Source organism: Acinetobacter sp. WCHA55 (genome assembly GCF_002165305.2).
GTDB lineage: Bacteria > Pseudomonadota > Gammaproteobacteria > Pseudomonadales > Moraxellaceae > Acinetobacter.
Window position 1 is genome coordinate 57,672 of record NZ_CP032285.1, and the last position, 57,671, is coordinate 115,342.

48 protein-coding genes (2 of these 48 cut by a window edge) are annotated in these 57,671 nt (G+C 37.9%); 25 read left to right on the top strand and 23 right to left on the bottom strand.

All coding sequences use genetic code 11. The features are described from left to right. From CDG62_RS01175 to CDG62_RS01210, 8 genes are all read left to right on the top strand, one after another. A protein-coding gene (locus CDG62_RS01175; protein ID WP_087527702.1) for an LPD1 domain-containing protein crosses the window boundary here: on the top strand, positions 1–928 show its end. 6,359 nt of this gene lie to the left of the window's left edge; 928 of the gene's 7,287 nt are visible here — the last part of the coding sequence; the start codon falls outside the window, past its left edge; it ends in the stop codon at positions 926–928. Positions 929–1,011: 83 nt separating this feature from the next. Next, complete coding sequence (locus CDG62_RS01180; RefSeq protein ID WP_005028677.1) at positions 1,012–1,671, top strand: hypothetical protein; 660 nt, start codon at positions 1,012–1,014, stop codon at positions 1,669–1,671. 265 nt (positions 1,672–1,936) lie between these two features. After that, positions 1,937–9,163, top strand: coding sequence for an LPD1 domain-containing protein (locus CDG62_RS01185; RefSeq protein WP_227504984.1), 7,227 nt, complete (start codon positions 1,937–1,939; stop codon positions 9,161–9,163). Between the two features lie 9 nt (positions 9,164–9,172). Then, complete coding sequence (locus tag CDG62_RS01190) at positions 9,173–9,604, top strand: hypothetical protein (protein WP_005005806.1); 432 nt, start codon at positions 9,173–9,175, stop codon at positions 9,602–9,604. 272 nt (positions 9,605–9,876) lie between these two features. Further along, positions 9,877–10,449, top strand: coding sequence for a hypothetical protein (locus CDG62_RS01195; protein WP_005028673.1), 573 nt, complete (start codon positions 9,877–9,879; stop codon positions 10,447–10,449). Further along, positions 10,403–11,191: a hypothetical protein gene (locus CDG62_RS01200; protein ID WP_005028672.1), complete on the top strand. Its 789-nt coding sequence runs from the start codon at positions 10,403–10,405 to the stop codon at positions 11,189–11,191. Before CDG62_RS01195 ends, CDG62_RS01200 begins: the two co-directional genes overlap by 47 nt. An 8-nt stretch (positions 11,192–11,199) precedes the next feature. Then, positions 11,200–11,682, top strand: a complete 483-nt coding sequence (locus CDG62_RS01205) for a hypothetical protein (protein WP_005028671.1) — start codon at positions 11,200–11,202, stop codon at positions 11,680–11,682. 97 nt (positions 11,683–11,779) lie between these two features. Continuing rightward, positions 11,780–13,636, top strand: coding sequence for a hypothetical protein (locus CDG62_RS01210; protein WP_005028670.1), 1,857 nt, complete (start codon positions 11,780–11,782; stop codon positions 13,634–13,636). Between the two features lie 32 nt (positions 13,637–13,668). Here CDG62_RS01210 and tnpC read toward each other — a convergent pair whose 3' ends face one another. Together tnpC and CDG62_RS01220 are read right to left on the bottom strand one after the other, a co-directional pair. Further along, entirely contained in the window at positions 13,669–14,226 is a 558-nt protein-coding gene (tnpC, locus tag CDG62_RS01215) for an IS66 family transposase (RefSeq protein ID WP_416232127.1), read from the bottom strand. A gap of 184 nt (positions 14,227–14,410) precedes the next feature. Beyond that, a complete protein-coding gene (locus CDG62_RS01220) occupies positions 14,411–15,475 on the bottom strand; it encodes a hypothetical protein (protein WP_087527703.1) in 1,065 nt (354 codons plus the stop codon). A 428-nt stretch (positions 15,476–15,903) separates the two neighbouring features. On the opposite strand from CDG62_RS01220, the gene CDG62_RS01225 reads away from it, so the two are divergent. The 7 genes from CDG62_RS01225 (at position 15,904) to CDG62_RS01255 (ending at position 23,985) form a co-directional block, all read left to right on the top strand. Then, positions 15,904–16,986, top strand: coding sequence for a helix-turn-helix domain-containing protein (locus tag CDG62_RS01225; RefSeq protein WP_087527704.1), 1,083 nt, complete (start codon positions 15,904–15,906; stop codon positions 16,984–16,986). A 205-nt stretch (positions 16,987–17,191) separates the two neighbouring features. Further along, complete coding sequence (locus CDG62_RS01230) at positions 17,192–17,371, top strand: hypothetical protein (protein WP_001141890.1); 180 nt, start codon at positions 17,192–17,194, stop codon at positions 17,369–17,371. A 114-nt stretch (positions 17,372–17,485) separates the two neighbouring features. Continuing rightward, entirely contained in the window at positions 17,486–18,499 is a 1,014-nt protein-coding gene (locus CDG62_RS01235; protein ID WP_087527705.1) for an SMODS domain-containing nucleotidyltransferase, read from the top strand. Beyond that, positions 18,499–20,211, top strand: a complete 1,713-nt coding sequence (locus CDG62_RS01240; RefSeq protein WP_087527706.1) for a ThiF family adenylyltransferase — start codon at positions 18,499–18,501, stop codon at positions 20,209–20,211. Before CDG62_RS01235 ends, CDG62_RS01240 begins: the two co-directional genes overlap by 1 nt. Positions 20,212–20,216: 5 nt before the next feature. Next, entirely contained in the window at positions 20,217–20,678 is a 462-nt protein-coding gene (locus CDG62_RS01245; protein ID WP_058952365.1) for a Mov34/MPN/PAD-1 family protein, read from the top strand. 2 nt (positions 20,679–20,680) lie between these two features. Next, on the top strand, positions 20,681–22,075 hold the full coding sequence (locus tag CDG62_RS01250; RefSeq protein WP_087527707.1) for a dsDNA nuclease domain-containing protein: 1,395 nt from the start codon (positions 20,681–20,683) through the stop codon (positions 22,073–22,075). 44 nt (positions 22,076–22,119) lie between these two features. Further along, positions 22,120–23,985, top strand: a complete 1,866-nt coding sequence (locus CDG62_RS01255; protein WP_087527708.1) for a hypothetical protein — start codon at positions 22,120–22,122, stop codon at positions 23,983–23,985. Between the two features lie 186 nt (positions 23,986–24,171). Here CDG62_RS01255 and CDG62_RS01260 read toward each other — a convergent pair whose 3' ends face one another. From CDG62_RS01260 to CDG62_RS01285, 6 genes are all read right to left on the bottom strand, one after another. Beyond that, positions 24,172–25,263, bottom strand: a complete 1,092-nt coding sequence (locus CDG62_RS01260; RefSeq protein ID WP_023187984.1) for a cation diffusion facilitator family transporter — start codon at positions 25,261–25,263, stop codon at positions 24,172–24,174. Between the two features lie 16 nt (positions 25,264–25,279). Continuing rightward, positions 25,280–25,819 carry a nuclear transport factor 2 family protein gene (locus CDG62_RS01265; protein ID WP_017396455.1) on the bottom strand — a complete coding sequence of 180 codons (540 nt, stop codon included), beginning with the start codon at positions 25,817–25,819 and terminating at the stop codon, positions 25,280–25,282. A gap of 10 nt (positions 25,820–25,829) precedes the next feature. Next, positions 25,830–26,213 (bottom strand): hypothetical protein, encoded by a 384-nt coding sequence (locus CDG62_RS01270; RefSeq protein ID WP_008942232.1) that lies wholly within the window; start codon positions 26,211–26,213, stop codon positions 25,830–25,832. 76 nt (positions 26,214–26,289) lie between these two features. Beyond that, positions 26,290–27,771, bottom strand: coding sequence for an efflux transporter outer membrane subunit (locus tag CDG62_RS01275; RefSeq protein WP_008942231.1), 1,482 nt, complete (start codon positions 27,769–27,771; stop codon positions 26,290–26,292). Then, positions 27,768–30,932, bottom strand: coding sequence for an efflux RND transporter permease subunit (locus CDG62_RS01280; RefSeq protein WP_008942230.1), 3,165 nt, complete (start codon positions 30,930–30,932; stop codon positions 27,768–27,770). Before CDG62_RS01280 ends, CDG62_RS01275 begins: the two co-directional genes overlap by 4 nt. Before the next feature lie 3 nt (positions 30,933–30,935). Further along, a complete protein-coding gene (locus CDG62_RS01285; RefSeq protein ID WP_023187985.1) occupies positions 30,936–32,117 on the bottom strand; it encodes an efflux RND transporter periplasmic adaptor subunit in 1,182 nt (393 codons plus the stop codon). 450 nt (positions 32,118–32,567) lie between these two features. On the opposite strand from CDG62_RS01285, the gene CDG62_RS01290 reads away from it, so the two are divergent. Both CDG62_RS01290 and CDG62_RS01295 read left to right on the top strand, forming a co-directional pair. Further along, a complete protein-coding gene (locus CDG62_RS01290) occupies positions 32,568–33,593 on the top strand; it encodes a cation diffusion facilitator family transporter (protein WP_087527709.1) in 1,026 nt (341 codons plus the stop codon). 40 nt (positions 33,594–33,633) lie between these two features. Then, positions 33,634–35,322, top strand: coding sequence for a hypothetical protein (locus CDG62_RS01295; RefSeq protein WP_023187987.1), 1,689 nt, complete (start codon positions 33,634–33,636; stop codon positions 35,320–35,322). A 224-nt stretch (positions 35,323–35,546) separates the two neighbouring features. Here the strand turns inward: CDG62_RS01295 and CDG62_RS01300 are convergent, their stop codons facing one another. Then, positions 35,547–35,861: an ArsR/SmtB family transcription factor gene (locus CDG62_RS01300; RefSeq protein WP_023187988.1), complete on the bottom strand. Its 315-nt coding sequence runs from the start codon at positions 35,859–35,861 to the stop codon at positions 35,547–35,549. A 120-nt stretch (positions 35,862–35,981) separates the two neighbouring features. On the opposite strand from CDG62_RS01300, the gene CDG62_RS01305 reads away from it, so the two are divergent. Together CDG62_RS01305 and cueR are read left to right on the top strand one after the other, a co-directional pair. Continuing rightward, a complete protein-coding gene (locus tag CDG62_RS01305; protein ID WP_087527710.1) occupies positions 35,982–38,468 on the top strand; it encodes a heavy metal translocating P-type ATPase in 2,487 nt (828 codons plus the stop codon). Positions 38,469–38,478: 10 nt separating this feature from the next. Further along, positions 38,479–38,937, top strand: coding sequence for a Cu(I)-responsive transcriptional regulator (cueR, locus tag CDG62_RS01310; protein ID WP_087527711.1), 459 nt, complete (start codon positions 38,479–38,481; stop codon positions 38,935–38,937). A 159-nt stretch (positions 38,938–39,096) separates the two neighbouring features. Here the strand turns inward: cueR and CDG62_RS01315 are convergent, their stop codons facing one another. Next, the gene (locus tag CDG62_RS01315; protein ID WP_162904005.1) at positions 39,097–39,654 is read right to left on the bottom strand and encodes a hypothetical protein; all 558 of its coding nucleotides are present in this window, start codon (positions 39,652–39,654) and stop codon (positions 39,097–39,099) included. Positions 39,655–39,716: 62 nt separating this feature from the next. Here CDG62_RS01315 and CDG62_RS01320 point away from each other — a divergent pair. Next, positions 39,717–40,849, top strand: a protein-coding gene (locus tag CDG62_RS01320; RefSeq protein WP_223155595.1) for an IS3-like element ISAba14 family transposase whose coding sequence is annotated in 2 segments (ribosomal slippage) — positions 39,717–39,969 and positions 39,969–40,849 — 1,134 coding nt in all. Because the reading frame shifts where the segments join, the coding sequence is not laid out codon by codon here. 575 nt (positions 40,850–41,424) lie between these two features. Here CDG62_RS01320 and CDG62_RS01325 read toward each other — a convergent pair. From CDG62_RS01325 to CDG62_RS01335, 3 genes are all read right to left on the bottom strand, one after another. Beyond that, entirely contained in the window at positions 41,425–41,613 is a 189-nt protein-coding gene (locus CDG62_RS01325) for a heavy-metal-associated domain-containing protein (RefSeq protein WP_087528920.1), read from the bottom strand. A 79-nt stretch (positions 41,614–41,692) separates the two neighbouring features. After that, on the bottom strand, positions 41,693–42,031 hold the full coding sequence (fdx, locus tag CDG62_RS01330) for an ISC system 2Fe-2S type ferredoxin (protein WP_087528921.1): 339 nt from the start codon (positions 42,029–42,031) through the stop codon (positions 41,693–41,695). Positions 42,032–42,121: 90 nt separating this feature from the next. After that, entirely contained in the window at positions 42,122–42,802 is a 681-nt protein-coding gene (locus CDG62_RS01335; RefSeq protein ID WP_087528922.1) for a DUF305 domain-containing protein, read from the bottom strand. A 417-nt stretch (positions 42,803–43,219) separates the two neighbouring features. On the opposite strand from CDG62_RS01335, the gene CDG62_RS01340 reads away from it, so the two are divergent. Further along, entirely contained in the window at positions 43,220–43,921 is a 702-nt protein-coding gene (locus CDG62_RS01340) for an IS1 family transposase (protein WP_087528928.1), read from the top strand. A gap of 121 nt (positions 43,922–44,042) precedes the next feature. On the opposite strand, the gene CDG62_RS01345 is transcribed toward CDG62_RS01340, so the two are convergent. Beyond that, on the bottom strand, positions 44,043–44,444 hold the full coding sequence (locus CDG62_RS01345) for a hypothetical protein (RefSeq protein WP_005028669.1): 402 nt from the start codon (positions 44,442–44,444) through the stop codon (positions 44,043–44,045). 49 nt (positions 44,445–44,493) lie between these two features. Further along, on the bottom strand, positions 44,494–44,907 hold the full coding sequence (locus tag CDG62_RS01350) for a hypothetical protein (RefSeq protein WP_005028668.1): 414 nt from the start codon (positions 44,905–44,907) through the stop codon (positions 44,494–44,496). A 266-nt stretch (positions 44,908–45,173) separates the two neighbouring features. On the opposite strand from CDG62_RS01350, the gene CDG62_RS01355 reads away from it, so the two are divergent. After that, positions 45,174–48,179 (top strand): DotA/TraY family protein, encoded by a 3,006-nt coding sequence (locus CDG62_RS01355; RefSeq protein WP_005028667.1) that lies wholly within the window; start codon positions 45,174–45,176, stop codon positions 48,177–48,179. A 61-nt stretch (positions 48,180–48,240) separates the two neighbouring features. Here the strand turns inward: CDG62_RS01355 and CDG62_RS01360 are convergent, their stop codons facing one another. Next, positions 48,241–48,735, bottom strand: a complete 495-nt coding sequence (locus CDG62_RS01360; RefSeq protein WP_005028665.1) for a hypothetical protein — start codon at positions 48,733–48,735, stop codon at positions 48,241–48,243. Between the two features lie 243 nt (positions 48,736–48,978). Between CDG62_RS01360 and CDG62_RS01365 the strand changes: the two genes are divergently transcribed. Genes CDG62_RS01365 through CDG62_RS01375 form a run of 3 tightly spaced genes read left to right on the top strand, consistent with a single transcriptional unit; the run spans position 48,979 to position 51,864 of the window. Continuing rightward, complete coding sequence (locus CDG62_RS01365) at positions 48,979–50,991, top strand: peptidoglycan DD-metalloendopeptidase family protein (RefSeq protein ID WP_005028664.1); 2,013 nt, start codon at positions 48,979–48,981, stop codon at positions 50,989–50,991. Between the two features lie 22 nt (positions 50,992–51,013). Further along, a complete protein-coding gene (locus tag CDG62_RS01370; protein WP_005005820.1) occupies positions 51,014–51,424 on the top strand; it encodes a hypothetical protein in 411 nt (136 codons plus the stop codon). A gap of 14 nt (positions 51,425–51,438) precedes the next feature. Further along, entirely contained in the window at positions 51,439–51,864 is a 426-nt protein-coding gene (locus CDG62_RS01375; RefSeq protein WP_005028662.1) for a hypothetical protein, read from the top strand. Between the two features lie 52 nt (positions 51,865–51,916). Here CDG62_RS01375 and CDG62_RS01380 read toward each other — a convergent pair whose 3' ends face one another. The 7 genes from CDG62_RS01380 to CDG62_RS19515 all read right to left on the bottom strand — a co-directional run. Next, positions 51,917–52,561, bottom strand: a complete 645-nt coding sequence (locus CDG62_RS01380) for a hypothetical protein (RefSeq protein WP_005028658.1) — start codon at positions 52,559–52,561, stop codon at positions 51,917–51,919. Continuing rightward, positions 52,554–54,110 (bottom strand): UvrD-helicase domain-containing protein, encoded by a 1,557-nt coding sequence (locus tag CDG62_RS01385; protein WP_005028656.1) that lies wholly within the window; start codon positions 54,108–54,110, stop codon positions 52,554–52,556. The genes CDG62_RS01380 and CDG62_RS01385 overlap by 8 nt, the downstream gene beginning before the upstream one ends. A gap of 3 nt (positions 54,111–54,113) precedes the next feature. Beyond that, positions 54,114–54,671 (bottom strand): hypothetical protein, encoded by a 558-nt coding sequence (locus tag CDG62_RS01390; protein ID WP_005028652.1) that lies wholly within the window; start codon positions 54,669–54,671, stop codon positions 54,114–54,116. Continuing rightward, positions 54,671–55,111, bottom strand: a complete 441-nt coding sequence (locus tag CDG62_RS01395; protein ID WP_228254382.1) for a hypothetical protein — start codon at positions 55,109–55,111, stop codon at positions 54,671–54,673. The genes CDG62_RS01390 and CDG62_RS01395 overlap by 1 nt, the downstream gene beginning before the upstream one ends. Before the next feature lie 141 nt (positions 55,112–55,252). Beyond that, positions 55,253–55,927, bottom strand: a complete 675-nt coding sequence (locus tag CDG62_RS01400) for a hypothetical protein (RefSeq protein ID WP_005028648.1) — start codon at positions 55,925–55,927, stop codon at positions 55,253–55,255. Between the two features lie 12 nt (positions 55,928–55,939). After that, positions 55,940–56,845, bottom strand: a complete 906-nt coding sequence (locus CDG62_RS01405) for a hypothetical protein (RefSeq protein ID WP_005028646.1) — start codon at positions 56,843–56,845, stop codon at positions 55,940–55,942. A gap of 122 nt (positions 56,846–56,967) precedes the next feature. Continuing rightward, positions 56,968–57,671 carry the end of a Type IV secretion system protein IcmP/DotM gene (locus CDG62_RS19515; protein WP_024160802.1) on the bottom strand. The gene runs 826 nt beyond the window's last position, so 704 of the gene's 1,530 nt are visible here — the last part of the coding sequence; the start codon falls outside the window, past its right edge — the gene reads right to left on this strand; its stop codon occupies positions 56,968–56,970.

The window sequence follows — 57,671 nt, forward strand, 5'->3', positions numbered from 1 at the left end:
TACTGAACTATCTTCATTGATTAACTTCGCTAATCGTCATGAAGATCCTGAACTTTTCCAAAAGGACGCCATACAACATAGACGTTATATGCACGTTGCCCAAGGCTTGCATAAGTTCTTGTCTGAAAATGAGTATCCAATCCCACGGACTGAGCTCAACAAATATATCTCGCAATCTCGTTCTGAAATTGATCATGATCGTGTCTTTGCAGCGCAAGTACTTGGTGCAGCGAACAGTACAGTCTTTAGATCAGTTGTATTCCGTGATTATCGACAAATGTTGCGTAGTCAGTTTGCGATATGTGCACTCGACTTCATCAAAGAAAACAGCCCTAAACCATTGTCAGATGAACACTTAAAGTTAATTTCTTTAAGCTTACAGACGAACGATCGCTTAACATCAACTAATCAATCTCAGCTAAAAACTGATTTCTACAAAAATGCGATGGTATTAGAGGGCTTAACAAGTGCTAAGAAGCCGTATTGGACGACCGCACATGAAATGTTTGCCCGTAGTGGTGAGCAGTACTTACAAGTGACCTTAGCAGAAATGAACTTGCGTAATGATTGGCTTGTTTACCCATGTCCTGAAGGTGGTTCATCTTCTGTAACTCAACCGCATGGTATAGAAAAAGATGCAATCATGAAGGAGATTCGCGAATTTACGGTGAAAGGCCTGGACTATATTCAGGAAAATATTGCTGAACTGCGTTTTGCTGATCATCAGCAGTATGTCAGAAATGCAATGCACTTCTTCCAACCGGGTACAGATCAACATGAGAACCTAGTTAAATGGAATGAAGTCATTAATGAGATGTCACAAGCTGAATACGATGAATATTGGACTAAGCTCATGACCAACATTGAAGTACAAGCAGATCCAGAATTAAGCAAACAAAAGAATAGCGATCCTGAATTGGCACTATAAGCAATTTTGAGATCTTGGATGCTATCCCCTGTGGGTGGCATCTTTTTTTTATTTAAATCTTATAAATGGAATCAGGGGGCACTATGGCAATAGCAATTCCAAAGCAATTTGCTGGTTTTGGTCTAGCAGTTGCAATTATATCTGTGGCTAATCATTTCGGATTGGTCGATCTCTTTGCTCAAAGTGCTACACGGGCAATATCGAAACAAGCTCAATCAGTAGAGTCAGCCAATCCAGGCCAACCGAATGAACCTGAAAACGGTCTACAAATGGCAAAAGACTATGCTGAACATCAAAAAATGGTAGCCAATAGTGCAGCCATGCCATTTAAAAAAGAAGTGATTAATGTTTCCAGTATGGAAAACACACAACATTTTGGTCCTGTTTCAATGGAATCTCAAAATGTTGATACTGTGTTTATCATTCGAGATAAGGCCACTAAAAGGTTACGAGCCGTTGTTCAGGTACCCAAAAAGCAAACTGTCAATATATCTCTTCCAATTGGTCAATACACCATTCAATATGCCCAAAACAATTATATTAAGGATGCTCCATGGCAAGGATTAAATAAGTTTTGGGGATACGGCACTACCTTTTTAGAAAGTAACCTTGAGCATAATGTTACCTTGGTCCAATATCCGAATAATAGTGGCTACTTTATTCGTGGTACTGGAATTATTGTAGGTGTAGAAGATGGCACCCAACCAGACGAACTCGCTAAAAACGAATTTGTTAAAATGTAACCATCAGCTTTAAGCAAGATGTCACCTATACGGTGGCATTTTTATTTATAAAAAAAGAAAGAATAGTGCACGGTTTTAGATGGTTTTATTAAAAATGATAGGTATTTAAACAGTGCTATTTACTCGGTATATACTATTTTAAAGAATAACGCCTAAACCCTCCCTCAAAGTTAATTTTTTAGTTTAATATAAGCACATATAAGTACTCGTAAGAGTCGTTTTAAAGTCTTGGATCATGCTATGTGACCAAGTAGGAGACTATAAAGTGAATGAAGTTAAATGGCCTAATTTAACTGGTCTTGGTGCGCGTCTTGTAGTATCGCCAGCCAACAATTTTCGCCCAAAAACGGCGATGCTTGTTGTTAATGAATTTGAGCAATTCAAAAAATCTATTGAACAAAACAGTTCTAAGCAATTTGAACAAGTGTTAATGGATGCCCATTTTTATGAAGTGCAAAATGATGATGGTATTCATGCGTACTACTATAAGAACCCGGCAAAGTCTGGTATCGATCTAAACGATCTTCAGAAGGTCTTTCCAGCGTTTACCAACGATATGAAAGTACCGACTAAGCAAGAAGATATTTATCTCACCAATCTACCGTTTAAGAAGAACATTCCGAACTGGAAAAGTTACTTCGCATCAGCGACCGAACGCCTTTCTGCTTTCCCTGAAGTGTATGTCAGTAAGCTAAACAATGGATCTAATATCCTTGATACGCTGAAAACCAGTCTTCAGGAATCGAACAAATCCTACTTGGCTCAATTTCAGTCTTCAAAAATTCCTTTTAATCGTCTTCAAGATTATGGCTATGAAAATATCTTCTCTAAAGTCTATCTAGATGAAGAATCGGCGATGGCCAGTGGCGAAAGTCTAGATAATCTAGCCAAAATTAAGTTGTCTCCATTTGCAGTACCCGTCAATTACGAAAAAGATGGTTCGTTACTGATTATTGATGACTTGCGCCATATTCCTGAAATCTTTGCTCATGATCCGTATGAAGCATTGGGGTTAAATGACAATATTAACCTGGTGCATTTTGCTCATGAATACGAGTCCACTTTTAATCAGCTGATTGAGCATGGCCGTGGCAACAGAATGTTTAACATGAGCTTTAAAGATGTTGATGCTTATGTACAAAAATTAGCTTCTGATCTTGTTGTGATAGACCGTGTGTTTAATCAACAGCAATTGCCGTATCCAAAGCTATTAGAATCAGCTAAACAAGGTATTCCAGCTTTTTATAAAGATGAACACGGCACATGGATGGCGTCTAAACAAGGTATTGAAACACGCCTTGTAGATAAGATGGTGTATGACGCTGCCATGCTTCGCCATGATGTCTTACAACAAATGGTACGCCAGATGCCAACAGGTAAAGTTTTCTTTGCCGATCTGAGCCAAGAGTTCTCTGAATTCTCTGTAAACATCGTTCCTAAGTTTAATGCGCTCTATGATCACCAATCTGCTGAAATCAAACAGCGTAAACTAGAAGAACAACTCAATGAATCAAATGTTAACGAGATCTTGAATGACCTTGATGTTAATTTTGAGGCAACTGAGAAGGCATCTATTACTGAGTCTGATCTACTCAACATTGCAAATGACCTCCCTACTCCAGAAATTGATGATGTTGCCGTACTTAAAGAGCTCTTAAAGTTTCCTGAAGAATTATTGGATGCAAGAGGCAATGACAAGGTGCGTGATTTCGCGCCGTCTATGCTTGAAATTAGACAGATCTTGGATGTCTATGTCATTCCTAAGGCTACTGAACAAGCTCAACAAATTGAGAAGCAATATAGTGATTATCTAAATCAGAAATATGCTGAAATTCAAGATGTCGTGCGCTCAGCTACACAAACAAAAAACTTCAGCGTAGATGATATTCAAGCGATCTCTGACGAAATCGACACACACAATGTTGAGATCTCAAAACAGTACAATGAAGTTAAAAAAGTCTTATGGCAAAGTGAAACTTTGGTATCTGGCATTACGTCTGCAACAAATACCTTTTTGTTTAATAAAAACAGCTTCTACTACGCTAAAGATGAAAACGGCAAATTTGTAGGTTTTGAATCTGAAGTAGAAAGCAATCAACATAAAGCGGATCTGTTCAAATTACTATCTAAGCAATTCGACAATCAATTGGTTTCAATTAACACGCCTGAGCTTCAGGAATTTGTGAATAATGAAACTGCAGTTGATATGTTGATGTCACGCACGAACAATTATGTTGAGCAAAATATCAATGATTTTGTTGCTGGTGATTTTTCTGCGCCTTTAGAGCTAGAGCAAGATGTACAGCGTTTAGAGTTAAGCGATCTGTGCACGGCTGATCTTGCTAATAACGATAAATTAGCTTCAGCGTATTTTGAAGAGTTTACTCGGCTTCTTGATGAATCAAACTTTGATGAAGCATTTTTAAAACAATCTCTATCACAAACTAAAAGTGCGTCATTCTTAAAGAACGGTGTAAATGAGATTTTATTCCGTAATTTATTGGTGCCAAATGCAAGTGAAAACTTCAATCGTAAGACTAAATCTGATTCTGTTCCTGAGGATATTCTTGCTAAAACTTCATCACATACAGATGGGTTTAGTCTGGACCGTCAGTTCAATCGCTTTGTTGAAGTTCAAAGCTTCCAAAAGGCATTAACAGCCAAATATCCGCAACAAGACTGGTCATTTATCACAAAGGATGACCGTGGCGAAAACATCAAGTCGATTGCTGAAGATATGCAGTCTGACATGGAAGAAGACCGTAAAGATGCAAAGGATCTGTTGTCGAGTATCGAACGTCAGTTTTATTCTAAAAATTCGACCTTATTTGTCTCGAACATGGATCTCGCTGCAGATGAAATCTATGTTCAGATTAAACCAACGGGTGACATTGACGATTTAAAAGTTAAAACCGTTAAATCAAATGAATTTGATGAAAACAAACATTTTTCATTGTCTACCGATGGCTACAAAGCAACAAATCAAGCGTATGCGAACATTGCCAAGTATTTTGTTGAAAAAACCCTATATCTAGAAGATGGCGATTATGACAAGGCACAAAAACTAGCTGCCTTAGTGATTGCTGGTGAAGATAAAGAGCTCAAACAAGAAACTAAGAAAGTCTTTGGTGTAGAGCTGACTGCAGATGACTTGAAGCAAGTCCAAAGCATGCAGTTAGAAGATGGTAAGCTCCAGTTAAACAAAACTGCCCTACCGAACCACAACTACAACAACATTCAGCTATTCAACTATCTGAACCTGATTGATATTAATCAGCGTACAGTTTTTGGCAAATTTGATGTTGAAGTACAAAAAGAATTTGAGGTGATTAAGGATCTTCTCAAACCTAATGTAGCTTTTCAGAATAACGTTAAATATTTTTCTCTAACAGCTGAAGAAGAGAACGTACAGTTCAATAGTGAATCTGAATACTTTAACACTCAGCTAGAAAATGCTGTAAAGCACTATGAAGATCACCACGGCGCAATCAAGATCCCTGATCATGATTTGTTTATAACTGTGTTTCAAAAGAATGATCTTCAGTATATACGCCTCTACAATCATAAAGACAAAAATGCGCCGTTTATTGGGCATTCAGTTTCCCTAGATGCCAATATACATAAGGCTACTGGCTTTAATGATAGAGATGCGGTTAAAACGTCTGCGAATGCTTTGTTTAAGTTATCGACTTCACGCAACAGCATGACGTTTATGCCTCCAGCTAAGTTCACTTTTGAAAAATATTACGAGTCAGATCTCAACTTCTTCAAAGCTAAAGATAGTCAGCAAACTTTAATCAATAAAGTGTTTACGTCTTTACCAAACAAGATGTTCCAGTACATTTCTGATCATCCATCTAATTTCAACTCTAAATTAGATTTCATCAGCAATCTTAATTCTGCAACATACGAAAAGTTTGAGGATCTTAGCTACGATAAAAAACCGAATGAAGTCACTGAGCTTCTGAGCAACATCTCTCCAGCGTACACCTATGTTATCGCTCATGTAGATGGCCAGACAGCAATCATGCCTAAAAACTTAACCAAAGTTTTTGATGTTCAGGCATTTGAAGAAGTTCATCCGTTTGATTTGGTGAACTCTAAACTTCAGAAAAGTGATCTTAAAGAACTTTTTAGCAATGGTATCAATGGTGAACCTGATCCGTTCATTAATAAGCTCAAATTTAGTGTTGTATTAAACCGTGTAGGTAATCCAGAACTTGAGGATATTCAGCCTAGATTTATGTTAGAGCAGATCGCCGTGAATGAGGCGTTTGCAGAAAAATATAAAACCTTAACCGCTTTAAATGAAGTCAATGCCGTCATGCTTGAGCATGTCAAAGCATTACAAGATACGATTAAACAGGCTTATGCTGAGCATTTTGTAGGTTCCAACCCTAAAGTTCACCAATACAAGTTGCTAAACAAATCATCTCAACAAGATGAAACACCGCAATTGTTTATGGTTGATACGGACTATGAGCCTCAATTAACTGCCGTGCTTCTTCGTATACCGTCTCATGACTATCAGTATCAATTGATTACTGGTTTTGATGATGTAGACCAGTTTAGTCACGAAATCTTAAATGCTATCGAATCTAAGGTTAATTTCGGTACCACTTTAGAGCAATTAGCACTATCTAACTTGCCTGAAATTCAGATTAAACACAAAACTGACTTTGAGAATAAACAGTTAGCAAGTTTGCATTTCCAAACTTTGATTACGAATACGCTTGGTGCTCTATACGATCAAACCGCACACATAAAGCCGTATATCAAAACTGAAAATCACAAATTGTTTTTGGCCATCAAGCCATCGACCGACAATGAATATGCATCGGTTAAACTTTTTGGTGATAAGTCCGATATTCACGGTGATTACAAGTCTCTGTGCGTTTTTCCTGTTAAAAGTATGCGCTCAGTTGAAGATGTCTTACAACTTCAAAACCGTGTGTTTACTGACTTCACGTTTATCGATCAATTGGTACCAAAAGACAAATATGTGCCTGTTGATGTAAAGGTAGAGCCAAGTGACTCCCCTGCTATGTACTTAGGTGATGTAGGTGCCAAGTTTGGCGGTGCACATAAAGATCGCTACGGTGAATACATTTCATTGGAATATATTTCAGCGACATCAGCCGATCAAACAGCTACGGACTATCGAAAAGCAAAAATCGTTGCAAATAAAGAATTCCAAGCTTGGTACACCAATACGCCACTCGGTATTGATGACAAAATATTCGTAAAGGCAATGTATGACTACTGCCCAACTAAACCGTTATTCTCTAAAAATGCGTTGATGCTTGATAGCCAACGAGCGACAGAATTACGTGCGTATGTGGCTGTTGTTTCTAACATCAGAAATTTGATGGTAGATACTCAAGAAGAGTTGATTCATGCGGTAAGAAACAATAAAAGCTTATCTGCTGAAAGTCTTGGTATGACTGATCGCCAACGTAAAGACTATATCGGGCTTTATAGTAAAGGTACCAAGAACAACTACAAAAACTACTTCGAATTGCTTAGCAATTTGAATGAGTACTACATTATGCCAGAACATACAGGCGGTATCAGTGTTCAGCTTGAGAAAATCATCGAAAAAACGATTGATAAAGAACTCAGTGAGATTCTATCAACAGGTAAGATCTTTGATTTTTACGGTAAGTCGAAAGTCACTAAAGATGTGAGCGATGCGATCAGCAACATGCAACGTACTGGCTTATATTCAACTGTGCTTGAACCATACGTTCTGAAAAGTGCGATTGAAAGTGGTTTAGTTAAAGCTGAATCTGCACCTATTTATGTTAAAGATCCTGTTGCACCAGTTATAGAAGCAACGACTGAAGCTGTGAATACACCTAAAGCACCACGTTTGCCGTCATTTACCAGTGAAGTGAAAAAACTTGAAAATGGCTTTGTGACTGAAAAAGTCCAATCAAGTATTTACGGATTGTTAAATTACTCTCGTACTGGTCCTGATCATCGCCAAGGTGCCGATGTGGATTCATTCAAGCTTAAAGATGACTTTTCTATCCGTGGTGTTGAAGTAGGCAATAAAGTTAGTCCTGTGGCTCAACAGTTGGTTAATGCCGTGTATGACTCATTGGCTGACTTAAAACAACTCATGGGCTTTAAATCAAACAATGGTTTATTGAACTTGGGTGTTGCTTTGGCTTCACGCGGAATTAAAGGATCTGCAGCGCATTTTGAACTGTCTAAGAACGTGGTTAACTTAACTCGTGATAGCGGATCTGGAAGTTTGGCTCATGAGTATGGCCATGCGCTAGATGCACACTTGGGAATGTTGGAAAAAGCGGAAGTATATAAAAATCACGCTCAAATGAATCGTTCTGTACTTCAGGACTATTATGAAGACATCCCTAATTTTGAGATACCAGGTGCACGACACTTCTTATCAAATATGTTGGATGCTGGATACTCCCCTGTTACTGAGTCCGGTCGTGCTTTTGAAAAGGTACATCGTGCGATGATGAATGAGCCAGTTCAGCCAATGAAAAATTACGGTCAAGTACTTCATGAGAATGCTGAGACTGCAATCAAGGCGTACCACACTGTTGCTGATTCAATGCATGATGAAGTGATTAAGAATAAAGAGAATTATCCTAATTCTACGCGCAAAACCTTAAACAGCTTCTTTGACTGGCACCAAAAGCACTATGAAGATCTCATTCGCCGTCAGTTTGAGAAAATTGAAGAGTACTTGAAGAAGTATGAGCGTGAATATAAAGCTGATACAAACCTATCTTTCTTCAGTACAGTTCAAGACAAGGTGGATGTCATTGTCTCTAAAATTAACACTGACATTAATGCTATAAGCTTTAAGTCGTTTGAGCGCTATCAGCAAAAACTTAATGATATGCGCCAGCCAGAACATCATTTACCTACAACCGGTTTGGAAGAAAAAATTACAGGTGTTGCGAACGCAGCGAATGTGGATTTAAAAACACTATCGCAAAACCTATCTGAATACTTGATAGAGTCATCTAAATACAAGTTCTATAACCTGGTAGAGAAGTACATGCCTGAGGGAGTTAAAAATCCTCATACTCAAATGCAAAACTTCTTTGATAAGTCGCAAGACGTTGAAGTTAACGTAGGTGATATTCGTTTTAGTGACAATCTATCGCGTTATAAAAAGGACTGTTTAAATATCGACAGTGCTGAAAATCGTGCAACGCCGTATTACGCGACCAGTACCGAAATGTTTGCTCGTTATTTTGAGACTTATTTGTACTCTAAAGTTTCAAATGAAAATGAAATGAAAAACTCATTTTTAATTGACGGCTACCCTACCGTACAACCTAAAGGTTTAGAGTTTGAGATCTGCAGAAACTTGACTGAACAATTAGTCGAAACTTGTGTGAATGAAATATTTGATCAAGATCTGCAAAACGAAAATACCCAAAAAATTATTGCTGAAGTTTCGATTGAAAAAGAAAATGAAGCTGACCAATTAAGACTTGAGATGTGAGATAACTAAATGCAATACGAAAATATTCATGAAGCAAAAACGCCACTTAAAAGCATGATTACTCGTAGTCATGCCTATATTCGCCTGTTGGTAGAAAAAAGTATGGCTGATGGTATTAAGTTTAAATATCACAACGGTAGACGTTTAACTCAAATTGATGATCCTGAGCGTGTTGTTTCTCAAATCTTCCCTTATTTTTTCCGTTTAGTTTTCTTGGAAATATCAACTTATTACGGTCAAACATTTGATGGTCTTAAGTTTCATTCTAAGAAACGTGCAACAGGAACATTGCAATTAGAGGTCAGTATTCTTGAAGACAAAATACCGAACCAATTAGAGTTTTTCACCTTTATTAGTTACGTTTTTAACTATGGGTTTTTAAAAAATCAATTCCATGAAGACTTAACCCTTTTAACCAAAGCAACAAAGTTTGCCAGTTAAAAGTTAGATCCATTTTAAATCTTAGATTTAGGTATATACTAAAAATAATTTTTAAATATTTAAACTTTCAATGTGGCTTTATAATCAAATAAATCCATATTGATTTAGAAACAAGTTAGATATTTCTGAATTAAAAGTGTGGCGAAAGTATCAGTTTTATAAGTCAAACAGTCTGCAGTCTTTTAAGTAACTGTTGTAACGAAATAGTCATAACTGAGTCGCTGTACATTTGATGTGTATGCCCTTTTATTAATCCCATTGGAGATGATCGAATGCAAAAACCATTGCATGAAAATCTTGAAAACTTTCTGCCTTACTTGAAAAGTGAACTCGCTGCCAAAGGTATTTTAAGTGCGTCACTCAAAACCATCTTTTTGAACTACATTGATCAGATCACAAAAGAGAATAGATTCGTCAGCCATACCAATACGACCGATCGACAAATTGTATATATAGAACGTGGCGATGATGCATTGATGTTGCGCTTTAAATATTTTGTTGAAAATAATGAGTACTTAGAAGTTGAGTTAATCATCACGGATACTCATGTAAAGTTGGTTTATGCTGAATCACCAGAATTACACTTGCTTTATGATGATGAAACACCAATTTGCTTAGATGCTGGCCAGTTAATCAAGTGTACCAATGACTATGGAACATCACTTGCTACTTTAATTAGCGCCCTATTCCAATGTTTACTCAGTGATGATCCACAAAAAAATATCCAAGACGTACTTAATCAAACTAATCTTTTTGACAAAGTTTCAGATGAAAATGCCGAATTAAACAAGGGTTCACATGATTTCGATAACCGACAAAATCAAGCAAATATCTGGGTTTTCTGATTCAGATTCAGAAGTTGTTAAGGATAGTGTTTTATCCTTATCTACTGCTTTGTGGATCATGAATATACTCATGTCTACAAATTTTGTTATTGGTTTAACCAAGAGAGATCAGAAGCTTTTTGATAATGCCAAAGAAACACTGATTACTGAAATGAAGCGGTTAAATTACAATCTTAGCGATTATAAAGTACTCCCTGTTTCAAAAAAGAATGAACCGCTTTTGCTTCAAATTAAACTTGAACAAAAATCAGATCGGATCATAGATTTAGTCAATGCCAATTTAAAGGATTTATCCAAAGACGAGTCCATGGTTATTGAAGTTCTTTATGCAAATTTAATGAATAGTAATAGTGGTGTTTGCATCACTATAAGCGATATTCATGATAAAACAGCGCTTCAAGTCAGTGAGATTCTTACTGACATTTCAAAAGAATTAAAGGTATCTACTTTATCCGATGTTCTTGATATTTATGCACGACCAATTGAACATAATAATGCCAAGGTGAGCTTTACCCTGGTGAACCCATGGGCATTATCAACCGATAGAAAAAAGACTCTTTGCATTGCTGCACCCATATTCAATGAATACAACAGTCCATTTAAATTAATTGCACTTCTTCAAAATATCATTTATCTAATTAATCAGAAGTGTACTAAAGAGACGGACCTTCTATTCGATTCCATTAACCTACCAAAATTTCAAAATAGACTTTTTGGCCAAAGCTTTTTTTATATTAATTAGGACTAACCATGAAAAACCAAACACGCCCATTTACTGTAGTGTTGTTGGCTCCTATTGCAGAACAACCTATTCATGCTTTAGTTGCGCCATCAGGTGATTCAATTCTGTTATCACAAGATACGAAAGTCTCTACTCTCGCAAATTGTCCAGATATGATCGAATCTGAGTTCGGTACATATGATGAATTTCTTATCGAACATCGCGATCAATTTATGCTGTTTAACCAAGTCGCATCTGATTTAGATCCTGATCTAATTTTTCCTAAAGTGCATTCAGACCTACTTGAAGATAGCTTATGTATTATTCGTTCTATTTTCGCTTTTGAACGTTTCAAATTAGAAGAAGAACAAAAGAATGCTACTCGTAAAGAGCCTAAAGAAATTAATCAAGAATATTTAATGAAACGTGCGATAGACCAGGCAATGACTTTAGAGCAAGATGTTTCTGACCTTTCATCAAATGTAGAGCGCTTACAAAGCCCCATGTCTTAAACTCCATTAAATATATTTAAAATTAACTTTAAACCCTCTCTTAAAACTTATATGCTTATTAGTAATAGTTTAAGGGTGTGGTTTAAAGTATTTTTAGATGGATACAAATTTAGTTTTTTTCGATGACTTTAACGCTACTTCTAACACCTCTTCTGGTGAAAATCACCGTTCTTTAAATAACGTACTATTCTTCTTTCTCAACTATCATAAAGGTACGTTTTTAGCTGATACGATATTTTTTGATACCCACTATCAAACAATTGACAACCGTAATATTGTCGGGGTTTTGCCTGTTCTTTTTAGTATCTGCCAGATTGACCGTTCAGAAGGTCACACCGGGCAAATAGTCGATATTCAACAGGATCTAAATAACGTAGATGAAGATGATTATGAACCTGTAATTGATATAGATGATACGCAAACATTTAACTTGTTCTACCACTTCCTTAAACCATCCAATGATGCACCTGTAAAACCACACCTTAATAAACTAAAAGTATTACCAGACAACTTAATCGATTCGATTAAACACCATGAGCTTTTAAATTACATTCTTGCTCTCATTGAGAATAAGATCTGGACCGATTCTGATGTATTTAAGTATGAGTACAAAAATAGGTTTTTGTTTTGCGTTTTTATCTATTTGTCCAAGACCGTAGATCTAAGTTTTAATAGCTCTCACGCTTCTTTCACGAGCTGGCTTGAACTGCGTAACCTATCTTGGTTTGGTGCTAATGAAGTTGATACCAGTAACTTTGCAACATTAGAGCTTTATATACATGCCCTATCCTACACGCTTAAACTGGCAAACCATATTGTAAAAGCAATCATCAATAATAATGTGACGCCGTTTAAAGTTGCACCGCAAGAAGAATTGTTTTACTTTTTTGCTGAACGTACAGACGCACGTTCTCCTAATGAAGAGACTACACCGCCGTATACGCCAGCGGAAGATGATGAAACTTTTTCCACTGAACTTTCTAGTGCTCCAGTACCAGCACCGTCAAATAAGGAAACACCAAAAGTAACCGATGCTTATTTATTGGTTGGTGCGGATCTTGAGGATTCTGAGTCCACAACATCAGAAAAGAATGTGATTACTCAAGACTTCAACTACCAAGCACGTTTAAATGAATTATATGAGCTGTCAAAATTCATCAAAGATGAAATTATAGATGCTCCAATCATTTCTATTAATCAAGCGTGGAATATAGTGCAAGATAAATGGAAGTTTTATCTCGATACTTTTTCAAGTAGCTACTTCAATATGAATGATTTTGAGAAGACGGCTATTCTTAAACAATTGAAATCACTCAAAGCCAGTATTTTTATGAACTGGTTTGATATTAAGTCGGGTGCTGGCCAGCAAGTATTTATTGATCTAGTGTCATACGACACGTTTAAGATTGAGTTTCTTTCTTCTGAAGCTAAGATGATCCAAACTTACATGAAGAACCGTATTAAAAATCAGATGTATTTTGAAACTACGGCGCCACAACCAAAGTTTTTGAGAAATCTAAACAACTTATTTAATGAACGTGTCGATACGCAAAAAATTAAAGACATAGAAAACACTGAACTTTTGTTGAAGGTGAATGGCATTCTTGACGGTGTTACCAAAGATCTCATTGACAATATCAATCTGCATTTATCAAATGACATTTATCTTGTGAACTACTTTTCTAATGTAGATAAGGAACTGGAACCGCCCAAATATCACTTATTAGATATTTTGCTTCGTACTTCAGTGCTTAACCTTATCTATGTTTGTCCTACAGCATCACTCAATGCAACCAAGGATCTTCTAAATGCAATCACTGATCCTGAAATTGAGGTTTCAGCTTTTGACACATTCGACCGCAAACAATATCAAAATCAAATTGTAAAAGAACTCGCATGTTCATTCCGTCAGCGCATAGATCCATCTGAACTTTTGAAGCTAGATATTACGTAGAGTAAGCGTCCGCTGAACCCCATGCCTATTTTTTAATTCGGTTCAGGTTTCCAGCGGTGTGGTAGCAATTCTTCAATCTGAGTCACTTTATGTGTCGGCAACCTTTTCAGCACATCACTTAAATAGGCATAGGGATCCAGCCCATTCAGCTTTGCTGACTGGATTAATGTCATAATATTGGCTGCTCGCTGACCGCTGCGCAGCGAACCTGCAAATAACCAGTTCTTACGTCCCAACGCCCAGGGGCGCATCTGGTTTTCCACCCAGTTATTGCAAATCGGTAGATTGCCATCATCCAGATAGCGGCTTAAGGCTGGCCAACGCTTCAGAGTGTAATTGATCGCCTTGGCGGTTGGAGAACTCGATGGCACAGTCAGTTGATGTTGGTTGAGCCATTCATACAGTTGTTGCATCACCGGTTGACTATGCTGTTGTCGGTATTCGCGGCGCTGTTCTGCTGTACCATCGGTCTTTTTCCTGAGTTCTGCTTCTATGGCATACAGTTTCTGAATCAGCACTAATGCCTGTTCAGCGACCTGACTTTTTTTGGTCACATGCAGTTCATGGAATTTACGACGCGCATGCGCCATGCAGCCCACCTGTCATTTCCAATGAACTATGCGACATTACAAAGAACTGTGCGACAAAATTAAAAAAGTTAATAACACCTAAAAGAAGAGTAAATTGCTTCAAAATAGTCAAATGTATTCCTAACTTTTAAAAAACTTCAGCCATATCTTTTGTATTTATATTTTTCATTAAATTTATTTTCTACTACGATTCCTCTATTACATGTTCTTGGGAAAGTTTGTTCAGATGCTGAACCATGAAGAAATACTGCCCATGTAAAGTGCGGGTAACTAAACTAGTTATTGGCTTACGCATAGTTGGATCTATTAACTTACGCAATTCATTACTATCATAAGTGCGTGTCTTAAGTAGGCCATCTGGCAGAATATTATTACTATTTAAGTTCTTAACCAATAAGCCTACATTTTTTTCATCACCATATACAGAAAGGCTAATTCCGTAATCTTCTCGTGCAGTCATTACAAACACACCAGATATATGTTTATATTCGTCCGATTGAAATCTATCTGTTGATACAGGGCTGCCATTATCTTTAAATACATCAGTTCTTGTATTCCATTTAAGTTGATAAGGCTCAGTTGGGGATTCTGGAGGCTGCCAATAAGGCCTGTCTAAACCTAATAAAGCTTCTATAACAAGTGGTAAACCACTTGACCCTTTTTGTACCTCTTCAGTTACCCCAACCATATAGACATCTAGTGGATAAAACAATGAGTCATTTACAACAATTACAACTGGCTCATCTTCAGGAATAATTTTCTTCTCAATATAACCTTTTATAATATTAGCCTTAGTTTCTATAACCCCTGTCATTTTCAACAATGCTAAAGAATTCTCTCGACAATTAGTTTCATGTTTTGGAAATAACCGTCCTTGCACATCTTCCAAGATTTGCACCATTTCATCATTTGGATTCGGAGTAACAACTTCAAACCAAACTGTTTTCCCGTTTTTTGTAGCTTTGAAATCAGGTCCGAAATCTTTACTACTCAATTCAAATCCATCTCTTAAAAGACGGTCAGCAACAATTAATTCACCCAATCTTTGATGATATTGTTGTTCTAATAAAATAGCCGTGTCGAATTGGGTATCATTAAGTTCATAACCATAAAAGCGTTCTGTTAATGCTTCAAGACTTTTAAGTGCTAATTCAATTAACTCTTCACAGCCAGGATAACGCCCAAGTAAAATTTTCTTCCACTTTTCCAACAGAATATCTAGAATCTTACATTTCGCATCTTCAGTCATTATCTCGCCTCAAACAATCAAAATTAACTTACCCAAAAAACCCAATCGCCCTTAAACCTGATTTTTATAAGAATAAATCACTTTAACATTCCCAAAAAATGATCAAAGATTTAATAAAGTGGCCTTTTCTAAATACTCAAAAGTTAAGCTACCTCTCACAAGAACACTGATCATTTTCTATCTTTGCCATAATATTCTCATGCTCAAATTTTGATATAAGATTTCAAGTAAATTTAAAAAAATCAAATAAAATGTAAAATCAAAAACACTATATATTGTGCCTGAATAAAAAACTACTACTACATAAAGCAAGATTAGATAAAAATGAAACATTTTAGGAATAATTTGAAGAAAAATTTGCATATGCTTTTTTGTTCAGTTATTATTCGATTAACTTGATCTGTAAGTCAATGATCTTGGAGGTGAATATGACTCATTTCAATCCTGACATGCTTAGTATTGCACGAAACTTTCGTGGTCTTAGTCAAACTGAACTAATTGCTGTAATGGGACAGTCTATTACCCAGGCTTCATTATCTAAAATTGAAAGTGGGGACTTAAAACCCTCCGATGAAGTTATCCAAAATCTATCCAATGCCCTACATTTCCCTATACGATTTTTCGAACATATTGAAAAGCTAAATGCACTACCAATTAGTTTGCATGCATATAGAAAAAAAAGCTCTACCACAGCTAAAGCATTGAGCCGCATGAATGCTGAAATGATGTTAAAAATGGGCCATGTACAAACATTAGAATTGTTCACAAATGTGCCAAAAAGAAAAAATTCCTTACCAACTTTTAAAATTGGCCTAGATGTAAACACTCCTCAAGAAGCGGCTAAAAAGCTTAGATCATTGTGGGCGTTAGGAAATGAACCTCTTGAAAACCTAACTGCCACTGTGGAAGATGCAGGGGTTTTAGTCTTTTTATGCGACTTTAAAGATAACAATGTTGATGGCGTATCCTTAAAAATTCATGGTGTGTCTCCATGCGTATTTCTAAATGCAAACCAGCCAAATGACAGAATACGCTTCACATTAGCACATGAGCTTGGGCATTTGGTCCTCCATGAAGAGCCATCTGAGTTCATGGAAAAAGAAGCAAATGACTTTGCTGCCGAATTCTTAATGCCAGAAGAAAAAATTATTGACCAATTAGGTTCAACCAATTTAGCTCATTATCTAAGACTTAAAAAGGAATGGAAAACCTCAATGGCGGCCTTAATCTATAGGGCGTCAGAGTTAGGAACTATAACTTCAAGTCAAAGTGCCAATTTATGGCGGCAAATGGCTATGCGTGGTTATCGTAAAGTTGAACCAAATGAATTGGATCGAGAAGCGACATATAGAGTAGCTTCAATGCTCTTTGACTACGCAATAGACGCAAAAAAAACATCAACATCTGTCATTAGTGAGTTATCTCAATTATTTGACTTATATGAAGATGACTTTAAAAAACTATATTATTTTGACCTAGATTCAATGGAGACCATCGAGATGGTTTCATAAATTAAAAAGCCGACTCTATTGGGTAGAGTCGGCTTGATAGATTTTCACACAGGAAAGGCATATGGCTCTAAGCCCTACGCATACCTCATGTTAGATCTGGCTGTCAGAACCCCATTCTAACATTTAGGCCCGTAAATCTCAAGATTTACCCGCTTATTTTGGTATGCGTCCTGAAAAACGAGCCGCCAAAATAGGAGGGCTAACAATGCCTACCGAAAATCAAGACTTCGTGTTTTGTAAATCTTATCGCCATAAATCTGGAAAAATTATTGTCCATCCAACTGGATATTTTAAATTTCCTAGAACTCGGCCATTGAAAGAAGAAAAGGATGCTATCCGTAATAAAAAATCGGATGATCCTGATAACTCAAACTCAATATCGTAAACGAGGTTAAATAACCTACTGCTGTGCAACAAAGTTCACAGCAGTAGGTTACTTAATTTTTCTGATCGCACTTAATTTTATGCCCCATTTTAGTACATGGGCTCAGAGAGAATTATGACAACTCAACAGCAGTTTCTTGACCTACTTTCCGATATTGAACCATCTACAACAACGGTTAATGATTGTTCAAGCGCACATAATACGCTTCGTGATGCTTTAAAAGTGCATAATGAATTCAGCAAAGTACATGTGCATACGTTCTTATCAGGTTCTTATAAAAGAAATACGGCAGTACGTCCGACCACCATAGGCGGGATTACACAAAGACCAGATGTAGATATTATTGCTCGCACCAACCATACAATTAACGATGATCCCCAAATTGTCTTAGATGCAGTCCATACAGCATTAAAGGATATTGGATATACCGATCTTACCGTTAACCGTCGTTCAGTAAATGTTAAGTTGAAAAAAGTTGATATGGATGTTGTCCCTATCATTTCAGATGGATATGGTGGCTATCTGATTCCAGACATTCATCTTGAAGAATGGCTAGTTACCAACCCTCCAGCCCATACCGAGTGGACTGTTGAGGTGAATAAAAATGCAAATGGTCGATTTAAGCCTCTTGTGAAGCTATTTAAATGGTGGCGTCGTGAGAACTTATCTGATTTAAAACGACCAAAAGGATTCATTTTAGAATGCCTGGTTGCCAAGCATATGAATTACTACGAATCCAACTATGAAAAGTTGTTTGTTTATCTTTTAGAAACAATCAGGGATTCTTATGGGATTTATGCGTCACTAGGCATAATTCCACATTTAGAAGATCCTGGTGTTGCAGGCAATAATGTTTTTTCTGCGGTCACAGCAGATGAGTTCAAAACCTTTTATGAAAAGGTAAAAGAACAAGCTGCTATTGCACGAAATGCCTTAAATGAAACAGATGATGATAAAGCATTAGCTCTATGGCGGCAGGTCTTGGGTAATCGTTTTCCTCGTTCGGCATCACACAAAAGTGCAAATTCTGCTGATATGGCCAGCTCTTTAATCCGTTCAGCTTTAGGTGCAGGATTAACATTTCCATCAACCCCTGTTTATCCAAATAAACCAGGAGGCTTTGCGTAATGGAACTGCTAAAAACACCATTAGAACGCTTGATTCAAGAACGGCAGTTATTGACCGATCTTGAAAATGAGGAAAACAGTTTTAAGATTCAGGAGTGGAACTCAACAGACACTAATGAACTGCATTTAAACTTCTCTCTCAAGATAGGAACTATAGATTTTAATGGTGTTTTAGTATATCCAGAGCTTTTCCCAGAGCTACCAGCATATATACGCCCACAAAACTCTGGTGAAAGATGGAGTATCTTGCACCAGTACGGTGGCTCAGGAGTGCTGTGTCTAGAATACGGTCCAGATAATTGGAATACCAATATCAGTGGAGTGGAACTAATTAGAAGTGCCCAGATTCTTTTATTAACAGACGCAATGACTGTATTGGAGATGGATGTAGAACCTGTGCCCTCTAGGCATTCTGAAACAATAGGTCAAAAATTAAGAGGTATTTCAGAAAGGTTCATTGAAACACCAATGTTACGTCACATACTCTTAAATAGTGACCCTGAAAAAATGGACTTTAAGGTTGCCATCTCAAGCTTTCGGGACAAGACTGTTATTGTTCCAACAAATATTCAGAACAAACCTCTACCTGACATCGTCCCATCATTTTCTAATGAAAGATTTGAATTGTCTGGATGGGCAATAAGAGTTGATTCTGTTCATTTATTAAAGGAATCTGTAAATGATCGACTTTCGTTAGAATCCTTTTTAGGCAATTTATGGCCTACTCAGGAGGAATTCACAAGTTCCATAAAGCCTCTATTGTTATATGACTTAAAAGGTAACTTGGAACTATTCTTAATTAATAATACAGCACCACTTTTCGTAAGTTATCCAGCTATTAATCTACATGATGATCAGAATCAAAGATTGCCAGCACAATTTAGCAATATCAATGATGCAAAGATAGTAATTATTGGTCTTGGATCGTTAGGAAGTAAAATTGCAATTTCACTGGCACGGTCTGGCTGTAAAAACTTTCTACTTATTGATGATGATATTCTGGCACCCCAGAATCTTGTCCGTAATGAACTCAACTGGTTAGATGTTGGCTTTGCTAAAACCCATGCTGTTGAAAGAGCATTAAAACGAACTGCATTAGACATGCAGGTTGAAACGTATGAAATGCAAATTGGTGGACAGGAAAATCCTCATTTAAATTCCAATATTGCTAATGCCATTAGTACATGTAATCTGATTATTGATGCCACAGCAAGCTCACATACATTTCTAACCTTAGCTGCGATTGCTAAAAGAAAACATATACCAATGGTATGGGGTGAAATCTTTGGTGGCGGTGGTGGAGCAATGATGGCCCGTAGTCGCCCAACGTTAGATGCCTCACCTTTAGAGCTTCGCAATCATATTTATGGTGTCTTACAAACGTTGGAACCAATCCCAGAAGGCAAAGTTAATAATTACGGCTTTCAAACACAAAACCAAACATATATTGCATCAGATGCAGATGTAACGGCTCTTGCAGCGTCTATGACTCAGTTCATATTAGATACTTTATGTACAATTGATGAGCAATCCTCTTATCCATATTCAGCATATTTAATAGGGTTCCGTAAATATTGGATATTTCAATGTCCTTTTGATACCCATCCTATCGATTGTTCAGGTGCGTTAGTAACAGAATCTCCTACGGATAAACAGATATCTGAAAGTGAAAATGGCAATTCTATTGAAGAACCTGAACCGATGAAAGGTTAATACTAATGCTGAAAATATCCATTCCTACTGATATACAAATTTTACTGATAAAAGCCCTGTTGAAGTCTGGAACCCACGAATGTGGCGGTGTTTTAATGGGTGAGCATATAGGTACAAACCATTTTAGAGTTAGCTCATTAACTGTTCAAAAGAGTGGAACGATAGCATCCTTTGTACGTGGAATTACGGATGCTATTAAAGCAATTCGCCTTTTTCATAAATCAACAAACAATAATTATCAAAAATTTAACTATTTAGGTGAATGGCATAGCCATCCTCTCTTTAGTGTACAACCCAGCAGTAAAGACCATCACACCATGAGGGAATTGGTGTCCGACCCAAAAGTGGGTGCAAATTTCGTAGTCTTACTGATTTTTCATTTAAAAAACAATCATCTTGAGGGCAGTGCCCACACCTACCTACCAGATGGTTCCTGTTACCCATCCACCCTAAATTTAGAGAGATAATAATGAGTGCAAGTCTGTTAGAAAAACAATCAACTGGTGGTGCAATTGCACGAGTAGGGTTTGAGTATCAGGATGCTTTTGTATTAAAGAACTTGCCTCTCTGGCTATCTGAAAGTGCTTTTAGCCACATTGTGAGTGAATCAATAGGTGATGTCGAGGTTTGCTACTTCTCTTCAGAAAACGAGTTACAGCGTGTCATGTATGAAGCCAAAAATCATCCGCTGACTTCTACAGATTTTTGGAAAGAAATTAAGCGCTTCAAGGAGGCTTTTGATATTCCATCAGGTGAATATACTCGCTTTGGTTTAGTATGCCCACTCTATACCTCTACACTTCACCCATTTCTTGCCCAAATTGAGAGAATTAGAGGTGTTGGTTCTTCATACAGTGCAGATTCTGTGATTTTACAAAAAAGTCGTCAGGATATTATTCAGTGGTGTAGCGATAAAGGATTCGAAACCTCACTTGCTGAGTTCGCACTTGATCATGTTGATTTCCTGTCTTTCAATGCTGAAGATAGTGACTCTGTATTTATAGGTGAAATTGAAGAGAAATTATCCAATATTGAACTCACTACACGTAAAGCCAAACAGTTAAGAGATCAGTTTAAAAACCTGATTTCTCGTTCTTCTTTTGGTCCAATATATCGCAAAGACTTTGAAAATTTTATTTGCCATGCTCTTGAAGAAGATAGAAGCCAGTGGCTATTAGATCCTATTAAAATTAATCTTTCAGCATCATCCAGTCAGTATCAAGACTTAAACTTAGATATTAGTGATTTCAATGGTCCTGATCGTGCTCAAAAAACCTCCAGCGACTGGAACAACCTAATCAAAAAAGCAGTATCGATTGGGGATTTCATTCATAGCAGTGGTGACCGTAGAACCCTCCTTATAGATGGCAAACAAAGAATGTCCACCGCATGTATGCTTGGCTATGTTTTTAGTGCCACACGTAATTTCCTACTTGAAATAGAACATAATGGCCTCGCATATCGCACTGATGACCATAAGCAAAAAGAGGGACAATTTTTTACTAAAATCGACGCTGTTGAACGACAGGGTGAAACTGAAGCCATAGTCACTATCGGATTTCCTACAGCTATAGGTAACGACATTGACTCTACGATTAATGAAGTAAAGAACTTGCCTAGATTGAATTTAGAAAGCTCCCATGCCATTGATAATATGGAGACTCTAAATCTTGCTGTGAGAGAGGCAAAATCTGCTTTAGTTTCATTTAAATCCGAAAATAAGTTATCTAAATTACACCTCTTTATTAAAGCACCCTCAGTTTTTGCAATGGTCTTGGGACATCGCTTGAATGGTATTTGCGATATCCAGCTTTACGATTGGGTAGATGGACAATATATCCCTACAGCCGAACTGAACTTATAAGAAGAATTGACTAGTCGATAATATTACCAATAGAGAGGTTGATCATGAACAATCATTCTAATGAAGAAAATACTGATAACTCTTCAGATAAAAAAAAATCACCCGCATTCAAAGTTCTTGAATCCAATGCTGAAAAGTTCTTAATGGTGTGGTGGTATGGGGCGTTAGCAAAAGCTGAACGTAGAAATACCCAACCTAAAGTTCATGTTGCTTTTAGGGAACTTCTGGAAGATTACACACCCACAGATAATTTTATTTTTATTGATGCCAATATGACAGATTTGGTGTCTTGGCCCATTGGCACAGTTTGGCATCATGAACGATTGGTTGATTATCTTCCCTTAGAAATACGGGAGTTTGATATTGACCATACGGATTTTAAACATACCTATATTCAAACATATAAGCGAGACGAAAAGACAGGGAAAATAGATCATTTCTTCTCAGATAGGAATAAATTTTATATTAACCCAGGCCAACGTGAGAATTGTATTTCTTTTTCTTTAAAGGATCAGGAATATAAGGAGCTTCTCGTACCTTGTTTTGAGTTTCTGGTAAGAGGATATGGTCTCTCTACAGAACTTCCTAGAATTCTGACAACATATGATGAGGCCGAAAGACATGAACGGCTCTACACACCTCATCCAGAAGAAGAAAATACCTGGACGATCCTTATTGGTGATAGCCTCACATCAGATGATCATGTATTTATTGCCTACTATAAATACAGCGAATATACCCAGGATGCCGTAAGGATATTATTTAGCAGTATTGCAAAACATGATGATTTTACTCAAAGAAACCATATATACCCTAAAGTAATGCCATGGCATGAGGAAACGAGAAAAATTAGGGTTTCAGGTTTTTGTATTCCTGACACCAATGCTTTTTTAGCCTTGACAGTTCTTGGAATAGAACTACCTGATCAAACACTTATCAGACGTGTTCCAAAGGTAATTCACCGCATTAAGAAACCTGTAGATGTCAACTCACCTAATCCTCCTCAGTTGCAACTAGGTCCTGGTCAGATTAACGTATCTGAAGATCAAGGAGGGCGCAAACCATTATTACAATCGGTTATTTTAGGTCATGAATTTACATGGTTAGGTTCAGGCCCTATCGGGGAAAAAAGTAAAACAAAGTATGAAAGAACCATCACCCAGCCACAGAGAAAGAAAAATACTAAAGAAACCAATACAGTTGGTACAGGAGAACCTGATAGCTCTAAGGAAGTTCTAAATGTCCAAATTAACCCGACCACTAATGGAGATACAGAGTTTGAAGCTCCAGATCATGGAAGAATCATGGGCCTATGGAATGCATGTTTAAAGGCACGTTTGTTAAATCCCAGTATTGTCAATGCAGTCCACTATTATACTTTTGAGGAAGAGTTTGATTACAACGATAAACCCACTCTCATGGCCTTTTTCGTTAATTCAGAAACATTAAATAATAAAGATATTACAGATGGAGAAAAACAAGCTTATAAAAATTGGTGTTATGCAAACTCAAATAAAACAGCACTTCGTGGAGCATTGATCATCCGATTATCTCTTGTAAATTGCCCTCCAGTTTATCTTTTCGATATACAACCAGCGACTTACGTTTCCACTGTAGATGGGGATAGTGTTCTCAAGGAGCGTGGGCATGCTGGTCTAATATTTAGGTCAAGAACCGTAGAACAATTTGAGCAGTATATTTCTGGGCTCATGGAGAACCTGCCTTCGTCAGAGGGTTCTTATACGACAACTCTCCTAGGTTCCAATTTGGTTACTCAATTATTTGTTTTTAGACATTCAAAATCTGCTGGCTTGTCAGAGGGTGAATCAACGTTATTGAATGCTCTAAGAAAAATTGGAATTACGAATATCAAGTTAAAGGAGGAAAAGGAGGAAAAGGAGGAAAAATAATTTTCGAATCTTACAATTGTGACCATCTTCTTTTAGCCTAGTCCATAATTCTTTCCTATGGGTAATTTTTTACATATCAAATTGAATTATATATAGTTTAATGGCACTTTTAAGTGCCATTAAACTTGGGTACCACTTGTGTGACTAGATAAGCACCTATATTAGGAATATTTAACCTTTTTAAACTCAGTGTTCTGAATCCTTTGGTATATTTTCAATAATGCAATGATGAATATCATCGTGATTGTTGAGTGATGTTTCAGCCTGAATAGTGACATGCTCAATACCTAGATTTTGTATGACATTCTCCAGATCATGTAAGAGTATCTGCACTTCCTGCATACTCATTTCTTCACTCACAACAATATGGCAGGATAAAATATAACGTTTACTTGTCAGACTCCATATATGTAAATCATGTACACCCTGAATTCGCTGGCCTTGAAGAATGGTTTCTTTGATTTCTGCCAAGTCAAATTTTTCTGGTGTACCCTGCATTAAAACATGCGAAGCCTTTACTACAACTGAATATCCACTGCGAAGAACAAGTATTGCAACTAGAACACTGGCTAAAGTATCTGCCCAGGCCCATCCAAAGAAGTAGATACATAGCGCAGCAGCAATTGCGCCAATAGAACCTAACAAATCACTGAGTACATGCAGGTAAGCACCTCGCATATTCAAGTCGTGTTCGGTATCACTACCTTTAAAAATCATTACTGCAACAATGATATTAATCAGCAATCCAATACTAGCAACGATCAACATCCCTTGTACTTCAATATGTTGTGGTTGCTGAAACCGTAGAATTGCCTCAATAAAGATATACAGTGCGATACCAACCAGTGTAATACCATTCAATGCAGCAGCCAGTATTTCAAAGCGTTGATAGCCGTATGTTTTATTTTTGGTAATCTGTTTTTGACCGATGAAGACTGCTGCAAGTGCAATACCAAGTGCAACAGAGTCACTCAGCATGTGACCGGCATCTGAAATCAAGGCCAAACTATTGGTAATAAAACCACCTATAAATTCCACTACCATAAAAATGGTAATCAGTAAAAAGCTTATGGTCAGAATTTTTTTATTACTTGGGATATGGCTGTGGTCATGATCGTGGTCGTGATCATGACCACCATGACCATGATGGTGTCCTGAGTGATCATGGTTGTGCTTATGGGTGTTACCATGACTATGCTTATGCCCAGAATGATCATGGTTATGATCATGTTCAGAGTGGTTATGTTTGTGATCTTGTGTATGGTTGTGCGAAGACATTTTATAGCACTCCTGATTATGGCTCTAACTGACTACGCAATGGATGATTGTTGTAGTAATCACCGATGTATATAATCTTATTATTTTTAACCTCAAAAAATGAAGCACCTTTAAAAGTGATTACTTTTGCGTCTTTTTTACCAGACTGGTCTTTTTTATTGAGGGTTCCCTGAAGCTGCCATTCGACAGCAACCTTATCACCAACAATGAGTGGCGGGGATGTAAGCGTCATCTTCCGATCAGGAATGACTGTTAATAAAAACTTGGGTACCTCAATTACAGATGCTGTACCTTTACGGTTTTCTTCATTACTTGTATTGAAATACTCAACATTCGTGTCAAGAACTTTAGTCAGGTCATCTGGCTGCGTACCATTCCAGATATTAAGATAGCTCTCCACGGTTTCCAAAGCTGTATTGATCGGTGCTTTTGCATGCGAAATTGAAGCTAATCCTAACGTCATAAGAATGAGTAAGAATGTCATGAAAAAAGGCTTTGATTTTTTCCCTTGACCATCAACATCTTGCTTCAATTGATTGATATAAATAGTGTTCATCATATTCACCTTAGACTTGAATAAGTTCATCCACAATCCGTTCGGCGTCTTCCCTGGTATTGACGATTTCATAAGGAATGCCAAATGCCTTTACAGCCATTTCCGTCATCTTTCTGATGGCAACTCTTTTTTCCTGATCAGGTTCAATGCAGATAATTGCCTTACATAACTGATTAAGTTCATCTTTATGGTTTTTAAGCCAAAGACCACGTTGTTTAAAGTCTTCAGGTGTTTCTTGCATTGATAATTGATCATAAACAATCACAAACGGACTGCTCATTTCCAAGAATTCCTGCATTTCCAACTGCCATTGAGGTGAATAACCTGGAACTGCCTGATCTTGCTTAAACTCAACAAATGGGAAGTTTTCTATATCATGGATAATAAATTTCATTTATATGACCTCATATTCTGTTTCATCTTGTCAGGAATTCATCTCTTTCCATCAAAAGATGAATTCCATCGATGTGCTATTTCAAAGATTTACGTTCAATCTGTACGGTATGTTCATTCCAGCCTCCACCTAATGCCTTGTAGAGGTTGACCTGATTATTCAGGCGTTCCAGGCGGGTCTGTATAAGTGCCTGCTGAGATGCATACAGAGTTCGTTGTGAGTCGAGGACTGCGAGATAATTATCTTCACCAGCATCAAAACGTAAGGTTGCCAACTTATGGGCATCCTGGCTGGCCGCAATCATTTGCTGCTGCGATTTGATCTGTTCATCTAGTGTGGACTTGCCAGCCAGCCCATCAGCAACTTCACGAAAAGCTGTTTGAATAGATTTGTCATAGTTGATGACTTCAATCTGCTTCATGATGTGTGAGCGATCCAGATTTGCCTGATTTAAACCTGCATTAAATATGGGCAAGTTAATCTTGGGCATAAAACTCCATGCACCTGTACCTGCATTAAATAGATTATCCAGACTGGAACTTGCCGTACCCGCCGAACCCGTTAGGGTAATGGATGGAAAAAATGCTGCACGGGCTGCTCCAATGTTTGCATTCGCAGCCTGAAGCTTATGTTCTGCGGCACGAATGTCTGGACGACGTTGAAGTAGATCCGATGGCAAACCAACTGGTATATCCTGCATAACAACCTGATCAGGAATTTTGGGGGACTGGTCCAATTGGGCCGCCAATTCCTGTGTTAATGGTGAACCCAGAAGTAACACCAGAGCATTACGATCCTGTGCAGTAATACGCAAGAATTTTGCATAATTGGTTTGTGCGGTGCGCAGTCCTATTTCAGCTTGACGTAAATCAAATCGGGTTGCATTACCAACATCAACAAGTTTCCTGGTCAAGTCATAGGATTTCTGCTGTGTCGCCAAAGTCGCCTTGGTTAAACCTAACGTTTCCTGATCGGCCTTATAGACCAGATAAGCATTAGCAACTGCGGATACCAGACTTAACTGTGATGCTGTCTGGACCTCTTTAGAAGCCAAATAGTTCTGTAAAGCCTGATCACTCAGACTGCGTACTCGGCCCCATAAATCGACTTCCCATGCGACCGAAGTAACACCAACCTGATACATGCGGGGGTTATAAGCAAGATCAGACGGTAAACGCTGACTGGCTGACTCTGCGGTAACACCCACATGCGGTAAACGGTCAGCACGACGAATACGATACTGTGCTTCTATCGCCTCAACATTTAAAGCTGTCACCTTAAAATCATGATTGTTTTTCAATGCATGATCGATGAGTTGGAGTAAGACAGGATCGGTATAAAAGTCACGCCAGCCAATATCGGCTGCGACTGTTTGCTTTCCATTGTTCACTTGCAGCCCTGGATAAGCCTCTCCTGTTGGATAGTGTTCCGACACAGGAGAGACAGGTCGCTCATATATGGGTGCCATTGAACATCCTGCAAGAATAGTGGCAGTGGTTAGTACACTCATTTTCTTGAGGAAGGTGTATCGGTTTAAATGAAGTGTTAAATTTTTCATTTTGAACCCTCCTGTACCAGTGCTTTGGCCTGTTCTCTACGCAGAATAAAATTACGAATGACGACATAGAAAATGGGTGTAAACAGCAAACCAAAGATTGTCACGCCCAGCATTCCAGAGAAAACAGCGATACCCATGGCATGACGCATTTCTGCACCAGCACCTGTGGCTAATACCAGTGGTATCACACCAGCAATAAATGCAATTGAGGTCATTAGAATCGGGCGTAATCTTAATCGGGCTGCTTCAAGTACTGCATCAAAAGGATTCAAACCCTCATCCTCTTTGGCTCGGGCAAACTCCACAATTAAGATGGCATTTTTTGCAGCAAGTCCCACCAGAACAACAAAGCCAATCTGGGTAAAGATGTTGTTATCACTACCAGTTACCCAAACACCTACAATCGCAGATAACAAGGCCATTGGTGCAATAAGTAATACTGCAAAAGGCATTGACCAACTGTTGTATTGAGCTGCAAGGAAAAGGAACGCCAAAATAATTGCTAGAGCAAAAACCATGACCGCAGTATTGCCTGTATTCTTTTCCTGATAGACCAGATCGGTCCATTCATAGGTCATACCTTGTGGCAATGTTTCCTGCACAATTTTTTCAATTGCGGCAGTTGCCTGACCAGATGAATAACCTGATGCAGCGTTACCACTAATATCGGCTGATGGGAAACTGTTATAGTGCATAACACGATCAGGGCCAGAACTACGCTTAATCGTGACAAAGGTCGAAAGCGGAATCATGTCTCCCGCTGCATTTCTCACCTTTAACAGATTAATGTTCTCTGGTTGCATACGGAATGGGGAATCTGCCTGAGCAATTACACGATAAGTACGACCAAACCGATTAAAGTCATTGATATAGATTGACCCCAGATTGATTTGTAGTGTTTCAAAAATATCGGTCAGTGGTACACCTTGTGACTTCGCTTTTACACGGTCAATATCAACTTCAATCTGTGGAGCATTTGCCTGGAAACTCGCAAGCATACCGACAAGTTCAGGCGTCTGAGAGGCTTTCGCCATAATCTCGCCCTGTACACGTGCCAGTGTTTCAAAGCCTAAACCAGCCCGATCTTCAATTTGTAGCTTGAATCCGCCCATAGAACCTAAGCCAGGTACTGGTGGTGGTGGAAAGATGCCCGCAAATCCGTCAGGAATCTGACTGAATTTACCCATTAATTTTCCAGCAATTGCTCCTGCTGATAATGAGGGGTCCTGACGAGCCTCAAATGGATCAAGCATGGCAAACATCAAGGCAGAGTTTGGTACATTGACTGGACCACTTGGTGTAAAGCCTGGGAATGCCATGACGCTTTCCACACCAGGTTCATTCAGTGCAATTTCCGTCATCTGTTTAACTACAGCTTCTGTGCGGTCTAAAGATGCGCCTGTAGGTAACTGGGCGATACCAACTAGATAATACTTGTCCTGTGCAGGAACAAAGCCTTGCGGCACTTTGTTAAAACCTAACCAAGTTAGGCCAAGAAAACCTACATACAAAATCAGCATGATGGCACTTAAACGTACCCCCTTGCGGACTGCACCTACATATTTGTCCGATGCCTTATCAAAGAACCGATTGAATCCTCTAAAGAACCAACCAAATAAGCGTTCGGTTAAATCACGTTTTTTATTTCCAGCTTGATGTGGTTTAAGCAAGATACCTGCTAAAGCTGGTGAAAGTGTTAAAGAGTTGATTGCAGATAAGATGGTTGAAATCGCAATGGTCAAGGCAAATTGGCGATAGAACTCACCCTGCAATCCTGTAAGAAATGCCGATGGAATAAATACAGCAGATAAAACCGCAGTAATCGCGATAATTGGCCCTGTCACCTCAGACATTGCCTTACGGGCAGCTTCTTTTGGTGATTCGCCTAATGCAATATGCCGTTCTACGTTCTCCACCACCACAATTGCATCATCGACCACAATACCAATCGACAGTACCAGTCCAAATAAGGTCAATGTATTTAGGGAGAAGCCGAAATAATACATAATTGCAAACGTACCAATCAGTGAAACGGGAACGGCAATTAAAGGAATAATGGATGCACGCCATGTTTGCAGGAACAGGATGACAACAAGCACAACCAGTGCAATGGCTTCTAACAGAGTGGTAATGACTGATTTCAAAGAAGCTTTTACGAAAATATTTGGATCATAAGGAATTTTATAATCCACACCGTCAGGGAAGCTTTTCTTCAATTCTGCCATCGTTTCACGGACTTCACTTGAAACATCGAGTGCATTGGCACCTGGTGTCATAAAGATTTGTAAGGCAGATGTTGGCTTACCATCCAGTAAAGCTCGCATGGTATAAGCATCAGAACCCAGTTCAATTCGTGCAACATCTTTCAGGCGTGTGATTTGTCCAGTGTCACCAGCTTTAACCACGATTTCACTGAATTGCTCTTCAGTGGTTAAACGTCCCAGCGTATTAACAGTAACTTGATAGGCCGATGTTGTATTTGGTTGTTGACCAACAGAACCCGCAGCAACCTGCATGTTTTGTTCACGAATGGCTGCAACCACATCATTGGCGGTTAAACCACGGGCAGCCACTTTTTCAGGATCAATCCAGACACGCATCGAATATTCACCAGCACCACCAATCTCGATATTTCCAACACCTGGTAAACGTGCAAGCTCATCACGCACATTTAACAGTGCATAGTTGGACAAATATAGTGGATCATGATTCTTGTTGGATGACACCAAATTGATGACCATGAGAATATCGGGTGAGGTTTTTTCAGTGACCACACCAATGCGTTGAACTTCTTCAGGTAAGCGTGGCAATGCACGAGAAACCCTGTTTTGTACCTGTATCTGTGCTTTATCAGGGTCTGTACCCTGTTTAAAGGTGACGGTCAGTACCATCTTGCCATCGGCTGCGGTTTGAGAACTCATATACAACATGTTCTCAACACCGTTCACGGCTTGTTCCAGAGGGGAGGAAACCGTCTCGGCAATGATTTTGGGGTTGGCACCAGGATAACTTGCCATGACCTGTACAGTCGGTGGTGTAATGGCTGGATATTCACTCAATGGCAGTTTAAACAGTGATAAAGCACCGAGAATGACGATCAGCACAGAGATCACGACCGCAAATATTGGCCGATTAACAAAGAAATGAGGGAAATTCTTCATGGCTTATTTCCCCTGTGCGGCACTTTCAGTCGGAGTAGGCGTTTGCATTGGAACGATATTTGGCTTGACCTGCATTCCTGGGCGAACCAGCCCTTTAATAATGACTTTATCGCCAGTTTGCAGACCACTGCTAATAATCCGCAATCCATCAACGACCGAGCCAAGTGTTACAGGCCTAAATTCAACCGTATTATTCGAACCAAGAACCAGAACAAAATTATTGCCCTGATCTGTACCCACCGCCTGATCATCTATCAGAATGGTGGACTGTTTATTTCCAGTGGTCAGCTTAACTCTGGCAAACATACCTGGTGCTAATTCACCTGAATCATTGGTAATAGATGCCCTAACCCGTAGCGTCCCTGTACGCTGGTCAATTTGAGTACTTACAAAGTTTAATTTCCCTGTATAAGGATAAGTTTCTGTATTTGCCAATCCCATTTCGATTGGCAAGTTGAATTGTCCAGATTTATTTTGTCCCTTTAGATTGAGAAAGGTTTTTTCATCAAGGTCAAAATAAACATACAGCGGATTGACTGAAACGATGGTGGTTAAGGCTGTGGCATTGCCTGTATTTCCACCTGCAATCAAGTTACCACTGGTGACAAGAACACGGTCAATACGTCCTGAAATCGGTGCTGTAATATTGGTATAAGATAAATCCAGCTTCGCTGCACTGACGGCTGCCTGAGCCTCCTGTACTTGAGCCTGACGGTTATTTTTGGTTGCCAGTGCATCGTCATAAACCTTATTGGAGACGGCACCACTTTCGACCAGTTTATTTGCCCGGTTAAAATCCAGAACAGCCTGGCTATACTGAACCTCTGCTGCTTTCAGTCGTGCCTGGGCTGTCTTCAGAGCAACCTGAAAAGGTGCAGGATCAATTTTAAATAATACCTGTCCCTTACGAACATAACTGCCCTCAGGAACACTAACACTATTAATGACACCACCGACTCGGGACTTGATTTCAACGCTTTGTGGTGCCGATAAGTAGCCTGTATATTCGGCAGTTGGATTAAGTTCTTGTGTAATTACTTCCGCAACTGGAACCTGAGGAATAGGCATTTGAGCTGAACTAGCTTGTTGCTTGGGTTGATCCGATATATTTTTTGCTGTGTACAGCAGACCACCTGAGATAGCAATCACTACTGCTACAGCAACCGCTGTCATTCGTTTTTTCATGATATTCACCTTTTATGCAAAGCTACATCACTCTGGATAGGTTTCTGTAGCAGTTGCACACATGCTAATGTTTCCAATAATTGGAAGGTCAATAGGGTGATCTGAATAGATTATACAAATGAACATATATTTATATGAATTATTAAAAAGTGAATTTCTATAAGTTTAATAGTCCGTTTTTTCAGCTTTATAAAACATACCTCCGTCTATGGAAATTAAATTCATGCAATATCCCTCCAGTATTAGACTGTCAAATTATTCATTTTATCCTAAGTAGAAATTTCTCTTAGAATAAGTAAAAACAGTATTACTTTAGAAAATTTGATTCCCTATTAGCTCAAAAATGGCACATGCCATTGATTATATTAAAATTAATAAATTAAATTTGACAATTTTTACATATGAACATATATTCATATGTAAAAATATATACATGTTAGGTTTTTATACATGAGTAATCAACGCGATCACAATCATAAATGTCATGATCATTCGCATGAAGGTCATGATCATTCGCATGAAGGTCATGATCATTCGCATGAAGGTCATGATCATTCACATGTTCCTGATGTGAGTAACGGAAACGAAAGAAAAATTCTGATTTCGTTTTTTATCATTTTCGGGTTCATGCTTGTAGAAGCCACTGGAGGAATCATCTCTGGTTCACTCGCACTTCTGGCTGATGCAGGGCATATGCTTACAGATGCCGTTGCCTTAGGTTTAGCTTATGCTGCCTTTCGTTTCGGTCGCCGCATTGCAGATAATTCAAAAACATTTGGATACATGCGATTCGAAGTTATTGCTGGCTTAATGAATTCTCTTACATTATTCGCAATCGTTGGATGGATTATTTATGAGGCTATTGAACGCTTTCAATCACCTCAACCTGTCATGGCAGGACCGATGTTTATCGTTGCTATTATAGGTATGCTCGTTAACTTATTTGTTTTATGGTACTTAACAAGAGGCGATACAGAACATGTCAATGTTAAAGGAGCTATTCTCCATGTAATGGGCGATTTACTCGGCTCTGTTGGAGCAATTATTGCTGCCATAGTGATTTGGTACACAGGCTGGACTCCTATCGATCCAATTTTATCTGTTCTAGTTTCTTTACTTGTACTACGCAGCGCATGGTCTTTATTTAAACGTACTCTTCATATTTTACTTGAGGGTGCTCCTGAGAATGCTAATGCCCAAGAGATCTCTGAATATCTTTTGAAAAATGTAAGTGGTATTGAAAAAATTACCCATATACATATTTGGATGATTACATCAGGTAGATCTATGGCAACGTTGCATGTCAAACCCAAAGATGGAGTTGACCTCGCGACATTAACTCTCAACATTGAGAATGAGCTAAAATCCAAATTTTCTATTGAACATCCAACTATAGCCATTGATTGGCAAGGCAATAGTACTTGTAGCTTAGAAAACCCAACTCAAATTGATCCACACGCTGGACATAATCACTAACCTTAAATCTTTATTGTTATTCACTGATGAGGAGACTTTAATGTCTGATAAATACTACAATTTAGGAGATTACCAGCGTCAAATAACTACGTCATCTCCTGATACTCAACTTTGGTTTGATCGTGGCTTATTATGGACATATTGTTTCAATCCGAGTGAAGCCATAAATTGTTTTAAGAAAGCTCTAGAACATGATGCAAAATGCGCAATGGCTTATTGGGGCATCGCCTTTGCATCTGGTCCAAATTACAATAAAGCTTGGCATTTATTTGATCCTTCAGACTTACAGAATACCATTCCATATATTAATGAAATTATGGAACAAGCAAAGTTAGCAGCGACTCATAATGCGACACAATTTGAGAAAGATTTAATTGATGCCCTTGCTCCACGCTTTCCAAAACACGTGACTATAGATGAACAAGACTTTCATGAGCTGAATTTTGCATATGCTCAAGCTATGAGATCATTTTATGAAAAATATTCTAATGATCTTGATGCAGCTGCAATGTTTGCAGATGCACTCATGTGCTTGAGCCCTCGTAAATTGTGGGATTTAGATACCGGTGAAGCCATAGGTTTAGGTACAGTTGAAGCTAGAAACGTGCTTGAAGTTGCTTTCACTAAACCTGGGGCAAATCGTCATCCTGTAATTAATCATCTCTATATACATTTAATGGAAATGTCACCTTATCCTGAAGTTGCATTGCCAGCTGCTGATAACCTTCGTAATTTATCACCTGATGGGTCACATTTAGCCCATATGTCCACACATATTGATAATGCATGCGGAGATTGGCGTCGAGTGGTTTATTCTAATCTTGATGCAATCGCAGCCGATGAAAGATATTTTTCTAGAGAAAAGAATCCAGGTGGTTGGAATATCTTGTATCGCGTTCATAATTTAATGGTAGGTGCTTATGGTGCAATGATGGCAGGTAAATCACAGGAAGCGTTATTTATGGCTCATCGTATCAATGACATTTTAACACCCGAAGTACTACATATCACTACACCGCCAATGGCTAATTTAACTGAAAGCCATTGCACAACACTACCACATGTTATGATTAGATTTGGCATGTGGGAAGATATTCTGAAACTTGAGCTACCTAAAGATAAAGGTCTATATAGTTCCACAACCGCAATGATTCACTACGCAAAAGGCATAGCATTTGCTTCATTAAGAAGAGTTAAAGAGGCCGAAAAAGAAAGAGAGTCTTTTATAAAAGCAGTAGCTAATGTATCAGAAGAGCGCTTTAACTCTATACCTGTTAAAGAGGTCGAAGCTTTAAAAATTGCTGCCAAAATGATTCATGGCGAAATTGAGTATCGTAAAGGTAATACGAAAGAAGCATTCGCAATCTTGCGAGAAGGCATTAAATTAGAAGATGCTCTTCCTTATTGTGATCCTCCAGCTTGGTTACAACCAGTTCGGCATGCATTCTGCGCACTTAATATGGAACAAGGAAACTTTGAAGTAGCAGCCCAAGAATATCGGATTGAACTGGGGCTAGAAGGTGACCTTGGACGTCGCCGAATTCGCCCTAACAATGTATGGAGTCTTCATGGACTTTATGAGTGTTTAGCAAAACTAGGTCTAGAGAAAGAAGCTCGAGATATTTCGCTGCAACGTGATATAGCACTTGCCTCGGCTGATATTAATATTGAAGCATCCTGTTTCTGCCGATTAAGTGCATTTGAAGATAACACTACAAGTTGCTGTTAAAAACAGATAGCACTTTCCTCAAATAGATATCAAGGCATATAGCTAGACATTTCTTAATTATATGCCCTTGATCTTAACTTTTTGTAGATGATACTGATAACTTAAATAAATGCATGATATATTTCTTGTTTAGAGTAATAAAAATAAAGAATTCCTATAACCCTCTTTCCCCTTAAAGTTATTTAATTTAGATATTTTTGCAATACATTACGTACTACTATAAATTAGTGCTCCTCACTAATATGACTTGCCATATCTAATAAAACCTGACTAACATGTAAATCATCAATCTCATAAAATACTTGTTTAGATTGTCTTTCGCCTTTGACTAAACGAGCTGAACGCAATAAACGAAGATTATGACTGACTAAAGATTGGGATAAATCAAGAGCATCACTGATTTCACCTACTGAACTAGGCCCCCGCATACAAAAAAGTAGAATTTTAAGTCGTGAAGCATCACCTAATAGCCGAAATGTTTCAGCTAAAGACATAATCTCATCTTGAGATAATGGTATCGGGTGATTATTAAAATTCATACTAATACTTAAATTCCTATTATTTAGAAAATATATATGTTTACATATTCTACCCTTGACCTTCCCATAATGGCAAGGTTTATGCTCTTAATAATTGGGTAAGCACTATAGGTATATCTTATGGGAAAGGCAACAGATAAGCTTTCTAATAATATGAAAGTTACATTAAAAATTGAAGGGATGACATGTGCCAGCTGTGTTGGGCGTGTTGAAACAGCACTCAAAAAAGTTGATGGTGTACAGTCTGCCTCGGTCAATCTAGCGACAGAACGTGCAGATATTGTACTTGATCAGCCTGTGGATCGTCAGGTACTGGTTCATGCCATTGAACAATCAGGTTATGACGTGCCCGCAAATAATATTGAATTATCAATTAAAGGCATGACCTGTGCTAGTTGTGTAGGTCGTGTCGAAAAAGCCCTTAAAGCCGTTGCAGGTGTAAAAGAGGCCAATGTCAATCTTGCGACTGAGCGTGCAACGGTCAGTGGTTCAGCAAATGTCGATGACTTGATTACCGCAATTGATAAAGCTGGTTACGATGCCACAGAAATTCAAGCTTCTATTCCTGACCAGACAGAGCTGCTTGAGAAAAAAGATCAAGAACGTGCTGAACTTAAGCGTGATTTGATTCTTGCAACCCTATTGGCTTTGCCTGTATTTATTTTGGAAATGGGATCTCACCTTATCCCTGGTGTTCATCAACTGATTGATCAAACTATTGGGATGCAGAATAGCTGGTATTTACAATTCATCCTGACCACGTTGGTTTTAGTTATTCCAGGACGAAGATTCTATCTAAAAGGTTTGCCTGCATTACTCCGTTTAGCACCTGATATGAACTCGCTGGTTGCGGTTGGTACATTAGCAGCTTACCTATTTTCTATTGTTGCCACATTCATACCCAACATCCTTCCCACAGGAACGGTAAATGTATATTACGAAGCTGCTGCGGTGATTGTGGCATTAATCTTACTGGGTCGTTTTCTTGAAGCAAAAGCCAAAGGGCGAACATCTGAAGCAATCCAGCGTTTAGTCAGCTTACAGGCCAAAACTGCCCATGTTTTACGCGATGGCCAAATGGTAGATATTGCACTAGACCAAGTGGTTGCAGATGACATTATCATTGTGAAACCAGGTGAAAGAATCCCTGTCGATGGTCAAGTCACTGATGGAAAAAGTTTTGTTGATGAATCCATGATTACGGGTGAACCAATCCCTGTTGAGAAAGGCATCGGCAGTGATGTGGTAGGCGGCACCATTAACCAGAATGGCACGTTGACCTTTACCGCTGTGGCGGTGGGTGGCGAAACTATGCTGGCTCAAATCATTCGTTTGGTTGAGCAAGCACAGGGTTCTAAAATGCCGATTCAAGCTGTGGTGGATAAAGTTACCTTATGGTTTGTCCCTGCGGTGATGATTGCCGCAGTACTTACATTCCTAGTCTGGCTTATTTTTGGTCCATCACCAGCCTTAACCTTTGCGTTGGTTAATGCTGTGGCAGTGCTGATCATTGCCTGCCCGTGTGCAATGGGATTAGCGACACCAACCTCAATTATGGTGGGTACAGGTCGTGGTGCAGAGTTAGGAGTGTTGTTCCGTAAAGGTGAAGCCTTACAACTGTTAAAGGATGCCAAAGTTGTTGCAGTCGATAAAACAGGGACATTAACAGAGGGTCATCCCGTACTGACTGACTTTGAAGTGACCCAATTCTTTGAGCGTGATTATGTCCTAGGCATGGTTGCGGCTGTTGAATCCCGTTCTGAACATCCGATTGCTAAAGCAATTGTTGATGCGGCAAAAAGTGAAAACCTGACTTTACCTAAAGTTGATACGTTTGATTCAGTCACAGGCATGGGTGTCTGTGCAACCATCAATGGTAATGAAGAAATCAATATTGGTGCAGACCGTTATATGGTTCAACTTGGTATTGATGTTGCCCCATTTGCTGCCACAGCTCAGCGTCTGGGTGATGAGGGTAAATCACCACTTTATGTTGCTGTCGATGGTGAACTAGCAGGAATTATTGCAGTTGCTGACCCAATCAAAACCACAACGCCAGCAGCGATTAAGGCTCTACACCAATTAGGTCTTAAGGTAGCAATGGTGACGGGTGACAATGCTCGTACTGCTCGGGCAATTGCCAAACAATTGGGTATTGATGAAGTGATTGCTGAAGTTCTACCAGAGGGTAAAGTCAGTGCGGTTAAAGAGCTAAAAGCAAAATACGGCAATATCGCTTTTGTGGGTGATGGGATTAACGATGCACCCGCTTTGGCTGAAGCTGATGTCGGACTTGCGATTGGTACAGGTACAGATGTTGCAATTGAATCTGCCGATGTCGTATTAATGTCAGGAAACTTACAAGGTGTTGCCAATGCGATTGCCTTGTCCAAAGCAACGATTGGTAATATTCACCAGAACTTATTCTGGGCATTTGCCTATAATACTATGTTGATTCCTGTTGCTGCTGGTATATTGTACCCAGCCTATGGAATACTGATGTCCCCAATCTTTGCAGCAGGTGCAATGGCTTTGTCCAGTGTATTTGTGCTCGGCAATGCATTACGTTTACGTCGATTCCAGCCACCATCCGTCAGTCAGGGCTAAGGAGGATATGATGAACATTGGTAAAGTCTCTAAAGCTTCAGGGGTTACCGCAAAGATGATTCGTTATTACGAGCAGATTGGTCTGATTCCCGCTGCGGGACGTAATAATGCAGGATATCGCTCTTACTCAGCAAATGATGTTGAACGTTTAAAGTTTATCAAGCGAAGTCGTGAACTTGGTTTTTCAGTAGCGGAAATATCAGACCTACTTGATTTATGGAATGATCGCAGTAGACAAAGTGCTGATGTCAAACGTCTGGCTCAGGATCACATTGAGAAGCTGGAAGAACGTATCCATGACCTACAGCAAATGGAAAATATCCTCAAGGACTTAATCGACTGTTGTGCTGGTGACAATAGACCTGATTGTCCGATCCTTGAGGGATTGCAAGAACCTAGTAACGAAATAAAAGATGTTCACCATCATAACGATCTGCTTTCTGTTTCGCCTTTAAACCGAAGGAAATAGTAAAAAAACAAGGGTAAACTAATTTACCCTTGTTTTTTATTAATGTTTAGAACATGTTAGGGTTCTAGAATTTACTATATAAAAATATATTGATATATTTTTACTTGAGACATTAAGTTTCTTGAGAATTTTAAATAACTTTTATATATCTGTATTGATTTAACTACTTGACATCTGAGTTTTAATTTTTTGGATTTTTTCATATAACCATATATATTTTTTTAGAATACTTGGAGCAGTATCTGGTTTTAAATAAGGCTCAATAAAGCTCTCAATATGAGCAATAAAGTTAACATAGTTTTCAGGATTGTCCATTTCACCTGCAAATTTTTCTAAATAGTCTACATAATAATGTCCATCATTATCTTTAGTGAGTAAACCCTTGGGTTTAAATGTATAGTTTTTTTCATTTTCTAGATCGTAGATTCTTTCCTGATCATCAGTTGCTCTTACTTCAGCTAACCATTGTTCATAATCAGCCTCAATTTTATCATGTAAAATAATACGAGGAAATTCAGCAACCTTACTTTCAAGCTCGTAGGCTTCTACCATTGCAGGACCAAAAACCATGTTCTCATCATGATAAATTTCGCCTATGGTCAGTGCACCTCGTAATAATATATTGTGTTGCCATACTAGTATAGCTTGCAACCAAATAAGTGGTATCAAAGAAAAAAACAAATTATTGGTTAGAGATGGATCCGTAAATTTGAACAACTCCTATAAGTGATATTCTGCTCCTCAAATGATGTTATAAACATCAATATATGGAGTATTTTATGGCACGTAGACCAAGAAGAAATCATTCAAATGATTTTAAAGCTAAGGTAGCACTTGCTGCGATTAAAGCAGAAAAAACACTTGCTGAATTGAGTGCTGAGTTTGATGTTCATCAAAACCAAATTATTGACTGGAAAAATCAATTGATCTCAGCTTCCTCGCAAGCTTTCGATCAATCAAAAGCTCCAACAGAACCACCCATCGATCTAAAAAAACTACATGCAAAAATCGGTGAGCAGGCATTAGAAATTGATTTTTTAGAAGGTGTGTTGAAGAAACTGGGCCGCTTCAACCACAAAAGTTAATCGACGACTCACTTCAGATTTCAGTATCTAAGCAAGCTAAGCTGCTGAAAGTCTCCCGTGGTTGTTATTACTATCGCCCAAAACCTGTGAGTGCATCAGATCTGAAGCTGATGCGATGTATTGATGAATTACATATGCAATATCCTTTTGCAGGCAGTCGTATGATGCGTGATTTGTTGAATCGTCAAGGACATCATATAGGACGACGTCATACACGTACTTTAATGAAGAAAATGGGTATTCAGGCGTTATATTGCAAACCAAATTTAAGCCAGGCTAATCAAGCTCACCGTAAATATCCATATCTGCTCAAAGGGTTGGCTATTCAGCGCAGTAATCAAGTGTGGTCTACGGATATAACGTATATCCCTATGGCAAAAGGCTTTGTTTATTTATGTGCTGTGATTGATTGGCATAGCCGCAAGGTACTTGCGCATAGGGTATCGATTAGTATGGAGGTGGATTTTTGTATTTCGGCTTTAAATGAAGCGATTGAAAAATATGGTCGACCTGAAATATTTAATACAGACCAAGGCAGCCAGTTTACCAGTGATGCATTTATTGATGTATTGAAATCAAATGGCATTCAAATCAGTATGGATGGTAAAGGTCGATGGGTAGATAATGTGATGGTTGAACGATTATGGCGGAGCGTTAAATATGAAGAGGTGTATCTCAAAGCTTATAGCAGTGTCACAGATGCGAAAAAGCAATTAAGTGCATATTTTGAGTTTTATAATTTGAAACGACCTCATTCGAGTCTAGACAAAATGACACCAAATGAGTTTTACTATGATCAGCTACCCCAACAAAACAAGGTGGCTTAACTAGAGCGGAATATCACTTATAAATACGCTTTTAGTTGTTCAAACAAGTGGGACCACCTCTGTTTGACGTACTGGAAATGAAAAGACAATACAATCTGAAAAAGTAGAGTATTTGACTTGTTGGATTTGATCAGGATGATAGTGTTGTTTCAGTAAATCACCAATTAAATCAAAAGCCTCCTTGATATTATTAATTTTATCTTGATTATTTGGTAGTTCAGTTTCATCAATTATTGCTTTGAAACCTAATATGTCAATAAACGCAACTATGCGTTGTTCATATTATATAATACTCATCAAAAACCCCTTAAAAAATATCTATTTTAACTTAGTTTTACTAAATTGGATAAATTAATAAAGCTTGTTTTTTTGTTAGCGATTCTATAATTATTAGTCATATTTGAAACAGTTGCTATTGTATACACGGAAAAATATGGGACAGCCACAATATAAAATTAATATTAGATAAAATCCATTACAAGAGTAGAGCACTATTGCAAATTAACTACAAGTAGATTTCTTTTACTTTAGTAATAAAGCGACTCCTTTGAGTCGCTTTATTATTTTGTTCACTCTTAGCGAGGAGGAAAACCAGCCTCTGTTAAAGCCTCAACCACTTGTTGCTGTGTTGCAGTTGTTTCAACTTTCACACTGCGACTTGGCGGATCAGTAATTACCTTTGCATTAGCATCAACCGCTTGAATTGCTCTGGTGACACCTCGTGCACAACCACCACAGGTCATACCTTCAACATGAAATTCCATATTTAACTCCACTATTATTCAGAATATATTTAATATAAACCTTATCATTATTGTAAGGTCAAGCATTAATATTAAAGTATCAATGTCCCTCAGAGACATAATTGATAGTGTACTTAGGTATTTCTACCTCCAAGTTTTCATCTTGGACTTTAACTTGGCAAGATAGTCTTGATTCGGCCGTGAGCCCCCAAGCACGGTCCAGTAAGTCCGCCTCTACATCATCCATTTCTTCTAAACTGTCGAACCCTTTTTTCAGGACAATATGGCATGTTGTACATGCACCTGATAAATCGCAGGCATGTTCGATGGGAATGCCATGATCCAATAAACTTCGACATAAATTACTTCCACTTTCAATTTCAAGTTCCGCACCCTGTGGACAAATCTTTTCATGCGGAAGAACTATAATTTTTGGCATATAACATAATCCTCAATTCATTAAATTTATAGATAAAACAAGGGGCTTTTAAAAGCCCCTCATTTAAAAGAACATCGAATAGAGAAGTATCTACTTATGTTTACTTAACCATTCATTCATCATCTTGATTTCTGATTCCTGGGCAGAGGTAACATCTTCAGCAAGCTGACGCACTTCTGGATCAGAACCGTATTGAAGAACTACTTTAGCCATATCAATTGCACCTTGATGATGAGGAATCATGCCTCTCATGAAATCAACATCAGCATTTCCTGTAAATGGAACCATCATATCTGCATGCATTTCATCATTGACCTTAATGTATGCTTGAGTTGATGGGCTATCTTCATTTTTGCTGTCAGAATGATTTTTGTTTTTTGCCAACCATTCATTCATCATCTTGATTTCTGATTCCTGGGCAGAGATAACATCTTCAGCAAGCTGACGCACTTTTGGATCAGAGCCATATTGAAGAACTACTTTTGCCATATCAACCGCACCCTGATGGTGAGGAATCATACCCAACATAAAGTCAGTATCTGCATTTCCCGTGAAATCAATACCCATTCCGCTGTGCATACGAGTATTTACTTCCATATAGGCATTTGTAGATGGATTATCTGTTTTAGCTGAACCATTCATATCATGGTGCATTGAATGGCTTTCATGTTTATTCTCACTCATTGAATTATCCTTTGGAGCGTCAGAAGAGGAACACCCCGCACTAAATACAATCGCACCGACCATTAACATTGGAACAAAGCGTTTCATGGAGCTATCCTCTTACTACAATTATGAAAAAATAATGGGTAATAAGCTCGGAAGTTATTCTTTCCTATCTGGTACATCATTACCCTTGATGTAGTAACTCTATTCTTTCCAATTATGGTAAGGTCAACACCTAATCAAATAAAAAATTAAAATACTTAAAAACAAATACTTAACAACAATTGACTCAGTAGTACGTCACAATAATCAATAGAATTAAATAAATCACCTCCAATCAAAAATAATATTTTTATATAAAAATCAATTTGATATGTTTCTTCATGGTTTCACAATTATTTATTTTACTATTGGATGCACTACAAAAGACTACAAACATTCTCAAACTTTATACTTAAAAAATTGGTGGTGTTTCAAAAAGTATGCTGAAAAAAACAATATGGCTTTTGATAAAATAGAGGTATGAAAATAACGCTACAAATCAAATGTCCTACCTGTCTAAGTAACAATATAAAGAGAAATGGCATCAAAGTAGATGGGAAACAAAACCATCAGTGCAAAGATTGCAAACGTCAATTTATTGGTGATCATGCATTAAGCTATCAAGGGTGTAACTCAGGTATTACCGGCAAGATATTACATTTAATGGTCAGAGGAAGCGGTGTAAGAGATATTGCTGAAGTCGAGCGTATCAGCATTGGCAAGGTATTACGAACCTTAAGTGAATCGATCTATCAGATTCAGCCTAAACAAAGCCACTACGAATGTCTTGAAGTCGATGAACTTTGGACTTTTGTAGGGAATAAGAAAAATAAACAATGGCTTATTTATGCCTACCATCGAGAATCTGGAGAAATTGTTGCTTATGTTTGGGGTAAGCGGGATTTAGCAACGGTTCAACGTCTTAAAGCTAGACTTAAAAAGCTTGGGGTTCAATATGCTCGAATTGCGAGTGATGACTGGGATAGTTTTATCACAGCATTTCAATGTTGCAAGCAAGTGATCGGTAAGTTTTTTACCGTCGGTATTGAAGGTAACAATTGTAGAATTCGTCATCGAATCAGGCGTGGATTTAGGAGAAGTTGCAACTTTTCTAAAAAGCTCGAAAATCATTTTAAAGCCTTTGATTTGACTTTCTTTTACCTTAATAACGGATTTGTTTAACGCCAGCATACTTTTTGAAACACCACCTAGGATCGCTTGGTAAGGCTGTGTTAGCCGGATGCTTACTACGTAGATATAAAAAATGCCCATCATTCGGGCATTTTCTTTTTAATGGTTAGGCTTACCAAGGTCTAGGCTCTGGTGGGCGTGATGTGTATTCATTATCCATATTGTTTTCAGATTCATTGTCTTGGTCCAATTCTGGATCTGTTTGTTTGTAGCGGTTTTGGTAATCTTGCTGCTCAATTAAATCTTCTAGAGCCATTTCTTTAAAGTGACCAACAAGTAATGAACGTGTTTCTTCTTGGTATTCTGGTTCTTGCGCTAATTGACGTCCAATTTCATTCGGTAGTTTATTGTCGTAGATATATTTTAGGTTGGTTCGTTGTGTTTGTAGTGTAGGTTGTGGGTTAAACTCGTCAGTAAGGGAAACTACTTTAGCTTCACTAAAACTAGTGCCACAATTAAAAACGGCTCTGGTCGCGTCTTGAAGTATATCTTCTTCGTTCTGTATGTTTTCCATTTGGCTTAAACCCTTTATTAAAGTCAGAATCTTAAAATTAAGAGATGTATTAAGATACCCAATTATACTTCAATAAATTTTCAATTTGTACCTTTAACGCTTCTTGCTCTAATCTGTCTAAACCTATTGTTGCGATGTTCTCTAAAAACTTGTCTTTATACTCGTTGTAACTTTCTATATCGTCTTTTTTAATGGTTTTGTCTAGATTTAACGTAAGCATGAGGTTTAATACTTTTAATATTTTTAGGTTCTTCCGTTTTTTGAGAACTTCAATAGGATCTAATTCAAAAGTATTTATTTTATCTAGTTTTTCTTTATAAGTTATTGCCATTAAAGGATTTATGCTTTGGTTGAGTATGTAGGATAACTCTAAAACAGTTATATCTTTCCCCATATCTTTAGATACAGATTTCTTAATTTCCGACAGTAAAATTAAGTGAGATGTAAACTTTGCTTTATCCATAATAGTCTCTTGTATTTAAACTAAATCATTAAAACAATTAGCAAGTCATGTTTAAACTTTCTGTATATACCAATAACAGTTTTGTGGTACATTATTGCTAATTTAAAAACCATTGTTATTTGTAATAAAATGGTTTTAATGATTCTTTGGTTAAAAGGTATTAAGCCTTTTAGTTAAACGTCTAACTTGTAATTTATAACACTTTGCTTTTAGTCGTCTTAAGTAAGCGATGTATAAGAAGCATTAAGAAAAACGGTGAGTTAGCTATGAGTTTATTTTGTCAATCGACAAATCCGAATTGTGATGGCGACCAAGCCGTTACTCTTCTCTCATCTATCTTTGGACACGACTTCATCAATGCGTTTATCAATGCGTCTGGACCAGCCTCGACAGTACCATCATCAGGTTTACTCACTAATATATTATTAGGCGGTGTAGCTAGTGTGGCAATGTCGTTGGTTTTGGTTTTTGCGATCGGTATTGGTTTAACAGCACTTTTGAAAAGCGCCCAGGACGGTGAAGCTTTCGGGAAAGATTCAAAAGTCACTACGATGTTTTCCCGAATATTATATTCGATTATTTTACTTTTACCTACGGCGTCCGGCTACTGTTTCATTCAAGTAGTCGTGCTAGGTATGGTGCTATGGTCAAATAATGTATCCAATACAATTAATAATAGAACGTTAGGCGAATCCTTAATGGCTTCGGCTAGTTTGTCAGATACGCACGATCATCAGCGTGACATCTTTGGATTTAGGAAAAATGCGCCTGTTATGCTTCGCCAGTTGCATTGTATTAACGTTCTAAACCAAGAGTTTTATACTCTACCGCCAGCATTCGGGCGCTATTTTAGTGATGGTGCTTATGGGGCGAATGCTAATCCTGGTGTTAGCATGACTGCAGTAGAGAAAAAGCAAAACTACATTGATAAAACCGCTAAAACTGCAAGTAACTGGACATCTGTTACTTATAACTTCGCTTACGCTGACAGCCGTTTAGAAGTTGGGGGCAAAAAAGAGCCGATCTGTGGCGGTGCTTCAATGAACGTTGTTAATCCAGCTGCGGTTAATGCTGAGTTAATGGACATTCCTGTTTATAAACTTCGCCAATCAGATCAAAACAAGATCAACGTTGCTTTGGCAAATGTTCAAGCTAAGTTACAACAAGAAAAGAACAATCTATATCGTCAATTCTTTATCGATTTAGAAAAGTGGTATATCGCATATCAAGTAAGCCCTAATGCCACTGAACAGGAAGGAACATTCCCGATTAGTAAAGCTGCTATGGATGCTTTCAATGCGCTAGTTGATAATTATGTGAATAAGAGTCATACCGTAACGAATAATGTTCTGACTTCTGAAAATGGCTATACTGCGGTTCAAACTGTTGTTAATACGCTAAATCAGCGCGGTTGGATGATGACGCCTGAAGCTCGTATTAAAGTAGGTCAATATCGCGCTATTGTTGAGAAGTATATTACTGAACCTTTGTGGACGTTCAGCCCTCCTACACTGAATTCAGCAATCATGAGCAACTCAAAAGGTGAAGCAATTTATAACACCGTTTATGTTGCAATGGATAATGCTGTTGGTAGCATTACATCCAACAATAATTGGGTGGCAAACGGCGATATTGCCGACTCTACCAACTTAATATCAATGTCTACCGATGGTGGTGACTCAAACAAAGTATCCAACATCGATCAAAAGTTTTCGGCATATGGTTCTGCTTGGGCAACAAACATTACTAAATCATTGGTAATGGGTGTATTGGTCGGTGAAAAAGGCGATGCGGAATTATTAAATAATAATTCGTCAAGCTCAAATATCAGCCCTACTACATTGCACCGCAATACGAATGTTATCCGTAATATTCAAGATACTGGTGAAGCAATCTTAGTCTATAAAGCTGTGGCTCAAGGTACTGTTGTCGGTATGAAATTAGTCGTGCTTACTGCTCGTTCTGGTTCTGCTCTTGTTCAATGGGTACCAGGGCTTAAGGGCGTAACTGAAGAAGGCACCAACGCTTTAGAATATGCCGTTGAAAATATCTTTGCTCCTATCCTTGGTCAGCTAGTAACGTATTTGACGATTCTTGGTGTGTGGATGGCGGTTGTTATTCCATATATGCCAATGATCTTCTTTGGTCTAGCTTGTGTAGGTTGGATCATCCATATCCTATACGCTGTGTGTGGTTTGCCTTTATGGGCGCTAATGCACATGATCCCTGAGCGTACTTTTGTCGGTAGCCAAACACAAGGTTATGTCACGGTATTAACGTTGTTCATGCGACCAATATTTATCATTGTTGGTTTCTGGATGGCTGAAATTATTATCGGGCCAGCTCTTGTTACGCTTACTGATATGTTCTTTAGCTACCAAGGTGCAATGAGCATCGCTTATTCATCTAATACGTTTACAGTTATCTTTACTGAGCTGATTACGTTTATCTGGAAGTTCTTCTTATATCTATTCTTGATGACTTCAGCGATCTACCTGATTTACGGGTTGGTATTTAGTGTTGCTGACCAAGTACAACAATGGATTGGTTCTGGATTGAATGGCGGTCAGTGGGGTGAAACAAACTCAAAAGAAGCTATTCAAAAGTTTGGTGGCGCTGCAAGTACGTTGTCTGGTCCATCTCCAGCATCTCGCCGTCCTTTACCGCCTGGTAGACGTCCTGATGGTGGTAAGGGTGGTCCAAATAATCCGAAAGGTGGTGGTGGTGGCAATGGTGGTACAGGTGGTAATACATTAGGCGGTACTGGTAGTACGACTGCATATAGCCCTGTAAACATGCCAGCTAGATCCGCTTCTTTTGGCGCTGCAACTGGTGGTACAGGTGGTATTACTCCAAGTGGTGTCACTGGTGGTACGGGTGGTAGAACTGGTCTTGGTGCTAAACCAACATCACCTACCCCAAGCCAAGGTCAATCTACATTCGGTATGGGTGCTACAAGTGTAAGTGGTACAAATAATACGCCTACTACTGGTGGTGGTCTATATGGTGCAAATGCTTACGGAAAAACAGCTTCTACGTTTAATCGTGGTGTAGCTAAAGCATCAGCATCTAAGACTGGTTCTACTTTCGGTAGTGTGAATGTTGCAAGTGGTACTGGCTATACGTATGGTACTGGTTCGACTCCTAATGCACGTTTTGGTGCTAGTTCTAGTGCAACCAAGAAATCTAATATTTCTGGCCGTAGCACTATGACTAATCGTGTGCGTTCAGGTTTAAGTTCAACTCTGTCTAAGTTTAAAGGTAAACCTTAAAATCTAGACAATAAAAAATGGTGCTTTATAAGCACCATTTTTTTTATCAAAATATTCATAATTAAAAGTTGATTTTCTGAATGTTGTTTTTGTTTGTAGAGTTAAAAATAAATCTACGAACGCCGATATTAACAAGTTGCTGTTGATCTTTCTCTAGCTGACCAACTGCATGACTGTAAGCACGGTTCAAATTGTTATATGAACGGTTTTGCACAAGTAAGTCAAAGTTGTTGATACGCTCTTCTTCTAACTCAATTTGCTTGTTATTAAGCTCGATGTCTTTTGCTTTCATTTGGGCGCAAACATTGTTGTACTTGTTCGCCAGCTCATTGTGCTTGCTTGTAACGTCATCAATGTGTGCGTTCGCTTCAGTAACCAATTCGTTGTACTGATTTGTAATACCTTTGATTCTGTTTTCTAGCATTTCAATGTGAGCTAACAAGGCATTTTCATTCTTCATGTGTACTTTGTTTTGGATTAAAAAGTCTAATCCCATTGAAGCACGGTCAATCGCTTGGTCGAAAGTAGCGCTTAAAACGTGTGCGTGATTTAACATATTTAGATACCTCACTACTTTTATTAAATTAAAATATTAAAACCATGTAACCTTATTCTTAAACCTATCAATAAGATTAACGCTATATGTATATACTATCTTAAAACAAAACCTAAAAACTTTTTTTAAAGTATAAAATAAGTATTTAATCGTATATACTTAATCCGTCCACTTAGCTATTAGGGACATTTAATAAGAAGTTAATTTATTTTAAGAACTTCCTTTAAGCCTGGCGATTCACTTATGAAATTTAAACCCTCATTTCAATTAAAGCCCTTGAGCTGTGGCATTAAAGTCGCAATTTTAGTGACTTGTTCGGCTTTTATTTATACCGCTAACGCCGATCCTATTTCTGAAAACGTAACCGCTACAAATGCTAATACGGCAAAAGTTCCTAACAACGCTCAAAAAATGATTTTCCATAAATATTCGATCATGCCGAATGATGGGCGCCGTAGTGCTGGTCGTTTTGGTGAATTTCGTTTGCGAGGGGGCGCTGCTGGTAGTCATAACGGTATTGATATTAGTCGTGCGAATCCTAATGACCTTACACTTAAAGCAATTGGTTCAGGTTCTATTGTCTCTTATGACACACGTTCATCTGGTGCAAGCAACCAATCAACCACTAACCCACTAATTATGCAGATGGATACTGGCGATCGAATCATGTATCGCCATACTGATCCATCGTATCAAAAAAAATATAACGCTTACCCTGGTCAACGTATTCAAGCTGGTCAAAACATCGCACACATGTCAAATAAAGGCTGTGGTTCATGTGCCGTGCATTTGCACATTGAATATGGTGTAAAGGCAAAACGTGGGCTAGATGTTTGGCTGAATAAAAACTTAGATCAAGTTTTTAAAAATCCATCCATTGCACTTCAGCAACGCGTTAAAGGATCTGCGCCATATGTGGGTAGTTCTGAATATAAGTTAACAGATCCTACGCCATATTTACCTCAAGACGTTGTGATTAGTGTCTCGCCACAAGGACAAGCATTAGAAAACAAATACACACCGTACTTGGGTAACACCATTAGGACTCAATGGAATGCCTTATATTCATCATCAACAGGAATCACCCTCCCCGTTTCTTCATCGGTAGATGGCATTGCAGTAAAACAAGGCAAAAAGCTTCCAGCACTTGCATTTAGTGGCGATGTTTCGATGGATGCTTATGGATCTGCACAAGTGCAAGTCGCTCAAATGATTGCTGACGGTACTATCTCACCTGAAGCAGCTGCAAGCGGTACCATTTATGCAAATGATGTTGCTCAATATGCACCGCCTAGAACTATTTTTGGTGGTACGGCTGATGATGTGGGTTTTGATATTGGTGCACTTAATTCTACGCCAGCAGAATTAATTGAAAACATTGGTACTGGACGTTATGGCAACTCTAAATGGTTTAATGAATTAGCAACTATGTCGATGATGGGGCTTTTGATTGAAAAGCTAAACATTATCAATGCACAAAACTATTTGACTAAAGAGATCCATAAACAAAATGAACGCTTAGAGGCTCTTTTGGCAGCTTATACAGCGTCAGAAACTCAACGCTATTCTGGCCGTGTAGATGAACTTTATACGAAAGCTGAACAACCAACTGTTATTCCTGAAGTAGCAGTAGTTGAAATGAAACAGCTTTTTGAGGAAGGTGGAAACGGGCAAGTTTATTCAGATGCACAAATCTTAAAAGGTGGACAAGGTACTCCAGATCGTAAATGTGGTTGGGGTATACCAGGTGCTTTTGGTGCGGTTAAAGATGGTATTAAACGTGTTTCTTTAAAACATGGTTATAACCCTAATGACGTTGCAGCTATTCTTGGTTTTGAATCTGCCGGTTTTAATCTTAAAATTGACAACAACGCTGGTGCATATGGTTTAAGTCAATGGACTAAAATTGGTATAACAGATATTAATGCTTCAGATTTAACAGCGAGAGGAATACCAGCTTCAATTAAATCAAACCCTAAGCAAATCACTACACTGAGTGCTCAACAACAAGTCGAATTATTAGATTTATATCTTGCAGTAAAAGCACGACAACGTAAAAGCGACTATAATAATAAAACAATAGCTGGGTTTTATGCTCTAGTTTTAGGTGGACCATATAAAAGCCCTAGTCGTGAATATAATGCGAACAGAAACCTCGATAGAAACCCTCGAGATGGTGTTGTGACTTTAGCTGAAGCCGTTACATTTGAAGGTATTGTTATGCGTTTATGCCCTTACTATTCTGAATACCCTTAATAGAGCAATTAAAGGAAATATTATGAAAAACAGATTTTTGTCTTTATTGGGTTTTAGCCTTTTAGCATGTGCATCTTTTAATGCTAGTGCTAATACTAGCTCAGACTCTATTCGTGCTGAACTTGAAAAACTGCGCTTAGTAAACGTTAAATGTGCTGCGGTTTCTAACGATCCATTTGATGCAAAACACCTAAATTGCTATACAAATGTTTATAACCGCGCAAGTCAGCTTGGTAGCCTTGCTTCTAAATATATTAATAATGAAGAAGCTCCGCGTGTTCTAGCTGATCACAATCGAAACTTTACTCAGTTACTTGCTAACTGCGATCAGTTATACGCTGGCCAGACTGCAAAGTACAAAACACTAAGCATGCAATGTAAAGCGACCAATAAATTAGGTTGGGCAATGTTTATTCCGGCATTAATGAAGTAATAAAGGATCAGGTTATGAAAAAGTTTTTAAGTTTAGCTTTGTTATGTGCTGCTACCATTATTACGTCATCTGCCAACGCTGGTTATAAGACCAAAGCTGAAGCTATTCAAGCTTATAACAAGGTACAAGCTGAGTATCAAAAATGCGTGTTTAATTATAATGAAGCGCGTGATTCTGAGTACGGTTCACCAGAACTTAAGTGCAATACACCATACAACCAATCATTAACACGTTTCATCAAAGACGTTCGTGCGGAAAGTCAAAAGAATGCTGCAGCTTGGCAAGCAATCAATACACAACATATTAAATTTAGCCAAAACTGTGATAGTCAAACTATGGTGAGCTCATACAATCCATCGTTTTTTATTCGTCAATCTTTTATGTGTGAATCCTCTGCTTTTACATCTTTAGCACAAGTGGCAATCGACCTTTCTTATTAATTTCAAAACATAAAAAGGGCATCTATAAGATGCCCTTTTTTGTCGTTTGGTTTTAGACTTTTTCTATAATTGTTTCGGTATCTGGTGTTTCAACTTCAAACCCAAAGTGAAGATTACCGTATTCAATTGCTTCTTCTACCCAATGCAAGCCCATGTTTTGCTCATTTCCTACTTTGCTTGAATCATAAGCCTCAAGGGGCATCACCCTCTTAATATCATTTTCGATGAAAAAATATGTATAACAGTGAGGGTGCACATATATTCCATCAAAATAAAATGGAATTAAATATCTCCCCTTTAATTCCTTAAACTGCTCAATTGTATGTTTACTTGAAGCAATTCCACCGCCTGAATCTATGACAATGCTTCTAAAAGATCCTGAAGGAATATCAACGATAGCCAGGCCATCGAACGTTTCTACACCATTTAATATCTCTTTAGTTTTGAGATAAACACCTGGTTCAAAATGGCGTTGCTTGAAATTAAAATCTTCCGTGAAACTAAAGATTGACTTTGTTTCCTTTTCAATTAGATGAAACATTTCAAGAAGTGGTGTGATTATATCTGCGACCTGTGAGCCCTTTTTCTTAACAAGCTCCATGATATACGGTTCGTGATGAAACTCTCCGCGAATATAACTAGCATTGTGACATGCCTGAAACACTCTATTTTGCAGAACTTCAACTTGATTAGGCATTTGAAATCTCCGTATTTTTTGAATTTAAGTGTTCCAATAAATCATTAATGCCATCTGTAAATAATATGTTTTTGGCTCGTGTTACGGTCACATACAACAGCCGTTTTTCATCTGCAGAAATCATTAGCTTTTTATCGAGAATTTTATAGTTAAAGCCTTTTGCGATTAGGACATTATCCCACTCTAAACCTTTACTCTTGTGTGATGTGCTAATGACCAAAGTGTTTTTTGGGTCAGTTTCATCATCAGCCATACTATTTTCTAACGCCCACTCAATCACTTGCCATGAGTATTGGTTTGTTAGATCCAGAAAGGTTTTTAATTCTGTAGTTGCCCCCTCCACTTCTCCAAACACTTGTATATGGTCCACAAGCTCTTGGTAGGAAGAAAAGTTTTGAAGCTCTTTACACGTTGGCCGTTTATTTGCTCTCAGTTGAAAAATCCCACTGAAAATATCTTTACTGCGCTTTCCATCAACCTCAAGACGTATTTTCTTTTCGCCATTAAGGTAGCCATGAAACTTAAAAAAGTATTCAAAAGCCGTAGCATTTGTTCTACAAATAATCGCGTTCAATGAAGATGGTGCATAACTTGATGTACTGAAAGTGGTAACTTTTGACGTTTTACTTGGTAAACCTTTTAACTGTCTGGTTTCACCAAAAAGTTTATTGAGAAGTAGATTAGCTATATCTGCAACTGCATTACCAAACCGAAACGACTGTTCTAAGTACAATGCTTCAAGATCTAGGTTCTGTAAAATATCTTTCGCACCCCTAAAGCCATATATGCTTTGGTATGGATCTCCAACAAAAATAACTTTTGCTTTTTGACGTTTGAGTACGTCTAGTATTAATTGGTCACTATCTTGGCTTTCATCTACCATCACGTAATCAAAATCAAGTTGTGGTTTTTGCAGTACCCACCACTTGAGATAGTAATCGTGTGTAATACCATAATCACCGTTTGGATCAACTACATCATTCCAGATCATTTTCGCAATTGAAGTGATTTTATCTTCAAGAACGTCATTGCGCTTAATTGATGTTTGTTCTTTTAAAGCTATGTAAGCATGATCATTGGTAACAGTCTGATCCACTGTCATACAAAAATAACGTAATGTATTAAGGATAATCAGCGCTAATGTTAGATCGGTGAGTTGTCGGTTTTTCCCGTTGTACTGAAATCGAATGTTTTCAAGCTTAAACTTTTGAACAATATCTTTAGGAAGTAACGTAGGTTTGTTAATCTTATTTTTCAGCCAACCAGGTATATTTCTGTAAGCTAGAGAATGGAATGTAGAACATGTGACTGAATTCAGCCCATATTCAGCGAATTTTTGATTAGCTTCATCTGCCATCTTTTTATTAAATGATAGATATAGTCCAAGCTTACCTAGTTGTTGCAAAGCACTACTACAATGGATCAATGTCGTAGTCTTACCAGTACCAGCAAAAGCAATCAATTTAAAACTGGTTTTTAGTCGTGTTGCTTTATCAATTGCTCGTTGCTGTTCACTGGTAGGTTTTTGAGTAATTTTCTTCACAACCATTGCTTAATTTCGTGCTAAAAAAGAACTTGGTTTTTTGTTTTTCATTACAAGCACATCGCTTTCAACAATTTGCATCTGGCTTGCTAAAAAGTTAACTTGTTGCTTCAGTTCGTTTATATCGCTTTTTAGTTCAACTACTTGCACTTGCATCTCAAGGTTTGAATATTTGAGCTTGTTATTCTCAGTTTCTTTCTCTTTTAGTGCTGCCTGTAATCTTTTGATTTCCTGTTGGCTCTCTATGTTAGCCACATTAATATTGCTTTTGCTTTGAATATTTTGTGCTTGAGAAGATGTACTCTCAATTGCAACAGGTGTTGGCTTTGGTTGTACTGTGCCATTATATTTGGTTGTCTCTGAGATCTTATCCCATAGAGAATATGTGCGTAATGGCGCTGGTATATTTTGATTTGGTGTTGAAAAACTGGTGCGTAAAGCATTTGCACTGTCTTTAGATACAATGTCTCCAGAACTATTAATTTCAGTAAAGCCAGCATAAGCAAGTGAAACAACTGTTGAAACTGCTATTGCACCAATTACCTTAAAATAGTTTGATTTCTTCATTAGAATGCCCCTTTCAAGCGCTTATTTTTTGCCGTTTGATTTGATGATTTTCGAGTGATTGTGTTGTTTTCTAAATTGATAGAAACACCTACATTCATGACCTGATTTTTCTGTGGGTTGTATTGAATAAAGACCAGTTCTTTTGCATATTTCTTTGCGTGTGTTAAACGTTCAGCATGAATTTCATCAAGATTAAATCTGATTTGCATTCGCGATATATACAGCTTGAATAACTGATCATTTACTTCAGCTAAATTTAAAACTAAGCCTTTTTCATCTATAGAAGCAGACTCGAAAGTTAAATCATTTAAAAACCAATTTTCGGGTTGTATTAGTAAATAAAACTTTTCAACTTCGCTTGTGATTGCATATGAAAAACAAAACTCATTCACCTGATAGGTGCTTAAGCAAATGGTTTCATTGTTATAGCCACGTTTCATGTTTCGGTCATATGAGCTCAACCACCAAACTAAATAGTGTCGTGCTTCCAACTCTTTAACGGTTATTTGTGCTATTTCTGAGGCCTTTAGCTGTAATGCTTCAAGGTTTTCTATTCGTCTAGCTCTCATAGATAATTCACCTTATTTTTCTTGAAAGCATGAGTTATCAAAAGCCATTGAGTTAGGATCTAACCCCATGTTTTTAAGAGCCAAGGCTTTACCGTCAAGTTCAGGGTTATCAGATGTGCTTAGTTGTTGCGAACTTGTTTCTGAAGATGCATTTTTCTCATTAGTACCTGAACCTAAAAAGTAACCGCCTCCAGCAAAAACAACTACTGCAGCTACAATGCCCATAGCTGGCCAAGACGTTTTAAAACTAGAGAATCTATCTGCTAAAGATAAGCTGTATTTTTCTTCATTAGAACGTATAGGGCTGTCTGTAACATCAGCCTTATATTCATTTAGAGCTTGATGCCAAACTTCCTTTATGTAGCTCTGAAGTTCATATGTACTGAAACGAACCTTGCTTTTGTTTAAGTAATAGCATGGCTCACTTATAAGAATTTCTGTGTTTTCGTCAGACTTTAAGAAAACTTGTCCTCTAAACAAATTATTCTCGACCTGATCAAATCCTTTGATCGTTAATAGTAGATCCGTGGCCTTTGCATCTATATTGAAGATGCTCACCTGGCGATTTCTATCCGTATCTCCAGAAAGGTCAGAATCTAAAAACATAGACTCATTGTTTATCTTAGAGAAATAAGGTGAAAAGTTTCCGACAATCGATTGGAAAGCTTTCAATTGAGTTTTGTTCATCTCAATTCCCTCTTATTTGAAAATATAGTCAAGAGTGGCTGTTTCTGAAGTTCCTCTACGAGCTTCAACTTTTCCAGTCTTTTTATTTACAAAGATAGCAACTGGTACACCAGCAGTTAGTGGCTGTGGCTTTTGTCCAGCGCTACGAATTGCTTCTCGCTGTTCACGATCTTCTTTTGGCATTGCAACAATATCTTCGTGATAGAAGAAGATAGATTGAAGAGCGCCTAAGTGTTTATCCAACTCAGCAAGTTCCTGTGGTGTAGGAATCACTTTAATTGAGTTAATTTCTTCATCTGTTCCATTAAAGGTTTTATTAATAGTATCTTCAGATGGTTTACGAAGAATTCCAGCTGCTAATTGTTTTCCGTTTTCACTTTGGTTTAGAACTAAAGCTGGAATCCATTTAATAGTTGCACCGCTTTTAACGTATGAGCGAGAAAGGTTGAATGTTTCGTGACAATATTTACAGCGTGGATCGTAAATGATGTAAACAGTGTTGTTATCATTCGCTTTCCCCTCTTTAAACCCTGAAAGCGTTTTTACAGCTTTAAAGACTGGATGATTGTATGCACTGGCCAAATTCCCAACGGAAGCTGTTGGTTGTCGTGCTGGTGTATTCATTTTTTTTGCAGTTAATTTAAGAGGCTCAGATATATTTTTTTTAGTAGCAGAATCCCAAGCTGTACCATGTAAGATGACTTTTTCATCGGATGTTGTAAAAAACACCGCATTTTTCCCATTAGGTGCCTCAAGAATCCAAGAAGTTAAACCTCCACTAAAGGGTTTAACTTCTTTTACTTTGCCCATTTTTTGCATCTTAGAAGTAAGGTCCTGAGATGGTGCAGCGTAAGTAGAGATTGTAATAATACTAATAGCGCAACTTGCTACTATTTTAGTGAAATTATTTAAAAGCATTTTAGAGTATTACCTTTTAAGCCATGTTTTAGCAGTATAGTTAAAATATGTTTTTAAAAAAATAGTTAAATAAAAAAGACCGGTGTTTTAATACCGGTCAATTATAACTTATAAGTTTAAGACTAAAACCCTTTTTGCTTGTTTTTTTGTATTTCATCCTGTGGTATTTCTACGCTCACCATATCAAAAACATGATCGTCACTATACTTAAAATCATCTTTATCATTGTTTTTAGAGTTATAAGATCCGTTGTTTAATTCCTTGTCCGTAAACTCTACTACTCGAATAATACTGTTCACATCTTCAGCAGCTTTTTGTCTAGCTTCAGTCATGGCAAAACTCAATAATTCGTATTCAAAACCAACAAGGCCAATGTTAAAGTCTGGCTCTTCTAATGGCTTCCCTAATTTCACCTCAATTAGATAATGCGAGATTGGACCTAAACCCTCACTAAACAAAGACGGTCTACCAATATTCTGTATGAATGCGTATGCAGTTCGATTGTATAGTTTTAACCAGCGTATATCTGTTGGTGGCATTACACCTAGTTGTCTTGCTGTTAATACAACCTCACACAAAATAGTTCTTACATATGCATGGTTTTTAAAAATCTTAGTAGCAACGGGATGTTTAATGTATTTGTGAATTCTTTTTCTAAGGAAATCAAAATTAAACCCTACAAGCTTACGATCGCCCTCAACATACTGATTTTCAATTGCAAACAATGGGTTGTTAGGTATATTTTTTGTGCAAATATCCCAATAGTAATTAATTAATGTTGTTGAATCTTTTTTGATTTTACGGAACTCTTCATCATCCATAGATT

What these genes read in the sequence shown, in the direction of transcription:
- CDG62_RS01180 (WP_005028677.1), top strand. Translation starts at nt 1,012, where the DNA reads ATGGCAATAGCAATTCCAAAGCAATTTGCTGGTTTTGGTCTAGCAGTT.
- CDG62_RS01190 (WP_005005806.1), top strand. Translation starts at nt 9,173, where the DNA reads ATGCAATACGAAAATATTCATGAAGCAAAAACGCCACTTAAAAGCATG.
- CDG62_RS01195 (WP_005028673.1), top strand. Translation starts at nt 9,877, where the DNA reads ATGCAAAAACCATTGCATGAAAATCTTGAAAACTTTCTGCCTTACTTG.
- CDG62_RS01200 (WP_005028672.1), top strand. Translation starts at nt 10,403, where the DNA reads ATGATTTCGATAACCGACAAAATCAAGCAAATATCTGGGTTTTCTGAT.
- CDG62_RS01205 (WP_005028671.1), top strand. Translation starts at nt 11,200, where the DNA reads ATGAAAAACCAAACACGCCCATTTACTGTAGTGTTGTTGGCTCCTATT.
- CDG62_RS01210 (WP_005028670.1), top strand. Translation starts at nt 11,780, where the DNA reads ATGGATACAAATTTAGTTTTTTTCGATGACTTTAACGCTACTTCTAAC.
- tnpC (WP_416232127.1), bottom strand. Translation starts at nt 14,226, where the DNA reads ATGGCGCATGCGCGTCGTAAATTCCATGAACTGCATGTGACCAAAAAA.
- CDG62_RS01220 (WP_087527703.1), bottom strand. Translation starts at nt 15,475, where the DNA reads ATGACTGAAGATGCGAAATGTAAGATTCTAGATATTCTGTTGGAAAAG.
- CDG62_RS01225 (WP_087527704.1), top strand. Translation starts at nt 15,904, where the DNA reads ATGACTCATTTCAATCCTGACATGCTTAGTATTGCACGAAACTTTCGT.
- CDG62_RS01230 (WP_001141890.1), top strand. Translation starts at nt 17,192, where the DNA reads ATGCCTACCGAAAATCAAGACTTCGTGTTTTGTAAATCTTATCGCCAT.
- CDG62_RS01235 (WP_087527705.1), top strand. Translation starts at nt 17,486, where the DNA reads ATGACAACTCAACAGCAGTTTCTTGACCTACTTTCCGATATTGAACCA.
- CDG62_RS01240 (WP_087527706.1), top strand. Translation starts at nt 18,499, where the DNA reads ATGGAACTGCTAAAAACACCATTAGAACGCTTGATTCAAGAACGGCAG.
- CDG62_RS01245 (WP_058952365.1), top strand. Translation starts at nt 20,217, where the DNA reads ATGCTGAAAATATCCATTCCTACTGATATACAAATTTTACTGATAAAA.
- CDG62_RS01250 (WP_087527707.1), top strand. Translation starts at nt 20,681, where the DNA reads ATGAGTGCAAGTCTGTTAGAAAAACAATCAACTGGTGGTGCAATTGCA.
- CDG62_RS01255 (WP_087527708.1), top strand. Translation starts at nt 22,120, where the DNA reads ATGAACAATCATTCTAATGAAGAAAATACTGATAACTCTTCAGATAAA.
- CDG62_RS01260 (WP_023187984.1), bottom strand. Translation starts at nt 25,263, where the DNA reads ATGTCTTCGCACAACCATACACAAGATCACAAACATAACCACTCTGAA.
- CDG62_RS01265 (WP_017396455.1), bottom strand. Translation starts at nt 25,819, where the DNA reads ATGAACACTATTTATATCAATCAATTGAAGCAAGATGTTGATGGTCAA.
- CDG62_RS01270 (WP_008942232.1), bottom strand. Translation starts at nt 26,213, where the DNA reads ATGAAATTTATTATCCATGATATAGAAAACTTCCCATTTGTTGAGTTT.
- CDG62_RS01275 (WP_008942231.1), bottom strand. Translation starts at nt 27,771, where the DNA reads ATGAAAAATTTAACACTTCATTTAAACCGATACACCTTCCTCAAGAAA.
- CDG62_RS01280 (WP_008942230.1), bottom strand. Translation starts at nt 30,932, where the DNA reads ATGAAGAATTTCCCTCATTTCTTTGTTAATCGGCCAATATTTGCGGTC.
- CDG62_RS01285 (WP_023187985.1), bottom strand. Translation starts at nt 32,117, where the DNA reads ATGAAAAAACGAATGACAGCGGTTGCTGTAGCAGTAGTGATTGCTATC.
- CDG62_RS01290 (WP_087527709.1), top strand. Translation starts at nt 32,568, where the DNA reads ATGAGTAATCAACGCGATCACAATCATAAATGTCATGATCATTCGCAT.
- CDG62_RS01295 (WP_023187987.1), top strand. Translation starts at nt 33,634, where the DNA reads ATGTCTGATAAATACTACAATTTAGGAGATTACCAGCGTCAAATAACT.
- CDG62_RS01300 (WP_023187988.1), bottom strand. Translation starts at nt 35,861, where the DNA reads ATGAATTTTAATAATCACCCGATACCATTATCTCAAGATGAGATTATG.
- CDG62_RS01305 (WP_087527710.1), top strand. Translation starts at nt 35,982, where the DNA reads ATGGGAAAGGCAACAGATAAGCTTTCTAATAATATGAAAGTTACATTA.
- cueR (WP_087527711.1), top strand. Translation starts at nt 38,479, where the DNA reads ATGAACATTGGTAAAGTCTCTAAAGCTTCAGGGGTTACCGCAAAGATG.
- CDG62_RS01325 (WP_087528920.1), bottom strand. Translation starts at nt 41,613, where the DNA reads ATGGAATTTCATGTTGAAGGTATGACCTGTGGTGGTTGTGCACGAGGT.
- fdx (WP_087528921.1), bottom strand. Translation starts at nt 42,031, where the DNA reads ATGCCAAAAATTATAGTTCTTCCGCATGAAAAGATTTGTCCACAGGGT.
- CDG62_RS01335 (WP_087528922.1), bottom strand. Translation starts at nt 42,802, where the DNA reads ATGAAACGCTTTGTTCCAATGTTAATGGTCGGTGCGATTGTATTTAGT.
- CDG62_RS01340 (WP_087528928.1), top strand. Translation starts at nt 43,220, where the DNA reads ATGAAAATAACGCTACAAATCAAATGTCCTACCTGTCTAAGTAACAAT.
- CDG62_RS01345 (WP_005028669.1), bottom strand. Translation starts at nt 44,444, where the DNA reads ATGGAAAACATACAGAACGAAGAAGATATACTTCAAGACGCGACCAGA.
- CDG62_RS01350 (WP_005028668.1), bottom strand. Translation starts at nt 44,907, where the DNA reads ATGGATAAAGCAAAGTTTACATCTCACTTAATTTTACTGTCGGAAATT.
- CDG62_RS01355 (WP_005028667.1), top strand. Translation starts at nt 45,174, where the DNA reads ATGAGTTTATTTTGTCAATCGACAAATCCGAATTGTGATGGCGACCAA.
- CDG62_RS01360 (WP_005028665.1), bottom strand. Translation starts at nt 48,735, where the DNA reads ATGTTAAATCACGCACACGTTTTAAGCGCTACTTTCGACCAAGCGATT.
- CDG62_RS01365 (WP_005028664.1), top strand. Translation starts at nt 48,979, where the DNA reads ATGAAATTTAAACCCTCATTTCAATTAAAGCCCTTGAGCTGTGGCATT.
- CDG62_RS01370 (WP_005005820.1), top strand. Translation starts at nt 51,014, where the DNA reads ATGAAAAACAGATTTTTGTCTTTATTGGGTTTTAGCCTTTTAGCATGT.
- CDG62_RS01375 (WP_005028662.1), top strand. Translation starts at nt 51,439, where the DNA reads ATGAAAAAGTTTTTAAGTTTAGCTTTGTTATGTGCTGCTACCATTATT.
- CDG62_RS01380 (WP_005028658.1), bottom strand. Translation starts at nt 52,561, where the DNA reads ATGCCTAATCAAGTTGAAGTTCTGCAAAATAGAGTGTTTCAGGCATGT.
- CDG62_RS01385 (WP_005028656.1), bottom strand. Translation starts at nt 54,110, where the DNA reads ATGGTTGTGAAGAAAATTACTCAAAAACCTACCAGTGAACAGCAACGA.
- CDG62_RS01390 (WP_005028652.1), bottom strand. Translation starts at nt 54,671, where the DNA reads ATGAAGAAATCAAACTATTTTAAGGTAATTGGTGCAATAGCAGTTTCA.
- CDG62_RS01395 (WP_228254382.1), bottom strand. Translation starts at nt 55,111, where the DNA reads ATGAAACGTGGCTATAACAATGAAACCATTTGCTTAAGCACCTATCAG.
- CDG62_RS01400 (WP_005028648.1), bottom strand. Translation starts at nt 55,927, where the DNA reads ATGAACAAAACTCAATTGAAAGCTTTCCAATCGATTGTCGGAAACTTT.
- CDG62_RS01405 (WP_005028646.1), bottom strand. Translation starts at nt 56,845, where the DNA reads ATGCTTTTAAATAATTTCACTAAAATAGTAGCAAGTTGCGCTATTAGT.